Source organism: Virgibacillus halodenitrificans JCM 12304 (genome assembly GCF_001310895.1).
GTDB lineage: Bacteria > Bacillota > Bacilli > Bacillales > Amphibacillaceae > Virgibacillus_Q > Virgibacillus_Q halodenitrificans.
The window spans coordinates 1-57,671 of sequence record NZ_BAZS01000020.1 but is presented as its reverse complement, the minus strand read 5'-3'; the positions used below and the strand labels follow the sequence as shown (position 1 = coordinate 57,671).

At 37.2% G+C, this 57,671-nt stretch carries 45 protein-coding genes and 4 pseudogenes (1 of these 49 running past the window's edge); 11 read left to right on the top strand and 38 right to left on the bottom strand.

Annotated features, from left to right (window positions below):
• On the bottom strand, positions 1–1,152 hold the 5' portion of the coding sequence (locus JCM12304_RS11495; RefSeq protein ID WP_060680479.1) for an ABC transporter substrate-binding protein. The gene continues 138 nt to the left of window position 1, outside the view; 1,152 of the gene's 1,290 nt are visible here — the first part of the coding sequence; it begins with the start codon at positions 1,150–1,152; the stop codon falls past the left edge of the window.
• A 127-nt stretch (positions 1,153–1,279) separates the two neighbouring features.
• Here JCM12304_RS11495 and JCM12304_RS11490 point away from each other — a divergent pair, with 127 nt between their 5' ends.
• Complete coding sequence (locus JCM12304_RS11490; protein ID WP_060680477.1) at positions 1,280–2,800, top strand: sensor histidine kinase; 1,521 nt, start codon at positions 1,280–1,282, stop codon at positions 2,798–2,800.
• Positions 2,801–2,849: 49 nt separating this feature from the next.
• Positions 2,850–3,536 carry a response regulator gene (locus JCM12304_RS11485; RefSeq protein ID WP_019376854.1) on the top strand — a complete coding sequence of 229 codons (687 nt, stop codon included), beginning with the start codon at positions 2,850–2,852 and terminating at the stop codon, positions 3,534–3,536.
• Between the two features lie 244 nt (positions 3,537–3,780).
• Here JCM12304_RS11485 and JCM12304_RS11480 read toward each other — a convergent pair whose 3' ends face one another.
• The 16 genes from JCM12304_RS11480 to JCM12304_RS11410 all read right to left on the bottom strand — a co-directional run bounded on the left by JCM12304_RS11480 (position 3,781) and on the right by JCM12304_RS11410 (position 21,905).
• Positions 3,781–4,209, bottom strand: coding sequence for a YesL family protein (locus JCM12304_RS11480; protein ID WP_060680475.1), 429 nt, complete (start codon positions 4,207–4,209; stop codon positions 3,781–3,783).
• Between the two features lie 122 nt (positions 4,210–4,331).
• Positions 4,332–6,308 carry an alginate lyase family protein gene (locus tag JCM12304_RS11475; RefSeq protein WP_060680473.1) on the bottom strand — a complete coding sequence of 659 codons (1,977 nt, stop codon included), beginning with the start codon at positions 6,306–6,308 and terminating at the stop codon, positions 4,332–4,334.
• Between the two features lie 35 nt (positions 6,309–6,343).
• The gene (locus JCM12304_RS11470; protein ID WP_060680472.1) at positions 6,344–7,096 is read right to left on the bottom strand and encodes a sugar phosphate isomerase/epimerase family protein; all 753 of its coding nucleotides are present in this window, start codon (positions 7,094–7,096) and stop codon (positions 6,344–6,346) included.
• A 75-nt stretch (positions 7,097–7,171) separates the two neighbouring features.
• Complete coding sequence (locus JCM12304_RS11465; RefSeq protein WP_256200819.1) at positions 7,172–8,113, bottom strand: hydroxyacid dehydrogenase; 942 nt, start codon at positions 8,111–8,113, stop codon at positions 7,172–7,174.
• Between the two features lie 82 nt (positions 8,114–8,195).
• Positions 8,196–9,020 carry a sugar phosphate isomerase/epimerase family protein gene (locus JCM12304_RS11460; RefSeq protein WP_019376849.1) on the bottom strand — a complete coding sequence of 275 codons (825 nt, stop codon included), beginning with the start codon at positions 9,018–9,020 and terminating at the stop codon, positions 8,196–8,198.
• 21 nt (positions 9,021–9,041) lie between these two features.
• Positions 9,042–10,208 (bottom strand): dihydrodipicolinate synthase family protein, encoded by a 1,167-nt coding sequence (locus JCM12304_RS11455; RefSeq protein WP_060680470.1) that lies wholly within the window; start codon positions 10,206–10,208, stop codon positions 9,042–9,044.
• Positions 10,205–11,371, bottom strand: coding sequence for a Gfo/Idh/MocA family protein (locus tag JCM12304_RS11450; RefSeq protein ID WP_060680468.1), 1,167 nt, complete (start codon positions 11,369–11,371; stop codon positions 10,205–10,207). The genes JCM12304_RS11455 and JCM12304_RS11450 overlap by 4 nt, the downstream gene beginning before the upstream one ends.
• 165 nt (positions 11,372–11,536) lie before the next feature.
• Complete coding sequence (locus JCM12304_RS11445) at positions 11,537–12,349, bottom strand: AraC family transcriptional regulator (protein WP_019376846.1); 813 nt, start codon at positions 12,347–12,349, stop codon at positions 11,537–11,539.
• A gap of 92 nt (positions 12,350–12,441) precedes the next feature.
• Complete coding sequence (locus JCM12304_RS11440; protein WP_060680466.1) at positions 12,442–13,605, bottom strand: glycerate kinase; 1,164 nt, start codon at positions 13,603–13,605, stop codon at positions 12,442–12,444.
• Positions 13,606–13,828: 223 nt separating this feature from the next.
• Positions 13,829–14,734 carry an ROK family protein gene (locus JCM12304_RS11435; RefSeq protein WP_019376844.1) on the bottom strand — a complete coding sequence of 302 codons (906 nt, stop codon included), beginning with the start codon at positions 14,732–14,734 and terminating at the stop codon, positions 13,829–13,831.
• A gap of 55 nt (positions 14,735–14,789) precedes the next feature.
• Positions 14,790–16,235, bottom strand: a complete 1,446-nt coding sequence (locus JCM12304_RS11430; RefSeq protein ID WP_060680464.1) for an arylsulfatase — start codon at positions 16,233–16,235, stop codon at positions 14,790–14,792.
• Between the two features lie 83 nt (positions 16,236–16,318).
• Positions 16,319–16,486, bottom strand: coding sequence for a DUF6903 family protein (locus JCM12304_RS19600; protein ID WP_019376842.1), 168 nt, complete (start codon positions 16,484–16,486; stop codon positions 16,319–16,321).
• Complete coding sequence (gene gnpA / locus JCM12304_RS11425) at positions 16,476–18,647, bottom strand: 1,3-beta-galactosyl-N-acetylhexosamine phosphorylase (protein ID WP_060680506.1); 2,172 nt, start codon at positions 18,645–18,647, stop codon at positions 16,476–16,478. Before gnpA ends, JCM12304_RS19600 begins: the two co-directional genes overlap by 11 nt.
• A 9-nt stretch (positions 18,648–18,656) precedes the next feature.
• Positions 18,657–19,538 carry a carbohydrate ABC transporter permease gene (locus tag JCM12304_RS11420; RefSeq protein ID WP_172675286.1) on the bottom strand — a complete coding sequence of 294 codons (882 nt, stop codon included), beginning with the start codon at positions 19,536–19,538 and terminating at the stop codon, positions 18,657–18,659.
• A gap of 15 nt (positions 19,539–19,553) precedes the next feature.
• Positions 19,554–20,444 (bottom strand): carbohydrate ABC transporter permease, encoded by an 891-nt coding sequence (locus tag JCM12304_RS11415; protein ID WP_019376839.1) that lies wholly within the window; start codon positions 20,442–20,444, stop codon positions 19,554–19,556.
• A gap of 108 nt (positions 20,445–20,552) precedes the next feature.
• Positions 20,553–21,905 carry a carbohydrate ABC transporter substrate-binding protein gene (locus tag JCM12304_RS11410; protein ID WP_019376838.1) on the bottom strand — a complete coding sequence of 451 codons (1,353 nt, stop codon included), beginning with the start codon at positions 21,903–21,905 and terminating at the stop codon, positions 20,553–20,555.
• Between the two features lie 561 nt (positions 21,906–22,466).
• Here JCM12304_RS11410 and JCM12304_RS11405 point away from each other — a divergent pair.
• Complete coding sequence (locus tag JCM12304_RS11405) at positions 22,467–23,300, top strand: AraC family transcriptional regulator (protein WP_060680462.1); 834 nt, start codon at positions 22,467–22,469, stop codon at positions 23,298–23,300.
• Between the two features lie 118 nt (positions 23,301–23,418).
• Here the strand turns inward: JCM12304_RS11405 and JCM12304_RS11400 are convergent, their stop codons facing one another.
• A complete protein-coding gene (locus JCM12304_RS11400) occupies positions 23,419–25,089 on the bottom strand; it encodes a peptide ABC transporter substrate-binding protein (RefSeq protein WP_060680459.1) in 1,671 nt (556 codons plus the stop codon).
• Between the two features lie 224 nt (positions 25,090–25,313).
• On the opposite strand from JCM12304_RS11400, the gene JCM12304_RS11395 reads away from it, so the two are divergent.
• Both JCM12304_RS11395 and JCM12304_RS11390 read left to right on the top strand, forming a co-directional pair.
• Positions 25,314–26,591 (top strand): Gfo/Idh/MocA family protein, encoded by a 1,278-nt coding sequence (locus JCM12304_RS11395; RefSeq protein ID WP_060680458.1) that lies wholly within the window; start codon positions 25,314–25,316, stop codon positions 26,589–26,591.
• Between the two features lie 51 nt (positions 26,592–26,642).
• A complete protein-coding gene (locus JCM12304_RS11390; RefSeq protein WP_060680456.1) occupies positions 26,643–27,608 on the top strand; it encodes a LacI family DNA-binding transcriptional regulator in 966 nt (321 codons plus the stop codon).
• Between the two features lie 30 nt (positions 27,609–27,638).
• On the opposite strand, the gene JCM12304_RS11385 is transcribed toward JCM12304_RS11390, so the two are convergent.
• The 9 genes and pseudogenes from JCM12304_RS11385 to JCM12304_RS11340 form a co-directional block, all read right to left on the bottom strand.
• A complete protein-coding gene (locus JCM12304_RS11385; protein WP_060680453.1) occupies positions 27,639–28,763 on the bottom strand; it encodes a M20 family metallopeptidase in 1,125 nt (374 codons plus the stop codon).
• A gap of 100 nt (positions 28,764–28,863) precedes the next feature.
• A complete protein-coding gene (locus JCM12304_RS11380) occupies positions 28,864–29,799 on the bottom strand; it encodes an LCP family glycopolymer transferase (RefSeq protein ID WP_060680451.1) in 936 nt (311 codons plus the stop codon).
• Between the two features lie 848 nt (positions 29,800–30,647).
• Positions 30,648–32,333 carry a peptide ABC transporter substrate-binding protein gene (locus JCM12304_RS11375; RefSeq protein ID WP_060680450.1) on the bottom strand — a complete coding sequence of 562 codons (1,686 nt, stop codon included), beginning with the start codon at positions 32,331–32,333 and terminating at the stop codon, positions 30,648–30,650.
• A 113-nt stretch (positions 32,334–32,446) separates the two neighbouring features.
• Positions 32,447–33,058, bottom strand: a complete 612-nt coding sequence (locus tag JCM12304_RS11370) for a sterol desaturase family protein (protein ID WP_060680448.1) — start codon at positions 33,056–33,058, stop codon at positions 32,447–32,449.
• A 262-nt stretch (positions 33,059–33,320) separates the two neighbouring features.
• Positions 33,321–33,640: pseudogene (locus JCM12304_RS20385) on the bottom strand (glycosyl-4,4'-diaponeurosporenoate acyltransferase CrtO family protein).
• 516 nt (positions 33,641–34,156) lie between these two features.
• The gene (locus tag JCM12304_RS19085; RefSeq protein WP_060680444.1) at positions 34,157–34,930 is read right to left on the bottom strand and encodes a glycosyltransferase family 2 protein; all 774 of its coding nucleotides are present in this window, start codon (positions 34,928–34,930) and stop codon (positions 34,157–34,159) included.
• Positions 34,931–34,963: 33 nt separating this feature from the next.
• Positions 34,964–36,471 (bottom strand): annotated as a pseudogene (locus JCM12304_RS11350) (phytoene desaturase family protein).
• 55 nt (positions 36,472–36,526) lie between these two features.
• The gene (locus tag JCM12304_RS11345; protein ID WP_060680442.1) at positions 36,527–37,423 is read right to left on the bottom strand and encodes a phytoene/squalene synthase family protein; all 897 of its coding nucleotides are present in this window, start codon (positions 37,421–37,423) and stop codon (positions 36,527–36,529) included.
• A gap of 17 nt (positions 37,424–37,440) precedes the next feature.
• Positions 37,441–38,964 carry a phytoene desaturase family protein gene (locus JCM12304_RS11340; RefSeq protein ID WP_060680440.1) on the bottom strand — a complete coding sequence of 508 codons (1,524 nt, stop codon included), beginning with the start codon at positions 38,962–38,964 and terminating at the stop codon, positions 37,441–37,443.
• 237 nt (positions 38,965–39,201) lie between these two features.
• Between JCM12304_RS11340 and JCM12304_RS11335 the strand changes: the two genes are divergently transcribed.
• Complete coding sequence (locus tag JCM12304_RS11335) at positions 39,202–40,071, top strand: MerR family transcriptional regulator (RefSeq protein WP_019378848.1); 870 nt, start codon at positions 39,202–39,204, stop codon at positions 40,069–40,071.
• Positions 40,072–40,225: 154 nt separating this feature from the next.
• Here JCM12304_RS11335 and JCM12304_RS11330 read toward each other — a convergent pair whose 3' ends face one another.
• Positions 40,226–40,900 carry a uracil-DNA glycosylase gene (locus tag JCM12304_RS11330; protein ID WP_060680438.1) on the bottom strand — a complete coding sequence of 225 codons (675 nt, stop codon included), beginning with the start codon at positions 40,898–40,900 and terminating at the stop codon, positions 40,226–40,228.
• A gap of 150 nt (positions 40,901–41,050) precedes the next feature.
• Complete coding sequence (locus JCM12304_RS11325; RefSeq protein ID WP_060680436.1) at positions 41,051–42,796, bottom strand: methyl-accepting chemotaxis protein; 1,746 nt, start codon at positions 42,794–42,796, stop codon at positions 41,051–41,053.
• Positions 42,797–43,083: 287 nt separating this feature from the next.
• Between JCM12304_RS11325 and JCM12304_RS11320 the strand changes: the two genes are divergently transcribed.
• Positions 43,084–44,451 carry a uracil/xanthine transporter gene (locus JCM12304_RS11320; protein ID WP_060680435.1) on the top strand — a complete coding sequence of 456 codons (1,368 nt, stop codon included), beginning with the start codon at positions 43,084–43,086 and terminating at the stop codon, positions 44,449–44,451.
• A 16-nt stretch (positions 44,452–44,467) separates the two neighbouring features.
• Here JCM12304_RS11320 and JCM12304_RS11315 read toward each other — a convergent pair whose 3' ends face one another.
• Positions 44,468–44,917, bottom strand: a complete 450-nt coding sequence (locus JCM12304_RS11315; protein WP_019378844.1) for a YkvA family protein — start codon at positions 44,915–44,917, stop codon at positions 44,468–44,470.
• 227 nt (positions 44,918–45,144) lie between these two features.
• Between JCM12304_RS11315 and rpoN the strand changes: the two genes are divergently transcribed.
• Positions 45,145–46,464 carry an RNA polymerase factor sigma-54 gene (gene rpoN / locus JCM12304_RS11310; protein ID WP_060680433.1) on the top strand — a complete coding sequence of 440 codons (1,320 nt, stop codon included), beginning with the start codon at positions 45,145–45,147 and terminating at the stop codon, positions 46,462–46,464.
• 86 nt (positions 46,465–46,550) lie between these two features.
• On the opposite strand, the gene JCM12304_RS11305 is transcribed toward rpoN, so the two are convergent.
• Positions 46,551–47,897, bottom strand: a complete 1,347-nt coding sequence (locus JCM12304_RS11305; RefSeq protein ID WP_060680431.1) for an MATE family efflux transporter — start codon at positions 47,895–47,897, stop codon at positions 46,551–46,553.
• 318 nt (positions 47,898–48,215) lie between these two features.
• Here JCM12304_RS11305 and JCM12304_RS11300 point away from each other — a divergent pair, with 318 nt between their 5' ends.
• The 3 genes from JCM12304_RS11300 to JCM12304_RS11290 all read left to right on the top strand — a co-directional run bounded on the left by JCM12304_RS11300 (position 48,216) and on the right by JCM12304_RS11290 (position 51,131).
• Positions 48,216–49,322 (top strand): M24 family metallopeptidase, encoded by a 1,107-nt coding sequence (locus JCM12304_RS11300; RefSeq protein WP_060680429.1) that lies wholly within the window; start codon positions 48,216–48,218, stop codon positions 49,320–49,322.
• Positions 49,323–49,520: 198 nt separating this feature from the next.
• Positions 49,521–50,081: a YusW family protein gene (locus JCM12304_RS11295; RefSeq protein ID WP_019378840.1), complete on the top strand. Its 561-nt coding sequence runs from the start codon at positions 49,521–49,523 to the stop codon at positions 50,079–50,081.
• A 603-nt stretch (positions 50,082–50,684) separates the two neighbouring features.
• Positions 50,685–51,131: a hemerythrin domain-containing protein gene (locus JCM12304_RS11290; RefSeq protein WP_082388031.1), complete on the top strand. Its 447-nt coding sequence runs from the start codon at positions 50,685–50,687 to the stop codon at positions 51,129–51,131.
• A 108-nt stretch (positions 51,132–51,239) separates the two neighbouring features.
• Here the strand turns inward: JCM12304_RS11290 and JCM12304_RS20080 are convergent, their stop codons facing one another.
• The 7 genes and pseudogenes from JCM12304_RS20080 to ggt all read right to left on the bottom strand — a co-directional run bounded on the left by JCM12304_RS20080 (position 51,240) and on the right by ggt (position 57,403).
• Positions 51,240–51,527, bottom strand: a complete 288-nt coding sequence (locus JCM12304_RS20080; protein WP_256200818.1) for a hypothetical protein — start codon at positions 51,525–51,527, stop codon at positions 51,240–51,242.
• Between the two features lie 46 nt (positions 51,528–51,573).
• Positions 51,574–51,879, bottom strand: a complete 306-nt coding sequence (locus JCM12304_RS20495; RefSeq protein ID WP_501981722.1) for a hypothetical protein — start codon at positions 51,877–51,879, stop codon at positions 51,574–51,576.
• Positions 51,880–51,960: 81 nt separating this feature from the next.
• A pseudogene (locus JCM12304_RS11285) lies at positions 51,961–52,906 on the bottom strand (ABC1 kinase family protein); the annotation flags it as partial.
• A 168-nt stretch (positions 52,907–53,074) separates the two neighbouring features.
• Positions 53,075–54,303 (bottom strand): annotated as a pseudogene (locus JCM12304_RS11280) (MFS transporter).
• Positions 54,304–54,613: 310 nt separating this feature from the next.
• Positions 54,614–54,826, bottom strand: a complete 213-nt coding sequence (locus JCM12304_RS11275) for a hypothetical protein (protein ID WP_060680427.1) — start codon at positions 54,824–54,826, stop codon at positions 54,614–54,616.
• A 108-nt stretch (positions 54,827–54,934) separates the two neighbouring features.
• Positions 54,935–55,243, bottom strand: coding sequence for a hypothetical protein (locus JCM12304_RS19690; RefSeq protein WP_060680426.1), 309 nt, complete (start codon positions 55,241–55,243; stop codon positions 54,935–54,937).
• Positions 55,244–55,582: 339 nt separating this feature from the next.
• Positions 55,583–57,403, bottom strand: a complete 1,821-nt coding sequence (gene ggt, locus JCM12304_RS11265; protein WP_060680424.1) for a gamma-glutamyltransferase — start codon at positions 57,401–57,403, stop codon at positions 55,583–55,585.
• Positions 57,404–57,671 lie beyond the last annotated feature (268 nt).

Below are 57,671 nucleotides of genomic sequence, written 5' to 3'. Positions count from 1 at the left end.
TCCAGGAAGCATTGGGTACTCTGGATATTCCTTTGTTTCTAAGAAATAATGTAAATTCTCAGGCTTCTGTGATCCATCACCGAGATATGCTTCTTTAATTTCATCATCTACATAACCGGTAATATAACCTTCAGATGCAAAAGTTTTAGCTCCTTCTTTACCCGTAAAGAATTTTAAAGCTTTAAAGGCTGCTTCTTCGTGCTTAGTATTCTTATTCATCATTAACCCAACAGGAAGTGCAAGTGTGGTATTTTTTTGTACACCTTCCGGGTGAGGAATTGGTACTACATCCCAATCAAATGAAATATCTCCATCTGCTTCTGCTTGACGAAGCTGTGCTACATGCCAATCTCCAATAATATTCATCGCCACATTTCCCTTTTGAAAAGCTGCGTTATAATGCGCTCCAGTAGTAATTTGTTCTGACCACGACATAATTGAACCATCTTTTTCAAGATCTACTCTATTTTGCAATGCGTCTTTGAATGGTGACAGATCTTTATCGATAATGGAAGCTCCGTCTTGAACCGCTGACATATACCATGTTTGTGGCCATTGTTGGATATAAGCACCATAAGTTTTATTACCAGCCTTTCCGCTAGTCATTTTCTCAGATAACTCACGGAATTCAGCCCATGTCATATCATCACTTGGATATTCGACACCTTTCTCATCAAACAAATCTTTGTTATAATACATCATCCAATTAGATTTTCGATAAGGAAGACCCAATACCTCATCTTCTACTTTCATTGCATCATACATGTTTCCAAAGCCGGAAACATCCATATCACTTTCTTTTATATGTTCATCTAGAGGAGCTAAAATACCTGTATCTACCATCGTGTCAATTTGTCCTGCAAATAAGTCATAACCTATTCCACTGGAAAGTTGGATGCGAATTTTCTCATAATATTGCTTTTGAGGAAACGATTCAAATTCAATGTTTATATTAGGATTTTCTTTATGAAATTCTTCATATGCCTTTTTAAAAGTCTCCTCATCAGCAGGGAACACGGCCATTTTTAGATTAACCTCAGAAGACGAATCACCTTTTGCAGTGTTCTTTTCTTCTGAATCTCCACACCCAGTTAACACTAGTCCTACCAAGATTAATAATGACATTACTAAAGACCAACATTTTTTCCTCATTACAAAACCCCCTTGTTTTTTTGAAAATTATTAATGTATAATCTATTGTAAGGGTTTTCAAAGAATGTAATAAGGGGGAAGTTTTATACCCCTTTTTCTAAAAAATTAAAAAATTAGGAGTATCTTTATGACTTTTGTTGCTATCTTACTTGTATTTCTTCTGATATTATTTATTTATAAGAGTATTAATACAATTTCGGCTATTTTTTTATACGGAATTTTTATTAGTGCGGTCTTTACTTATGCTGCTTTAATTTTGTATTTAAGTAAATTTAACCTTTATTACGTTACACTAAATCAACTTTTTAACTTTAATCCAGGTACGTGGAGTAACCTGGTGCTTCAAAACTTCAATACCGATGCACTTATTAGATTCTTGAATGGCGGCAGCATATTATTTTATTTGTTTTATATTCTTTTTTCTTTATCCTTTTGTATTACTAAGTGGTTTGAAATCAAACAGATTAGATACATACTCTACACCATACTGTTTCTATCATTTTCTCAATTTTTATTTTTCGATCCCGGTTTTAACATTTATATGCAAAATGTAGCTTACACACATAATAATATGGAAATGTACAAAATTATTTCTGGCTATGGAAGCATCTTATTTCATTGGGTTAACTACATATATCTTTTTTCAGGGTTTCTCTTATTGATTTGGCATTTTTTTAAAAATTACCAAATTCGTTTTTTGAGAAATCATACACTTTTTACTTTGTTTAGCCTACTTCCACTAACTTTTATTTATTTATTAATGTTTTACTTTGCACCTACCAATCTGGTAAAAAGTACATTTATAAGTAACTTCAATAACTATCAGTTACCAGAGTTGACTATTATTGAACTTCGCCTTTTTCCGTTGGTCGTAACTTTAGCTTTGCTCTTTATGTTCTATAATGCCTATAAATATAATTTAATAAAAAAATCTAACAAGGAATTTAATTTATTAACACATACCAATATTGATACAGCATCTCTAGGTGTAAGAAGCTTTACACATTCTATTAAAAACCATCTACTTGCTATTCGCTCGGAGGCTGAATTTCTAAAAGAAAATAAGTTTAATAATGATGAGGATGCTCTCTACAGCTTGGAACTAATTTTAGAATCTTGCCGTCAGTCCTCTGGAAGCTTAGAAAGTGCTTTGGATAGACTAACCGGGTTTCGAATTTCACCAACGTTTTCAGCCCTGAATCAACCAGTAGAATTGGCAATTAAGAGGTTTAACCCACAGCACACCTCAATTCAAATTGGCAGCGATTTAAGCGAAAAACAACTTTATGCATATATTGATCAAGAAATGCTTCAAGAGACTATCTATAATATTATTAAAAATGCTGAAGAGGCAATTAATAATGAAGACGGTAAAATACATATAACAACTAGTAAGATAAACAAATGGGGAATGGTTACTATTGAAGATAATGGACCTGGGATTTCAAATGAAAACAAAAAAAGATTATTCACTCCTTTCTTTTCAACGAAGTCTTCCATAACAAATTGGGGTATCGGGTTATCCTATTGCTACAAAGTTATTAAATTACACGGAGGTACGATAGAGTTTAGTAGCAATAAAGAAAAAGGAACACGGTTTAATATTCTCATACCACTTGCAGAACAAAAGTACATGCGCAATAGGTAGATACAGGCATATTGGAATTGTATACACTTCAATAAGGAGGGCTACAAAGATGGAACAATTAACTATTTTAATTGTTGATGATATGGAGGCACATCGTAGGCGGTTAGCACGTATCATAGGAGAACTACCCCATTTATCAATAGTTGGTGAAGCTCAAAGTGGTAAAGAAGCTGTAGCGCTCGCTGTAGAAGAAGAACCCGATATTATCCTAATGGATATTGAAATGGAAGATAAGATGGCAGGTATTCGTGCAGCTTCTGAAATAAACTTTAGCTCACCAGAGTCAAAAATTATTATTTTAACAATACATAAAGATAATGATTCTATTTTTTCTGCATACCAAACAAATATTGCCGACTATGTTATTAAATCAGCTTCAAAAGAAGAAATTATTGAAGCAATAGAAAACGCAGCTTCAAATACATCTCCTATTCGACCATTTGTTGCTAGTAAATTAAGGGAGGAATTTGCCCGAGTAAAAAAATTCGAAGAGAATTTCACCCACATCTTTCAAGTTATTGCTACATTGACTCCTTCAGAGGTCGAAATATTAAAATCCTTATGTCAGGGTTTGACTCGAAAGCAAATAGCAGCAGAACGGTCTGTAGAACTTGAGACAATTAAAAAACAGATTTCCAGTATTCTTAAAAAATTTGATAAGCGGAACACGAAGGAAGTTATCCGGATTATAAATGACCACGATTTATTTACAATGATAAATAAAATTCAATTTTAAATAGAAAAAGCTGATTTACTAGAATAAATCAGCTTTTTTCTATACTTGCTTTATTTGTCTTTGTTTTTCACTAATCTTTTGGAATGCTCGCTGAATGATTAAGTTCCACCCGACAACAATCAAACTTATGCTTAAAATCGGAATAATTCCTGGAATCAATAAGCTGAGTAAATACAAAGATATTATGAGTAACAACAATAACAATGTATAATGTGGACGCATCATACCAACAAATAGAGCATATTTAAAAAATTTGCTTAGCTTTTATATCAAAATGTACGAGCACTGGTAACCAGTAAATCCATACTAATATAGTAATAAATAACAATAGATATAAAATATAAATGTATATATTCGACCATATTCCTCCCAACTGCAAAAACCAGTATATATACAATACTATACCTACTGAAGCAAACGAGAGTAATAGACCTAATGCATTGGAAACCAAAAAATATTGCTTGAAGTAATTATAAAATGATTTGTGTAACGGACTTGTATGATTTCCTTTCAACCATTGTCGTGATATGGCCATCATTGCTGCAAGTGAAGGAAATAGCCCAAAAACCCCTGCACCGGCTATCATAAAGGCAAAAAACAGCACTTGTAAATACGCTAATCTCACTAACCATTCCGCGCCTATATACAGTTTTTCTGAAAATGTAGTTTCCATAATGAACATCCTTTTTAATTACGTATTAGTAATCATAATATACAGAAAAAAGAGAAAGAAGTAAAATCAACTTTCAAGTCTAACATAATAATTTTACTTTCTTGCTAAGAATAGCTTGAAGTCTATTGGATTACATGAACTTTTTCTCCATGAGTTTTTACATCAGTAATTAAGATAAGTTCACCACATAATTGATAGTTTTCCACAAGAAAGCTGTCACTCCCTACTAATGAACAAACAATTAAATAATCTCTGTTATTATCACTTATTTTAAAGGCTACTACTTCCTCATTACTTCTGGGGGAGCCGTTAATGTGATAAACCGGCAGTTGATTATAAACCACTTTATTAGTGTGGCGATTGGTTACAGATTGTATTAATACTGGTGCTACCAAGTTTTGTTTTTGTTTATATTTAAATTGTACATGTGGATGCTGTGTTAATTCATTATAATGTCTGGAAGTAAACCCTTCCGCCATCCCCACCTCTTCTGGCGTTTGCAACGGTATGATCGAAATATTATTATAGTCTTTAAAAGTGGTTATAATTCTTTTATTTTCTAGCAGTTCAACTGGAGTCTGTTCTCCAAAGTGAAAATGCTGTGTATAGTTATGCAGCCCTTTAGATTCAAAACAATCTATTACAAAATAACTTGAAGGGGAAAGGACAATAATTTTCCTGGTTATGTGAGCAGGTGCCGCCAATCTCCAAAAACCTGTGTGACCTGCCTGTGCATACTGATAAGCATCTGTAAATCGATACTTATAATCTATTGGCTTAGCAGCATTCTCCCATTTCCATGTTTCTAAATAATCTGAAGCCGAATGACCATCTACCGTTACGGTGTTATGACGATGTGAGCATTTGAAATACTTTCTTTCTTCTGTTTCACAATACGTATAACGCCCCCCATCAATTAAAAACTCACGGCCTTCCATCATCAGTTCGATATGTAAGTTATCATCATGTCCGTGCCCTTTGTTAACTTGCCCCATTGACCCATGATCAAACAACAAATAATTATCATTGAGGTCCCACCCCGACCGGAAAATAGTTATACCGGATTCCAATAAATTATAAGTCGTTTCTAGAGGGAGTTTTTGCTCCATGCTTTCGAACCTTTTCATACCCTTTTCACCAAAATACCATAGGATATCCAGCGGACAATTATTTCCTGAAAGCGCACGTAAATCTGCTCTTTGGAATAGGACAGCTCCGATCGCTAACGTGCCGCGAATATCCGTATCGTCACTATCACCCAGCATGGGCTGATGTCCATTAGGTTTCATTATTTGGTAATATGCAGTTAACATCTGATTCGTAGCATCTTCAATAAACGAAGGAATCTGGATCTTATTTCTTCTCAAAACAATACTGATTTCCATTAAACAGTGGAGCACTTCATGATGGTACATTGGGGATTGTTCTTTCTGTATGCCATCTTTATAGATTTGGAGCAAAATCATTTTTTCTAGCCTGTCAATAGAAATCTGGAGCCATTGTTCTCTTAATCGTTGATCCATCATAAATGCTGCCTGCAATAAACCATTCACTTCCAAAAAGCCCCAGTTGCTTTGAAAATCAAATGCTGTAAAAGTTTCATATAAGAAATTACCTTGTGCTTCCACTTGTTCCTTAAATACTTTGTCGTCATATGGCAGCCAATTGGTAGAATCATGAATACAGGCATAGCCTTTCAACCAATTTGTAAGTCGTATCCCCGTATCTATCTTTCTATATGTGAACGGATGAATGGATTTGTCTTTGTTGGCCTCAACCCATTCATAAAAGATTCTCTTCCATTGTTTCACATAGTTTTCATCCTCAGTAATAATATAAGCCTGGCCTATGTCTGCCATAAAACGCTGTCTATTTAACATAAAGGCCCATTCCTCATCACCATTGTAGCAGTACGTCCAGTCTATTTTTCCCTTGAAGGTTATAGGTTCACTACAGCGTTCCATATCCCAGTGATGTGTAAAGAAAAAACGGTTTACGCAAGCAGAATCGGCTCTCTCCTTTACTTGTTTGGTCTCTTCATTTGCAATATTTATTGAGGTTTTCTTTAAGAAGGCTTTTACTATGAACCAACTATACATAATTAGCAACTCCCCATATCTATTGGTTACATTTGTTAGTCAATCACAAGTTTTTTTAATGCTTGAACATCTTCAAAAAATTGAGTTGCCTTACCATCTTTAACAAACTCCATAAGTAAGTATCTCGTTTCAGCTGCACCAGGTTCAAGCCTATTCAAATATTTCTTCCATTCCTCCATTCCATTTTCAAAGGGCAACTTTTCTGTTCCATGCCAGTGAAAAACATGAATATTTGATAACCATTGTCGTATCTTTTCAATGTTTTTTAATCTATTTTCTACTGGTTGACTTACAGCCGGTTGCCAATATAGAAAGACACTTTCATGATTAATCATTTTTAATAAATCCGCAGCACTTTCAGCTGTATCAGTAAGGGTTTTCCCATGGTATTCGAGATGGATACGAATATCAGCTTCCTTAGCTAATTCTGCTATTCTTCTGGCATCCTCTGCAACCTTCTTACGATACTTCTCATCTGCCTGTTCAGACCCTTTCTTCCCTGCCCACACACGGATTCCCGGTGCTTTCAATTGAATTGCAGTTTGTAGTATTGCTTCAAATTGATTGTTTTCTCCATGCCCGAGACGGTAATAGGAACCATAGGAAACCACTTCCAAACCAGCTTGTTCCGTTAACCGGGCAACTTCTTTCGCTCGTTCTGCAAGCGGAGGCACATGGACATCTCCTCCCCATTCTATACCGCTTATTCCTGCTCTTTTGGAAATATCAATTACTTCTTCCACCGAGGAATCCCTAAATGTTACCGAACATAATCCAAGCTTAAACATAACTTCCACCTCACTAGTTTTCTGGCATCGTTGCGTATTGCTCTTTCATTACCTGCCACTTAAGATTTTTCCCCTCTATATATCTCTTGAACTCTTCCAGCATGTAGGAACCAATCGCCCACACTCTTTTCCTTCACTACCTGCTATATGTGGTGTCAAAATAATATTTGGCAATGTATATAGCAATGAACTCTCCTCTGGTGGCTCAGGGAACGTTACATCTAATATGGCTGTAATATCATCACGCTCTTGAAGTACTTCTACCATTTCAGCTTCCATAACAATTTCACCTCTTGCTGTATTGATAAAGCTAGCATTTTCCTTCATCGAGCGAAAATGAGAACCTCTAATCAATCCCCTTGTTTCCGATAATAAAGGAGCATGTAATGATACAACATCAGCAGTTGCAAAGATATCTTCGATGCTACAAAGTTCCACATTTAATTCTTCAGCAACACTTTTATCTGCAAAGGGATCATAGGCAAGTACGTTAACGTCAAATTGCTTTAATATTTCAGCTACCTTTTTCCCTATTGTGCTTAATGAAATAATTCCTACAGTACTGCCGAACGCACCACTTACATGATAATAAGGCTTTTTAGGATAGTGCTTCTCTTTCTTTATGTTATTGACAAAGTTCCACCCGTCTTTCAGTGAAAATAAAATCTGTGAAAGTGTATATTCTACAACCGGTACCGCGTTTGCTTTTCCTGCTGCAGTAATAGTTAAATTCCTCTCCCAAACCGCATCTGTAAGTAAAGGTTTGACTGTACCAGCAGCATAAAAGAGCGCTTTCAAATTAGGAGCAGCATCAAGAAAAGCTTTATCCATCCTCGGGCCATCCCACCCTGAGAAGATTATTTCCGCATCCTTTACAATTTCCGGATTTTCCTTTACTTGCTCTCTCGAAAGTGGTTCTTCATATATGTCCGCTAAGCTTTCAATTTCTTCTCTTACTTTTTCAGGATACACTAAATCAACAAAATCTTTGTTCATGATGATTAAACCTTTTTTCATACGCTCAGCTCCCAATTAAAAATAAAACAATGAAGAATAGCATAAAATATACTATCCCTCATCATCATTACAGTTTTTATATTTAAACATGCTCCAAATAGCTTTTTTTCATTTTAGAAAGCACTTCATCCCCGGGTTGATCCCAAATGGATTGGTTAATTATCTCCACTTCGATTGGCCCCTGATATCCTGCTTTTTCCACAGCGTTACGAATGCGGCGAATTTCGATGACGCCATCCCCCATCATGCCTCTGCCTTTAAACATATCTGGTACTGGAACAATCCAATCAGATACATGAAAACCAAGAATATTATTTTGTGCACGCTTTATTTGATTATATAGATCCGGGTCCCACCAGACATGAAAAACATCCACAATTACTCCGACTTGTTTAGGATTAAACTTTTCAGCAATTGTATTCGCCTGGTCGAGTGTAACGACAACGGAACGATCGGCTGCATACATGGGGTGAAGAGGTTCAATAGCTAGCTTTACACCATGAGACTCAGCGAAAGGAACCAACTTTTCAATTCCTTCTTCAACCCATTTTCTTGATGTATCAATATCCTTATCTGGAGCTGAACCACATACCAATACTAACACATCTGTTCCTAACTCGGCTGCCTCTTCTACAGCTAGACGATTATCATCCAAATTCTTTTGGCGTTGTTCCGCAGTTGACGCAGGAAACATCCCCCCACGGCACAAGCTGGATACCTTCAACCCTGAACTTTGAATAATCCGTTTACTTTCTGCAAGACCAAGTTCATGTACTTTGTGACGCCACGGAGCTATCCAAGGAACTTCTGCCCTTAGACACCCCTCTACAGCTTCTTGCAAATTCCAATTGTCAGTTGTAATTTGATTAAGACTTAAATTATTTAATAGCGGTGACTCATTTCCCATAATATCGCCATTCCCCTTTTATTATTCAATTCCTGCTTGCTTCAGAACAAGTCGCATTCGTTCAGTTGCCAATTCAGGATCGCCTAAAAGTCCAGCTTCATCTGCCAATACAAATAAATCTGATAGATGAATGATTGACCGCCAGCTTTCAGCTCCTCCAACCATTCGAAAATGTGGCTGATGCCCATTTAGATAAGCCATAAAAACAACGCCTGTTTTGTAAGCATAGGTCGGAGTCTGGAATATATGCCTGGATAATGGTACTGTTCTTTCTAATGCTGTCTGATATGATTTTATATCATTGTTATCTAAAGCCAATAATGCTGCTGAAGCCGCTGGCGCAATTGCATCAAAAACCCCCAGTAAAGCATGACTGTACCCTTGCTCATCACCAAGAATCAGATCAGGATAATTAAAATCATCTCCTGTATACATTTTTACGTCTTCAGGAAGAAGTCTACGCATTTGTATTTCACGTTGGTCGTCAAGTAGCGAGATTTTTATCCCATCAACCTTATCTTTATTTTCTTTAATGACACGTAAACAAACTTCCATCGCTTTATCAATATCTTCATAACCCCAATATCCCTTTAAAGCTGGGTCGAACATATCTCCGAGCCAATGCAAAATAACGGGCTGTGACACTTTGTCTAATATCATGCCATAAACTTTTTCGTAATCTTCAGGAGTTTGAGCACAAGCAGCTAATGCACGGCTTGCCATTAAGATAATTTGCCCCCCCTGACTTTCCACAAACTCACACTGCTCACTATAAGCGTTAAGCACATCATCTAATTGGATCCCTGGTCCTGCATGTAGATGATCTGTACCTGCACCGCAAGCGATTCTGCCACCAACAGATTTTGCTTCAGCAACAGATTTGCTTATAAGTTCTTTTGCTTGTTCCCAACTAAGCCCCATTCCGCGTTGAGCTGTATCCATCGCTTCCGCTACACCAAGTCCTTGCGACCATAAATAGTGACGATATTGTAAGGTAGACTCCCAATCTACCTTACTATTATTAAGCGGATCTGTACCTGCAAAGGGATCTGCTACAACATGTGCAGCTGAAAACGCAATTCTTTTTTCAAAAGATTTATTTTCCGGTATTGGAAATGTTATTGCATTTCGGGGGCTATACGTATATAGCTCCCCGCCTGTTTTTGGTAATTTCAATTTGTTTGTCACCTTGATGCCTCCTGTAACTCCAATGCTGGTACGTCAACCCAACATCTTTCACTCCATGATTTCAAAGCCAGATCGGATAACTGCGTACCTTTTGCTCCTTCAAGTAGATCCAAGTCGTATGCCTCATCTGCAACTACATGTTTTAAGAACATTTCCCATTGTACTTTAAAGGCATTATCAAATTCTTGATTTGCCGGAACATCCTGCCACTGGGATTGAAAATCAAAAGGGTTAGGAATATCCGGATTCCATACCGGTTTAGGAGTATTCACACGATGTTGAATCTTGCAGTCGCGAAGACCAGCAACAGCACTGCCTTCTGTTCCATCTACTTGAATTGTAAGCAAGTCCTCACGGTTCACCCGTACAGCCCAAGATGAGTTTGCTTGTACAATGACACCATTGTCCAGTTCAAATGTTCCGTATGCTGCATCATCTGCGGTACAAGTATATTCTTCACCATTCTCATCAATTCTTTTATCAATATGGGTAGCTCCCATACAAGAAAGAGACTTAATGTTCCCAAAAAGGTGAGTAATAACGTAGCGCCAGTGTGCAAACATATCTACAATAATCCCGCCTCCGTCTTCTTTTCTATAATTCCAAGATGGACGCTGTCCTTCCTGCCAATCTCCTTCAAATACCCAATAACCGAACTCCATTCGAACAGAAAGCATCTCGCCAAAGAATCCAGAATCAATCAACCGTTTTAATTTTAGTAATCCCGGCAGATACAGTTTATCCTGTACAACACCATTCTTTACACCTGCTTCTTTTGCAAGCATGGCTAATTCTAGCGCCTCTTCCGTACTTTCTGCAGTAGGCTTTTCACAATAGATATGTTTTCCCGCTTTGATTGCCCGGCGAATTCCTTCTGCACGCCTTACAGTTGTTTGAGAATCAAAGTAAATTTGATTATAATCATCCGCAAGTGCCTCTTCGACATCTGTCGTCCATCTGGATAAATTAAATTGATCTGCCAATTCCTTCAAGCGGTTTTCGCGTCGTCCAACCAGAATAGGGTCCGGCATTATTTTGTCTCCATTCGAAAGCTCAATTCCTCCTTGTTCCCGAATTGCCACTATCGAACGGATTAGATGTTGATTTGTCCCCATTCTTCCTGTTACCCCATTCATAATAATTCCAACTTCTTTTATCGCCATATGATTTCTCCTCCCAATGTTTGTATCGTAATTAATTCTAATAATAATACGCTTTCATTTTTACTTCCTACAACATCGGGTAATTAATTCTTAATTTCGGAAATAACAATAAAAAAACTGAAAAGAATGGATACAACGAAAAACCATAGCTTACTATCACTATGATTATAATAAAGTATGGTTATTCGCAGCTCTGTACTTTTTTGGGGAAGTATTCATATAGTTGTTAAATGTGCGATAGAAGGTAGAAAGAGATTCAAAGCCAACTTCAAAACATATAGAGATAATATCCTTATCAGTCTCCATTAATAATTTTTTAGCAGCTTCCAATCGAACCTCTGTTAAGTACTGTAATGGTGTTTTATTATATTGCTCTTTAAAAATAGTATTCACATGTCGTGAACTGACACCTAATTTTGCAGCTATATCATTCGAATTCATTACATTAAAATAATTAGTATCAATGTATTTCTTTAGCTTTTCAGCTCTTAGCATATTTGCATCGGTTATTACTGCTTCCTGTTGGGAACGGGCTAGTAAATATAAAATCTCCAAAAGGTATATTTGTAGGCCAACGCGGTCAAAATTCCCTCCCAACGATTGTTGATAAAGCATCTTTCGGAGTAACTGCCTTATTTCCATCGCTTCAAATTGATTTACTTGGATTAGTTGAGAAGATGTAAGATATTTATCTAGTATTTCCTTATGTATGGAAGAATCTAAAATGTCTGGCTCAAATTCAAGAACCAAAATAGCCAGTTTCGTGTGTGCTAAAATAGAATGCTTTGAAAAGGGTGCAATGAAAGCGACTTGATCTGGGTTAAAAGAATACTTTTTTCCACTAAGGTTAAGCTCACCTTCATTTTCCAAAACATATAAAATTTGATAGGTTTCGTGAAAATGTTCGTTAATAGTATCCTTTTCCGAATGAATACTTTCACTTAGCTGTATTATTTGATGTCCTGTTTCACTCTTCATAAGCAGCACCTCATTTAATAGGAATATTGAGTACTTCTCTTACCACTTCTCTTTTAACCCTAGAATTACTTGAATTATTAAGTGGATTAAAGTTACTTTTTATAAAGTGTTTTCATATTTAAAATAGAATGAACGAAATGCGTAATCTGAGTCGTTTGTTTAAATAGAAGTTCATCTGCATTTCTTATACATTCTTGTAGTGATAATGGGCTGCTTATAATAGAGAAGCAACCTGCAAACTTTTCTCTTAATAAATCTGCATTCCCAACAACCGAACCAGAAAGTAGCAGCGTTGGGACACCGTGCAGTTTAGCGAGATCAGCTATGTAGGCAGGTGCTTTGCCAAAGAGAGTCTGTTCATCACTCTGTCCTTCCCCTGTTATTACTAAATCTGATTGCTTGATGGCTTCCTCCATTTGTAAAATGTTTGTTATAAGTTCAGAACCTGATACGAGCTTTGCCCCAAGTCCTAATAAAGCAAATCCCAATCCACCTGCTGCCCCGGAACCGGGAATTTGGGCAGCATTTTCTACTTTACTTACTGCCTTTTCTGATCGTATGAGTTCCTGATAACGTTTTAGTGATTCATCATATTTTAAAACTTGTTCTTCGCTTGCACCTTTTTGCCTGCCATAAACCTGAGTTGCACCGTTAACTCCACATAGAATATTCTCAACATCACATGCTGCTTTTATTGAGACATTTTTTAGTTTAGATTCAAGTTGTTGAACATCTATCCTCTTAACTGAGTGGAGATCCTTACCAAAAATACCACAACGTTTCCCATTTTGATCGTATGCTTCCATGCCCAATGCTTGTAATAATCCGAAACCCCCATCATTAGTTGCACTTCCACCTAACCCAATAATAATTGATGTACATCCTTTATTTATAGCATCCAGGATAACTTCTCCCACACCATAAGTTGTAGTATTATCTGGATTTCGCTTTCCATCCGGCACTTGCACCAATCCAGCAATATTGGCAACTTCTATTACAGCCACATTGTTATCTATGATTCCATAATATGTTTCGATTGTTACTCCTAATGGGCCGGTACACGAAATCGGTATACGCCTGCTATTTGGAGAAGATGATAATAAAACATCAACCGTACCCTCTCCACCATCAGCCATTGGCTTCATTAACACAGTATCATTTGGGTTAACACTTTTGATAGCTTTTTTCATGATACTGGCTACCTGTACAGATGTTAAACTCCCTTTAAAAGAATCGGGTGCTAATAAAATGTTCATTTTTACTCCCCCTGTAACTGCTTCTTATGATTTTAATCAACCTAAAGTCTACTTATTAACACTTTACTTTTTTTGTTTTTTCTTATCTAGTTAATTATTCAGATTTCTCTAACATCCATAATACCTAATATTAACTTAATCAGGCAACATTCAGATTAAAAAAGAATATTTACTTGAGTTACAGGTTGAGTAACTAGGATTATCAAAGCCCTCATCTTCACTACTATTTTGCCGCCAACACTTTTAGCCCCGCTCCAATAATCCCCTGGTCATTCTTCAGATGACAGTTGTCAATCCCATTTAGTATATGTTTTTGTTCATCTAGTAAGTATAGTCGTAATTTATCTTTTATTAACTCTATCAACATTGGATTATAGATCGCTACACTTCCACCAAAGACAATTTTTTGGGGATCTATTATACTATTTAACATATAAATGCCCTGGGCTATCGAAAAAGCTGCTTGCTCAACAATTTTTTGTGCTTTTTCATCCCCTTTATAAAATAAGTCAAACACCTCAGCAGTTGTTATATTAGCATTGTTATACAACTCCTGAGCCTTTCGTGCAACGGCTGGTCCTGAAGCCACTTTTTCCAAGCGCTCCAATTTACCTTCGACTTCCGTTTCAGCGACAGGTATTAGACCAAGTTCACCAGCAAACCCAGCGCCACGAATAAATTCTCCATTTTGTATGATGGAACAGGAGATGCCGGTACTGATGGTAACATATATAAAAATACTATCTTGTGGCATTTCTGCTTTCTTCCATTCGGCATATGCTGCCATATATACATCGTTATCAACAGAAATACGATCCACTGAAAAACGTTGTTGTAACCTTTCAGCTACTGGAAAATTGCTCCATGGTAAATTATTTTGAAATACAGCCATACCTTTAGCTGTATCAACTTTCCCGGGAACGCCTACGCCAATTCCATGTATGTCTGCTAACGGTATACTTGAATGATCAAGTAAATTATCTACACATGTACATACCTGAGAAAACATTTTTTCTCTATCTGAAGCATCACTTTCAATCATTTCTTTTTGAATTAAATCACCGTTTTCATTTATTATTCCTGCGGCAACCTTTGTGCCACCAATATCTATACCTAATGCATTTTTCATCCGTTTCTCCCTCTTTCTTAAATCATATAAATTTCCAGCTTGGTCTGAAATGAGTTTATTCTAATGTAGGTTTAACTGGTCTTCCAGCAAACAATTCTTTCCCATCTGTATAACCCTCTTCTCGTCCAACTAACTCTAGAATCAATTGATCCCTTCTAACCTTTACTTGTTTTTCATAGTTTGGATCTTCTATTTTATTTGTTAGCTCTTTAGGATCTCCAACTAAATCAAAAAACTGCTCTTCTCCAGTTTGTGAAAACCAAATATATTTCTCTCTGCCATTTGTTATATAATGATAACTTTTTACTCCATGCTCATGTTCCCCATGAATGTAATCACGCCAATTGGTATTTTCATTTTTCCATAAGGATAGTAGACTGTCTCCTTCAACACTTGATGGAATTTCAATATTTGCTACATCCAATAGTGTTGGCATGATATCTCTTAATTCGGCAACTTTATCTATTTGTGTATTTTTATTTAGTCCCAAACAATTACCTGGATCTGCTAAAATCAAAGGTACTTTCGCACTCCCCTCATACGGAAGCGTTTTCCTATATAAATTATGATCGCCTAAGAGCTCTCCATGGTCAGAGACAAATAGAATAACGGTATTGTCATACACTCCATATTCTTGCATCGCCATTAAAAAACGTCCAATTTGATGATCAATATGGGTAATTAAGGCATAATAGGCTGCTTGGGCACGTTCTAATCTTCTTTTAGGCACAATTCCTTCAGAGGTTACAGGGTTCAAACCTGCATTAGTCGAATCTTCCTCTTTAGCCCAATTACCTATAGGTGGTTCAGGCAAATCAAGATCCCGATACATAGAATAAAAAGCTTCGGGCGGATCAAAAGGCGGGTGTGGCCTTACATATGACATCTTCAAAAAGAAAGGCTTGGTTGGATCTCTTCTTCTTAAAAAATCAATGGACTGCGTTGTAACCCAGTTAGTTGGGTGCAGTTCTTCAGGTAAAGCCCACGGCCTTGTTACAGTAGAGGAGTTGCAATCCAATCCTAAATCAGTAAGATCTACATTACTCCCTGCTTTATCTCGTAACCAGTTTAAATAATCATCTGTCTGTTCAAATGATTCCACGCTTTTCGTTGTGTGCTTAAAACGATTATAGTGCATATATCCATCATGGAGAATAACATTATGAAAGCCACATAAATTCCGCGTTGGATATACATGCATTTTCCCTACACATTGGGTATGATAACCTGCCTTTGCAAATTCACCAGGCATGGTATTTTCATAGTTCCAGACTACTTTGTCTTCATAGCCTACACGTTTCGTGGAAGTTTGTGACATCCCTGTCAATACAGATGCTCTTGCTGGAACACAAGAAGGCGTCGCTGCATATGCGTTGTTAAATAAGGCTCCATTTCGTGCCAATTGATCCAGATTTGGAGTATCAACAACTGGATGATTTAACATACTCAAACAGTCTGCACGCATCTGATCAACCATAATTAACAATACGTTTGGTTTCATTGCTCTCCATCCTTTCTTTTACATGATCGTTCTATAACTACAAAAAGAAAAACCATTCCAAACCGGTTTTTCCTTTTTGTTTATTATACAAATTTACGGTTGTAGTTCCATAGTAAAAATAGTAAACCGGCTAGACCAATTAACTGTGACAACAGGTATAACTTACCTACTGTTCTTTGACCGTTGATCACGAGAAACATACAAAACAGAAAGAATACAATTTTAGCAATTAGTATTATTCTATCCTTCATGCTGCTCTTCCTCCCATTTTATTTCACTTGGTTGTAAGGTGATGGTAGATTTATTGCCGTTTCCATCATAAACATCCGTAACTTGTTCCACATTGGAGTTATTAATGATCGCATACTTATTAATAGACGGATAGGCATGTACTTCACAATTTAAATTAGAAGACTGCCATATCTTCCACTGTTCTTCTTTGCCGGCACTATAATAGATAGCGCGGAGCAATAACCTTGTATTCTCATAGCTATATGGAATTCCAGCAATGTAAACTCCTCTGCCTTCACCAAAGGTTGTACTTGATAAATGAACGCCATCCTCTGTATGAACAATAATATCAGTGTCCTCACTTAAAGCATACACATTCTTCATCCCTTCTCCAAAATTAAAAGTGGAGACATCTTCTGTAATAAAGTGGGAATCTGCTTCCTCTGTGAAATACTTATTTGTGGATAGACTATATCCTAATTCTTTATCTACTCCAAGCACATTTGCTAATTGGAAATAGCGACCCTGGTGGTGAATAGCTGAAGGCTCCCCAACACCGATCAAACCACCGCCGTTGTAAACCCATTCTCTCAAAGTGGCAGTAACTTTTTCATTTTTCCAATGTTCTCCTCCAGAGAAAGATGTTCCTGCATCTCCAGCATTAATAATTACGTCTACTTCTTCTGGCACACCATTATTAATAATGTCATCAAAACTTATAAAAGAAACGTCTACCGCCATTCCACTTAACGCTTCTGTAATCCCATGATAAGAATAAGCTTGTTTATACCATTTACCATGAGCTACCATATGTGTTTGCCATGTTCTAATTTTTCCCCAGGCATTTAATACAGCTACGTTGAGTCCAGTATATGGTTTTACACCCTTAATGGTATCGTAAATATCCCGAAATTCATCGGTAACTTTTTCTACATAGTCAACAAACTCCGGAAATTTATAAGCCAGGCTTAAATAGCCACCATAACCTATTCTGTCCAATGGACTCCGCATGAGCGCTCTTCTGGCTGCTAGCCAATTTTCATTTGCCTCAATAGCTGGATTATTTCCTTCATAAAACGTATCTGGGAAGAAGTATGGTAAGAATCTCCCTTCCGTATAGCTTACATGCGGAATATCCGAAATTAAACGCAGTGTAGTCCCATCTCCTACACTCCCTACAACCGCATCGATACCAGTTTCCTTGAAATACTCTCCATAAGGCTCTGTACCAATCCAGTTATCTCCTAAAAACATCATCGCTTCTTTATCTTGATCATGCACGAGACTAACTAATTCTTTCACTTCTTTTGCCACAAACTGCTGAATAAAGTCAATATAATCCAAATAAGCTTTTGTTGGTACACGGAAACTTGAATTATAATATCCTCTATCTACTATATCCTCTGGACGAAGTCGATAACCTTTTTCCTGTGCAAAAGCTTCAAGGGCCGCAACAGAAACACTTGCTCCATATCCAAACCAATCAACAAACTTTTCTTTTCCCAAATTGTCAAAGATGAGGGTAAAGTGATAGAAAAAAGTGGTGAAGCGAACAACGTCCGTGTCCGGATTTTCCTTAAGCCAGTTTTCCAAGTAATCCTTCATAAATTGATTGGAGAAAGGTTGTCTAGCATCAAACGGGATGTCGTGCGGCTTATCTCCCCAATTATTCGTAATATGATTATACATATGTGTCGGATCCCAGATCATATAAGCCAAAAATGATACAGTATATTCATGCCATGGTTCTGCCTGATTGATGATGACCTGATTTGTTTCTTGTTTAACCTCCCAATTAGCTGGATCAACTACATCACCAGTTGTTCGATTAATAACTTCCCACCACTCTTTTGGGTTGTGAATATAATCAGGCTTGATTTGATCCTCAAAATATCCTTTCAAAAAGTCGATTTCCAACGACTTGTCTTTTGCTGTATTGAATTGTGACATTAAATATAATTGTTGCGTTTCCTCAGGGTGTTGTTCAGCAAATTCGTTATTCCCTCGCGCTACAAAATACGTTGTGTATATTTTGGCATCCAATTGCTTTATTTCATCATCAAGCTTCGTGCCATCACTATCACGTAATGCATCTGCTCCCCATCGTTCCATCAATTCCTTTGTTTCGTTCAAAAAATTCTGTTCACTTGGTAAGGTTACCCTTCCTGTTGATTTGTTCATTTTATTCACCTATCCTTTCACTCCTCCAACTGTCATTCCCTGCGTTAATCGTTTCTGGACAATAATGTATAAAATTAATGTTGGTAACATGACGATTACCATTCCTGCATACATAGGGCCATAGTTAACCGCCGCTCGTTCTGCCGCCATTAAATTTAATAGTCCAACTGGCAGTGTTTTATTCTCAGCCGGCATTAGTGTAAGAGCTAAAATATATTCATTCCAAAACAGTAAAAAGTTGAATAAGATTACTATAATAATGCTCGGCGCTGCCATCGGAAGCATAACAGAAAACATTGTTCTGAAATACCCCGCTCCATCAATACTTGCTGCTTCCTCAAAATCAGCCGGAAGTGTTTCAAAATAGCTGGAAAGAAGAAAGATAGTAAACGGCAAAGCAGTTGATGCATAAATTAGCGCTAGGATAAATCGATTGTTTAAAAACAACCCTTCTCCTAATAATTCTTTAATACCTGAATCCCATCCAAGTAACATTAGAAAAATAGGAACTGCAATATAACTTACATTAATAAAAAGACCAGCTTTCACAAAGGAATTAAGCAAGCCGCTACCCATAAATTTAAAGCGAGATAGCACATATGCTGCTGGCAGAGCTACCACTAGCAAGATTAATAGAGACAAGGTGGTAACAATGACCGAATTTAATAAATAGTCTCCCATATTTGCTTCAACAAACGCTTCAATGAAATTTTGGAAATAAAACCCATCCGGTAATGACCACGGGTTGCCGTAAAACTCTTTGTTTTCTTTGATGGACGCCATAAACACCCATACTACCGGTATAATGATTGAAATAGCGAGGGCGAATAAAGCCACATAAATAAAAAGCTTGAAAAGTGTTTCTGTGCGCATGCCTTTCTTTTTTTCCATGACATTATCCTCCTTTTAATACTCCAGCACATCTCTTTTTGTAATATGGCTAACAATTGCGGCAAGTGCGAATGAGAAAAGGAACACAACAACACCTATAGCCATTCCGTATCCATAGGTAGAGTTACCGTATGCTTGTGCGTACATATAGGAGAGAAACACTTCTGTGGATCCATCCGGCCCGCCACCTGTCATTGCCTTTACGAGCAAAAAGCTTAAATTAATCGTACTTATAATATAAAACGTCAGTGTTGTACGTATGTTATTCCAAATGAGTGGCAGTGTAATACTTGTAAATTGTTTAAGTTTACCAGCGCCCTCTAACGAAGCTGCTTCATAGTAGCTTGCTGGAATGCTTGCCATACTAGACATATACATTACCATATAGTAGCCGATCGCCTGCCAAACCAAAGCACCCGCTACACTGTAAATAACAATACTTTGATTCCCTAGCCACATTTGCTTCATGCTTTCTAAGCTGAAAATATCGAATACACTGTTTAATAGTCCGCTTTCCGGATCATAGACAGCAGAAAATATCCCCGCAATAACAACAATGGATAAGATATTCGGTATGTAGAAAATTATTCGGAAAAAATTATTTCCTTTTAAATTTTCTTTAGTTAATAAAGCTGCGAAAAACAGAGCAAAAACGATAGTAATCATCGCAACCAGCACAATTAACAAAACAGAGTTTTGAAAGGACTGTATAAATCCTGCATCATTCCACAAAACTTTAAAGTTATCAAAGCCAACAAATTCCTTTGTATTTGAGAATCCTCCCCAGCTATACATAGACATTCGGAAAACCTCTACAGTAGGAACAACCATAAACAAGATAAACAGAATAATAGCAGGGGAAATACAAACAGTAATGAATATATTTCTTGCCTTTTTGTTACTCACAACGCTCACCTCTCTTAATAACAAAAATATTATAAATTAGTGTTATTACTTGTTTCAAAAATAAGACGACGAACACAGAGTCACGCTCGTCGTCTTTTTATTTATCAATTACTTCATAGCAGGTCGTAATTTATCGCTTACTTCTTCAATATCTTTTTTCCACTGTTCATAAGTCGTTTTACCACTTATTACACTATCAATCGTTCCATAAACCTCATCACTAATGCTTGCTCCTGGAACAGGCTCTGTTGAAGCGAATGTTCCCATTGCTGGAAGAGCACCATTCTCATAAACACTATAGAAGATTTTCTTTTGATCATTCAGCTTTTCTACAATTCCTTCAATAGGCTGTACCGCACCTGCTTCTAAAAAGATATCTGCTGCTTCATCTGAATACATGTAAGCAATGAAATCTTTAGCTGCGTCTTTATTCTCAGCTGCGGAAGGAATCCAAATTTGTTCGAAGAATGTAAACGCATAGCGATCTCCACCTTCCTCAAAAGCAGGAACCGGAGCCATTCCCCATTCGAAACCATCTGCACGTGGGGCTTCTTTCATTTCATCAACTACCCAGCTTCCATTTGGCATAAATAATGCTTTATTTTCCAATACAAGCTGCTGATTTTTAGTGAAATCATTTGGGTTAGCATTCGCTACCGTATTCGGATGTGTGTACTCACCTAGCTTTTCAACTGTTTTTAGTACACGTTCCGCTTCCTTTGTTTCCCAAATATTATCTTCATACGTCATAGCTGAATTATAGAAATCAGGACCACCAGACGCATACAACATGGAACCTAATAATGTATCAAAATATCCTGCAATTGGATACGTAAATAATGAGATTCCCTCTTCTTTCGCTTTATCGCCTAGCTCCCACATTTCATCCCATGTTTGAGGAACTTCCCATCCTTTTTCTTCAAACAAGCTTTCATTATAGAACAAACCTGTTGGGCTATAAAACATTGGCGCTAAATATGTTTCTCCATCTCCATATGGGTTTGTTGCCAGTGTGTCTGTAAAACCATCAAGTATTTTATCTTTTACAACAGCTTCTTCTCCTGGAACTTTCATTTCCAACACATCGGAAAGGTTTTCAACCGCCTTCTCCTTAATTAATGTTTCAGTTAAAGCCTCTTCTCTGTCGGTTGCAAGCAAAAATACATCTGGGTAACTACCTGCCTGCATTTCGGGACGTACTACTTCTTCCAGATTTTTCTCAATAGTAAATTCAATCTTTACGTTTTCATTCGTAGCTTCATATGCTTCAGCAACCTTCTTCCACATATCGGCGCCATAAGCAGATTCAAGAGCGGCTACATGGAGAGTAGTTTCCTCGTCTTTATCACCATTTTCCCCATTAGCTTTGTTATCACTACTGTCATCACCACCGCTACATGCTGATAACGCAATTACCAAAAATAAAGCAGATAAAGCAAATAATAGATGTTTCATCTTCATATTAATGCCCCCTGATCGTTTTTTTACTTCCTACTTTCATCCTACATTCATTAAAACGCTTTCACAATAAACATCTTGTTGAGATTTTTATATATATTGCTTTTTCACATTCCTCCTTATAAAATATGATTAATAGTTTATTATATAGGAAAAGCGCAAGCGCCCGTTTAGCAACGTACAAACTGCGCCTCGCCAAGCGAGGTGGATCGGTGTTTCCGCGCATCGTGGCGTATTTAACCGATCTCCTTTTTAACACGAGATAAAGGAAACATGCCCCTGCAAAAGGGGTATGCCGACGTTGGCCGCAAAGGCCGTATTTAGTCGGCCTTCCTTCTTATTCGAGTCGATGTTGACTTATCGTAGAAAGAAGATTGAAGTTTGGGGCTGTGCTAAATGCTCGCCCCATCAAGAACCCTGCTAGTTGCTGGGCGATGGAGCTGGACATGGCCTTTCATGCATAAGGACATAATATAGCCAAAAATTATTTTTCGAACATTAGAACTAAAGCGCAGCAGCACCAAATTTTATACATACTTATTTCTATAAAAAGGAGTGCTTGGCATGTCTTATGAAGTCTATAAAATGGAAAATTCCTCTAAAGAAAAGCTACCATTTAAGCTTCTGTATGTAACCCAATCAGAATATGATAAAGGTTGGCACAGCACACATCATACCCATCATTTCACAGAGCTATTCTATATAGTAAAAGGTAAAGGATCATTTATTCTACCAAAGCATGAAGTGCCTGTTAAAGAGAACGATTTAATTATTATCAATCCAAATGTAGAGCATACAGAAAAATCAAACGAACAAGATTCCTTACAATATATAGCTCTTGGTATTGAGGGTCTTGCTTTCTCGATTACTGGTGAAAAAGATTCAACTATGGGTCTATATACGTACAATGGTGACCGAGAGGATATTTTGTTTTACCTTAATAAGTTACTCGAAGAAGTAAAACGCAATGAAAAAGATTTTGAACTGATCTGTCAAAACATCATTGAAATCTTAATTGTTAAATTAAAAAGAGAAAAAAAGTTTACAATAGAAAAAGCAGAATCCCGTAATATGAATAAAGCAGTAGCTCTCACGATGCACTATATTAATCAAAACTATCGAGACGCCCTCACCCTTGATACTCTGGCAGATATTGGACACATCAACAAATACTATCTTGCACATATTTTTAAGAGTGATGTGGGAATTTCTCCAATCGAATATTTGAATAAAATTAGAATTAGAGAAGCAAAAATATTATTGGAAACGACTGATTATAGTATCGCACATATTTCAGGTATTATTGGATATTCCTCTCAATCTTTTTTTACACAAGCTTTTAAAAAAGCAACTGGAGACACACCAAGCAAATATCGAAAAAGAAGTAATAGTATATAAATTCCAATAGCTTTCATTGTAAAACGTCAGAAGATGTATTTTTATTTCCCAATTATCACTTCCAACTTTATGAAATAGGCATGTAATGGTTCAATGCCTCTTTCATTCTGCTTTTTTATTAGTCAGAACTACCAATCTCAGCCCATTTGTACTCATATTCTGGACCTACAGCATTTGTTATAACTCCATTCAATTTAGGTGATATTAATTTAGCTGATGCAGTTTGATAGACTGGCGCAACAGCCGCCGTATCAAAAAGAATTTCCTCCGCTTCAAGTAAGGCTTCATATCTTTCTACAGGCTTTGTTGCCAGTTCATTTTGTGTCTTTGAAAGTATCTCATCATACTTCTCTACAGAATAACCCATTTTATTCGTGTTCTCATCTGTGATCCACATACCTAAAAAAGTAAATGGGTCTTGGTAATCAGGCGCCCACCCGGTGAACTGCAAATCGTAATCCATGCTCTTATCCAGTGTTGTCAACTGTTCAAGAGGCACTCTTTTTATTGTAATAGATAAGCCAGGTAAATTCTTTTCTAACTGGTTTGCCATATACTCACTTATAAACTTAGAATCCCCACTATCTCCTGACAAGTATTCTAACTCAACAGTTTCCTTTCCTATTTCCTGCAATCCCTTTTCCCATAATTTTTTCGCCTTTTCAGCATCATAGCTAACTAAATCTCCATTTATTTCCCGAAAGTCTTTTCCGCTCTCTGGATGTGTTGAAAACTTTTTAGGCACAAGCCCATTCGCAGCAATGGAACCATTATTTAATATGTTATTAACTAGCGCTTCCTTATCAAAAGCTCTGCTAATTGCTTTTCGAATATTTCTGTTCCCCAGAGCCTTTGTTCGTTGCTGGTTCATTTTCAAGTAAAAAACACTTGCTTCAGGTGTTGTATCAAAATCCTCTCTTGATTGAAACTGATCTATTAAATCTGAAGACAGCTCTGCTCGGTCAATTTCTCCTTTTTCATATAAATCAACAATTAATTGATTATCTTTTGCCACATTATAATTAAATTCTTCTATAGAAACTTCTTCTGCATCCCAATAAGAAGCATTTTTCTCCAGCTTCCATGAATCGGACGTACTTTCCCATTCCTTCAGCTTATAAGGGCCATTAGAAAGAAGATATTCACTACTTGTCCCATAATTATCCCCTGATTTTTCAACAAACTTTTCATTTAAAGGCCAGTTAAATATTCCAAAAGAGATTAAAGATTCAAAGTACGGAATTGGTTTTTCTAGAGTAACCACTAAGGTGTGATCATCCTTTGCTTCAACACCTAAATCGCTCACCTTTTTCTTACCTCCACTTATAGGTTTTGCATTTTTCACTACCCCATTCATTAAATATGGCCCGTACTCAGAACCTGTATCCGGATTAATAGCCCTTTGCCAAGCATATACAAAATCATGGGCAGTGACCGGATCGCCATTTTCCCACTCGGCATTATCACGAAGATGAAAGGTCCATTTCAGCCCATCGTCACTAACTTCACTTTTAGTTGCTATTCCCGGCACTTTTTCCCCCTTTTCATCTAAACGATATAAACCTTCTGTTGTCATAGATAAAAATTGATTGGAAACTTGATCATTTGCTAAAGTTAAATCCATTGTTGTAATTTGTTCGCTTTTAGTTAAATTCTCTACCTGTTTATTATCCTTACTTGTCTTATCTCCGTCTTCTGAAGTATTAGTACTATTATCACAAGCTACCCCTATTACACCTATACTGATTAGAACGATAAAGACAAAAAAAGTTTTTAATAAACGATGCATGAAATCTCTCCAGTAAATATTTTACTAAATAAATTATTCTCAACTTGGATTATACATGATCATAATTTATAATGCATTATTTTTAAAAAATTTAATTTATTGTGCTTATCCATTGTAATAAATAAGGATATAAACTATTATTAGTAATAATATGGGAACATTAATTAGTAAAACTTATAAATTTGCAAGTAAAATTTTCAGTAAATAAAAAGGGGAAATTTAAAATGAAGCCAACTACAGCCATCTTAATTGGCGCGGGAGATCGCGGAGCTAGAGCCTATGCTCCTTATGCACTAAAAAATCCACATGAACTTAAGATTATTGGGGTTGCCGAACCAAATGAATTAAGAAGAGATAAGATTAAACAGGAGCATAATTTATCTACAGAGGACTGCTTTCATTCTTGGGAAGACTTACTTACAAAGGAGAAAACAGCGGATATTGCGATTATTTGCACCATGGATAGAGAACACTTCGGACCTACCATGAAAGCGTTAGAGCTCGGATATCATGTCCTATTAGAAAAGCCAATGTCCCCAGACCCTAAAGAATGTATCGCAATGGAGCAACAGGCAGAAAAATTTAACAAACAACTAACCATTTGCCATGTACTTCGGTACACAGATTTTTGGTCAACAATTAAAAAAGTGATTGAAGACGGTAAAATTGGTGAAGTAGCATCCATACAATTAAATGAAAATGTGGAAGTTATGCATATGTCTCACAGCTTTGTTCGCGGAAACTGGAAAAAGAAAGAAGACTCAAGTCCAATGATTTTACAGAAATCCTGTCACGACATGGATATCATTCGTTATGTTATTAACAAAAAGTGCGAACGAGTAAGTTCGTATGGATCTCTTATGCATTTCCGCAAAGAAAACATGCCCGCAGGAGCTCCAAAGCGCTGTCTTGATGGATGTCCAGCAGCTCAGTCCTGTCCTTTCCACGCAGGGAATTATTATCTTGGTGAAGGTAGAGGATGGGCAAGAAAGTTCACAGAAGACACATCAAACGAGGGTATTATTAAGGCTTTAAACGAGACAGATTATGGTAAATGCGTCTATCAACTTGATAACGATGTAGTTGACCATCAAGTTGTAAATATGGAATTTGAAGATGGAGCTACAGCAACATTCAGTATGTGTGGATTCACACGCGAGCAGACAAGAACTGTTCAAATAATGGGAACCAAAGGAGAACTGCGCGGGAACATGACTGAAAATCAAATATCCTATTATGACTTCCTTACAAAGCATGAAACAGTCATTAAATTCGACTCGCCAACTGGCGGACATGGTGGTGGAGATCTCGGTATTATGCGTGACTTCTTAATAGACATCCAGCAAAGTGATAGAAGTAAAAGTGTTTCCTCTGCAAGTAATTCTTTAAGCAGCCACTTAATGGCATTTGCTGCTGAAGAATCACGTTTAAATAAAGGTACTTCCATCGAATTGGATACATTCTATAATAATTTATCAAAACAATACAGTGTAATGGAGTAAATATGATAAAATAAATAGAAATAAACTTGAACGAGTGAAATAGGTGATCATGTGGCAACAATTAAAGATATCGCGACAAAAGCAAAGGTTTCGCCCGCAACAGTTTCACGGGTGTTGAATTATGACGCTTCTCTTTCTGTTGCAGAGGAAACAAAAAGACGCATTTTTGAAGCTGCCGAAGCTCTTTCTTATAAAAAACATTCTGTAAAAAAACACATAGGTGAAAAGATAGCAATTGTTCACTGGTATACAGAATCAGAGGAGTTAAACGACCTTTACTATCTATCCATTCGGCTGGGAGTCGAACAACGCTGTAAAGAGCTGCAATTGTCGCCCGAAATGTATTTCTTTGATACGATTGATGATATAAATCCTGATCAAATTAAAGGAATAATCGCTATTGGCAAGTTTAATTCCAAGCAAGTAAAGAAGCTTAGAACGATATCTCCTGCCCTTGTTTTCGTTGATCAGTCTCCAAATGAAGATGTATACGATTCTGTAATTATTAATTTTAATCGCGCCATACGAAAAATTATTGACCATTTCATCGAAAACAATCATACATCCATTGGATTTATTGGTGGAAAAGAACATATAAGAGAGAAAGCCTTTAAGGAGTACTTAAAGAAAAAAGGGCTGTACAATAACGAAACAGTATATGTAGGATCTTTTTCAGTGGATGAAGGCTATCGCTTAATGAAGAAAGCAATTGAGGAGCTTGGCGACAAGCTACCCACAGCTTTTGCAGTTAGTAGTGATGTCATGGCAATCGGCTGTATGCGGGCCTTACATGAGGCAAGTATTTCCATTCCAGAGAGGGTAAGTATTATGGGGATTAACGATATAAGTGTTTCAAAGCATCTTTATCCTCCATTAAGTACCATACGGGTATTTACCGAACTCATGGGAGAAACAGCGGTTAACCTCTTGCTCGAAAGGTTTGAAGGAAGGGAAATTGCCAAACAGGCTATTGTATCCACAGAAGTAGTCGTACGAAAAAGCGTCAAATCAATATGATTTGACGCTTTTTTATGTTGTCACAAACAATTATAATGTAGTAATTAACTTACAAAGAAGGGTAGCGCGCTCTGGAATTTCACTTGCCAAAATATGCTCGTTTCTTGCATGAATTCCTTCTCCAACTGCACCAAGACCATCAAGAGTAGGAACTCCTAAGTTTGCAGTGAAATTACCGTCACTGCCTCCCCCAACCGAAGCCTCTTCCAAATCAAAATCAAGATCCTTGGCAATATGCTTTGCTACATGAAAAAGCTTTCCGGTCCGATTGCTTCGGACCATAGGTGGCCGGTTCATCTTTCCCTTTACTTTCAAAGTTACTCCCTCTGTTCTAGGTTCAAGATGGCGGATGAGCTGGTCTAATCTCTTCTGTTCTTTCATTGTTTTCACCCGTACATTTACTCCAAAAGTAGCCGAATCTGGCACTACGTTCAGCTTTCCTCCACCTTTAACTGTTCCTACATTCACCGTAGTTCCTGTCGTATAATTTGTTAATTCTTCTAAATAAATAATTAGATGTGCGGCTTCTTTTATTGCACTTCTGCCATCACGATGATGGTTTCCAGCATGTGCTGCTTTCCCTTTTATATCGATCACATAGCGAGAAGAGCCTTTTCTTGCTGTTTTTAATGCACCCGTTTCAGCTACTGGAGGTTCTGTCACTAAAACAACCTTACTCTTTAAAGCTTCTTTCTCAATTAACAGCTTTGAGGTGGGGCTACCTAGCTCTTCATCACTTGTACACAGAAAAACTATTTTCTTATTTAGGGAGAGACCTAGATCCTTGCAAGCTTTCAAAGCCCAAATCGCTTGAACTAATCCTGCTTTCATATCCAATATACCAGGTCCATATACTTTATTCCCTTTGACTTTATATTTGAGATCTCCTTTGTCCCAGACTGTGTCAAAATGGGATAAAAGAAGGAGTGTTTCCTCTCCATCGCCAAATTCGAATCGTAAATGATCTCCGTACTTTTGCTGTTTAATTTCTGTAGCCTTATACTCGAAGTAGCGCTGAAACAATAGTTGGATATTAGCTTTGCATTTATCTGTTAATTCTTTATTTATAGAGGGTGAATCACTTTCTACGAGTAGTTTTATATCCTCCAGAATCCTTTTTTGATTAACTTCCATGTATTTTTTTATATGGTCCATGTTTTGTCTCCCTTATAAATGAATAACTTGGCAGATTTAATGTAAAAAAGGAACACTTTCCAAATTAACAAAGAAGTGTCCCTTTTTTTAATTATGCGTGTTAAATTCCCGATTCCACACCTGTTATCATACCGTGGACTTTCTCCACTTCTTCATCAGCAACAATTAAATAATAAATACCATCCAGCTTTGTACCCGTCCCTTTCATCTGATAATCGGTGAAGTTCTTTCGAGTATTTTTATACTGGGAAAGCATGTTTTTCATGTCACTAAAGTCCATATTTGTCGCCATATTATTACCAAGCACATCAATCATTCCATTAATTTTTGTAACAGAGCTTACAGAGGCTCCCTTATTTACAATCCCTTGAATAACTTGACGTTGTCGCTTTGTGCGACCAAAGTCACCATCTGGATCCTGTTTTCTCATACGAACAAAGTGCATCGTTTTATCTCCATCCATGTCGGTGGGGCCAAAGCCAAATTCATATTTTCCGTCATCCCAGGCGATATCATTATATACGGTGATGGATCCTAATTGGTTTACTACTTCTTCCAATCCTTCCATATTCATTCGGACATAATAATCGAGATCAATATTCAGGAAATTTTCTACGGTTGCAACTGCCATATCACTGCCCCCGAATGCATAGGCGTGATTAATCTTATCCTCAAAGCCCTTACCTACAATCTCTGTTCTTGTATCTCGCGGAATACTTACGAGCTGCATTTTGTCATTTTTAGGATCTAAGGTTAAAACCATCATGGCATCCGAACGACCTTTATCATTTTCCCGTTCATCTACACCTAACAGGAGTACATTTAATACTTCTGCATCTTTAATTTTGACCTTTGTTTTCTTTGTATCAATTGCTTTAACAGGTTCGTGCATTTTATCATTTAGTGTCGTTTTAGCATTATGGTATATAGAATAGGCATAGCCTCCGACACTTAAAACTAGTAATAGAATTACAGCGATCGAAACTTTAAGCCACAATCTTTTCTTTGTTTTTTTATTCGTTCTCTTCTGATTCATGTTTACTCTCTCCATTATATGTATTTCTCCAAAGCTCTTTCTATTATACACTACTCTTTCTGTTTAGAATACTCCTATTTTTGACAGAATTTACACACTCACTTGCTTACTATTAAACTTTAATTCCTGCGTAGTTGGAGTAAAATGCGACGTAACTTTATTGATGAAAAGCTCAGTAAAATATTTGAGGAGAAGTGACCCATTGATTTCCGTTTCAGGCGGACGCTTTCCGCCGGCATGGCCTCAGCCGCTTCCTCCGCTACGCTCCGTCCAGGGTCTTCAGCTCATGCTATTCCGGCAGGAGTCGTCCCCTTCCGCTCCAATCAATTTGTATCTGCTTTAAACCATAAATAGTGGGTTAATATCTAACCACTTTACCAGTGTAGGAAATACACGAAGACTGCTCGGAAAGAAAAAAAACACCTTTCCTTCGTGCGGTGCACAATTCGCTGAAGCCTTCCTTGTCCTGTGGGTAAAGCAACAGGGCTTTTTGATGGGGTGAGTAATCGCAAAAGATCTTCGGTGGGACGAGGTGACACAGTCCCAGCCCCAGCTGAAGATCCCGCAGGACCAGAAAAGCTTCAATGAGAAACATCGCACGCAGAAAAAGTGGGTTTCTTTTTCAAGGAAGTGGTTTTCTTCCGAGGAAGCTGAAGCGTTGCCCACGGAAAGCGAAGTGTTTTTTCCGCAACGGCTGCTTAGAGTACTATCAAGTTAAGTCGGAGTTTATCCATATTACGAATTACTTTGGGATTCCAATACATGTAGATAACACAAAAAATCATAGCCTGGTAGTTCCTTGTGTTAAAGGAGCTACAAGCTATGATTTTATACTTTTCAAGAAAAAGTTATTCTGTTCCTACGTCCGCCCATTTGTATTCATATGTTGCTCCAAATGGGTTTACGTGAACACCTTTTACTTTTGGTGAAACTAATTGGGCACGGGATGCTTGATATAACGGAGCTATCGCTGCATCTTCAAAGAGAATTTTTTCTGCTTCAAGGAAATTCTCATAACGTGCCGGATTATCTGTAGCTAGCTTTGTTGCTGTATCGCCAACTAGTTCATCATATTTAGCATTGGAATAACCCATTTTATTATTTCCACTTTCAGTCGTCCATAGATTCATGAAAGTAAATGGATCTAAGAAATCAGGACCCCAACGAGAAACCTGTAACTCATAATCCATGTTGTCATCAAGATCCAGACGTTGTTCCTTAGGCACTTGCTTTAAATTAATTGTTAAACCTTCCAGATTAGTAGATAACTGGTTTGCAAGGTATTGTACCATTGTTTTGGTTGTCTCATCATCATCTGTTAACAATTCCAATTCAACTGAATCCGTACCAAGCTCCTCTAATCCCTTTTTCCATAGCTCTTGAGCTTCATCTACATTATAAGTGCTAAGGTCACCACTTACTTCTCTGAAATCTTCACCAGATTCAGGCATTGGAGTAAAGTCTGCTGGGATTAACCCATTTGCTACAATCGATCCATTATTTAAAATTTGATCTACTAGCGCTTGCTTATCGAAAGCTCTGTTCATCGCATTTCTAATATTCTTGTTTGCTAACGCCTCATTGGTAGTTTGATTATACTTCATAAAATATACAAAGGTATCTGGAGAAATCGCATAATCTTCATTCGTCGCGTACTGATCAACTAGATCTGAAGTCAAATCGACACGATCTACTACCCCGGATTCATATAAATCTACTGCTGTTTGCGGATCTTTTACAACTTCAAATTTCAACTGACTCATCTTTACTGCATCCGCATCCCAGTAATCTTCATTTTTTTCTAATGTCCAAGAGCTGCTAGTGCTTTCCCAATCTGCCATCTTATATGGCCCATTTGCCAGCAGGGCGTCTGAGCTGGTTGCATATTTATCTCCCTGCTCTTCCACAAATTTTTGATTTAATGGAAAGAACGTACCAAATGTAGTTAATGATTCAAAATATGGAGTTGGATTTTCAAGTTCAACTACTAATGTATAATCATCTTCCGCTTTTGCACCTAATTCATCGACCGACTTCTCACCGGAACTGATAGAAGTAGCGTTTTTAATAACACCATTCATCATATATGGTCCATATTCTGATCCGGTATCAGGATTAACTGCCCGTTGCCATGCATAAACAAAATCATGTGCTGTAACAGGGTCTCCATTTTGCCATTTTGCATCTTCCCTTAAATGAAACGTCCATGTCAGCCCATCATCACTAACTTCATGTTTTTTCGCGATCCCTTCTACTGGTTTCGCGTTCTCATCCAAGCGGTACAGGCCTTCTGTAGTTGCTGCTAAGTAAATAAAAGATGATTCATCTGTCGCAAGCGAGGAATCCATAGAAGGAATGGTTTCCGGATTTATAAAGCTAAGAACCTTTTCTCCATCTGCAGCCGCTTCCTCTTTCCCCTCACTGCTTGGCTCTTTTTCTCCTGATGTTTCTTCTGCGTCATCACCAGAACATGCTGCTAATATGCCTAGTAACAGACCTACTACTAATAAAATCATCCATTTCTTTAACTTCATGTAGAACCCCCCTAGTTGGTCTTTTCTTTATATTCAAATAAATTAACTAATTAAGAGTTATTATATAGTTATCCCTCTATAAAAGTAAAGAGTTTTTAGAATAATTTTGTAAATTATACTCTCTTTTCCAGGTTTTTCGCTGTAGCACTTTTTTCTACTTCCTTGTGATTTCGATAGGTCCCCATTGTTTTATCAATCGAGCTATGAGTAACACCAAACCAATAATTCTCGTTTTTATAATGATGCCAGAGGTGGACCTTTTTCAGCTTTTTCCCTAAAGCAGTAGATGGTTGGATAGGTTTATGAGCTATATAATGCTTCCATTCATAGTAAAGAAAATAACCAACTAAACCTGTGGCAAAGGCTCCCGTTATGTATTTATCTTTTGTAATAGAATAGGTAATGAAAGTTAATAAGAGAAAATTAGGTATACTGAACCAGAGTGGAAGAAATAATAGTTTCAGATTTGTGGGGTCTACATGATGGTCATAATGTAGTCGTCTGATAAGTTTTAAAAAAAGCGGGTGGTTAGGTGTACGGATGTGAAATAGAAAGCGATGAATAAAATATTCACTGATAGTATAGACAATCATACCAATGAGGATCGCCAACCAAGCTTCCCATTGAAATATTTGGGGGATAATAAAAATAAAAAGAAATGTAAACAAGATAAGCATAAAGGATATATCAGGATACAGTATAAATTCTTTCCAATATTTAATCATTAGCAACCTCCTGTTTAAAACATACTCCTCTGTTAGGCATCTACAAAGTTACTACTTTATGATAATAGTAGTATATTCTGAAGTACAAACAATTAGACTTTCTACCCGATGAATGGAAAGATTGAACCAAAATCCTAAATAATTATTTAAAAAAGAACCTCGACTCGGAGAGGTTCTTTTTACATAGCTTCGAAGCTATTTGTATAGACCTATTACTCTTCATATTAAGTAATAATGTTTCCTATAATTTGTTACACCACATTTACTTATACTTCCTAATTATTCGTTCAAGCCTTGGACGATTGTATCGCTGAACTGCGATGATAGGTATATTGAAAAGTAACGCATATCCTATCATTATCCATCCTGCCAAGAGGGGTTCCATAAAAAGAATAATCCAGCAGGTAAAATAGAGAGTAGATGAGTAATCTCAGCACGAATAGATTCAATGATGAATTGCTCAATATATATTTGATCAACTGATTTTAGATTGCGTTTTTCAAATCCTCTACCAATTATTTTGCTTCCATCCGGTATCCATTTTTTAAAGCTTCTTACTTTTAAGACATGTTCCCAAAACATCCCCTCTCGTTCCCATTCTCGCGAACGAAAAAAACAGGAATATTTCTGTAACCAATCAGCAGAAACGTAACTCATTCCTAAGGATATGACGATATGAAAAAACGCCCATGCCACTATATCTAAAAGGATAATAATTGTTAAAGGTAATTCAATAACCGGCATGTAACTTCTCCCTTCAAACCTTTATCTTTCTGCCACGCCAATTTACAGATCCAACAACGTGCGTCATGTATATCGATCTACAAAATAGCCCGGTAAAGAAAAGAAGATGTAAGGGAAAAAAGATAAATACCCAAAAACGAAAATTTCCAGTTCTTCTGGCAAACCAAAAAAATTGTAGCATGAATAAGAAGTATGTAATAACAGAGGCTACAACCCATAGAAATGGTGCCCAAATTATACTATAAGCCAGAAAGAAAAAAGATAGAAAACCTCCAGCAATCCATATACTGACAAGTGATAGCACAATAGGGTGAGTAGATTGAGAAGCTGTAGCAAAATTTTTAGTCCATCCCTCTAACAACTGCGGGAGACCCTCTGGTACATACGAAATGTAAGCAATCCTTTCCCTGAATAACAACGCACCCTATAACCAGCTTGCATAAATGCCTCACCAAGTTCTATATCATCCATGACCGCATCCTTAATTGCAGCATGACCACCTACTTCCATGTATTCTTTTTTATTACATAAAATACATGGCCCGAACGATCCTGCCGCTTCCAATTTGTTTCCAAAGGCTGTAAATACATTCATTCCAACCATTACAATAATATTGAATAATGCAGAAAGATGTTCATATGGTCGCTCAACTGTATGATATGGCTGAACTGATACAATCCCTGTTTCTTTTTTCTGCTCATATTTTTTTGCAAGCTGGTACAAAAAATCTGAATTAAATTGAGTGTCAGCATCCAGAAATAAAAGATGCTTGCCCTTTGCCTTATTTGCACCTAACCAACATGCAGCTGATTTACCTACCCAACCATCTTCCAGTTTCTCGTTTTTTATCACAGTATATCCATAGGAATGCACGAGTCGAGCAGTTTCATCCGTAGAGGCATCATCAACCACAATTACTTCAAAGGCCTGCCCCTTTTGTTTTTTCAACGACTCCAACAAAGGACCAATTCGCTTTGCTTCATTTCTTGCAGGTATAATTACAGACAGCATAGAATATGGTTTCTTTTGTCCACTTATCGGTTGAAGAGAAGGAACTTTCCAAAACATAAGCAGCCCAGCAAACATACCTATAACTATGCAAAGAGTAAAAATTAAGCCAATAAGCAATCCGCCACACCTCCTCTCTGCTTGGTTGCATCATTAAGATGACTGTTTATCTTGTTGATCGCGCGTTACTATTAGTTCACTTACTTGTTGACCACTTAATGTCACCATTGGCATTCCACCGCCTGGATTTACTGTTCCACCAACGAAATAAAGATTGTCATACTTCTCACTTTGCTTTGGATGTTTAAACCCTCTATTTAATTTTTTATCAGAAAGCGTACCATAAATGGATCCTCTATGTGACCAATACATATTTTCTATATCATGTGGTGTCCACATGTCTTCCGTAACAATATGGTGCCGAAGACCCTTTAAGCCCATTCGTTCTAATTTATCTAAGACTACATCCCTGAAATCCAAATACTCTTCTTTTGTAAAGGGTTCATCCTGGATATATGGTATGTGTGGAAGCACCTTAAGATTTTCATGTCCGGGAATAGTTTGTAGCGGATCTGTCTTATTAACGTTGACCAAATAAATGGTCGGATCATCAGGTAAACGATGCTCATGAAAAATTCGATTCATTTGCTCCTGTAAGTTCTCCGAGAAGAAAAAGTTATGGTGTGCAAGCTGAGGATAAAGCCTTTCGACACCAAGATGTAATACCAAGCCTGAACTGGAGGGCTGATACTTCTTTTCCAACTTGTGAATGTACTCTGCAGATTCACCGAGCAGCTTATCATATGCTGGGATAACCTCCATGTTGGATACAAAATAATCTGCTTCCACAGAAGTACCATCGTCCAAAATAGCTTTACTTATTTGTTTTCCATCCGTTTTCTCCAATTTTTTTACAGCTGTACCTGTAAAAATTGTACACCTTCTTTTTTTGCAAGACGTTCCAACCCGTCTGCAATGAGATCCATACCACCAGGCACATACCACACTCCTTGTGCATGCTGCATGTAGACGAGCATATTTAAAACGGCTGGTGCATCGTACGGAGAAGAACCTACATATTTAATAAAGTAGCTAAGCATGGTCCGCAGCTTTGGATTAGAGATACGTTTTTCTATTCCATGAGACATGGTAGAGAAAAGATCAAAGCCTTTAATCGAATCAACTACGCCGTGGTGTTGAATGACATCCTTCGCTGAATCCAATCCTTTTTGAAAATATCCCTCTTCCGTATATTCATATAGCCTTTTAGCGTAAGATAGAAAATCTTGATATTCTTTCATATCATTGGCATTCAGTAAATCATTTTCCGCGAGCATTTTATTAAGGTCATTATAAAGGTCTAAGATCGTATCATCTGGAAAGAAAGAACGCCATTCATGGTCCAGGCGAATCGTGGGAATAAAATCTTTCATTTTATATCCGCTTTCCGCAAACAATTTTTCAAAGATGTGTGGCATTGTTAATATAGACGGACCTAAGTCGAAACCAAATCCGTCTTGCTCCAACCTGTTTAACTTACCACCTAAGTGGTGATTTTTTTCGTATAAAGAAACTGCATAGCCTTTCTGTGCAAGTGATATTGCTGCAGATAGACCACCCAAACCTCCTCCAATTACTACAACCGTTTTTTGCCTTTTCATGTATGTTCACCCTATTTCTCTAATTTAGCAATAAGATTAATAGTTTCTTATTTCGTTAAGCTTCCAACTTATGACTCTCTGCACGTACTGTACTAGTTACTACGCTTCGATAAATACGCTGTTTTTCTATGGCAGATACATAATTACGTTGATTCAAGCAATTATAATTGTTCTTTCGCACTGCCCCCAGAATACCTCTATATATTTGAGAGGATAGTAATACTGGAAATTGACTATCTTCATCGAATGCATTTATTTTATTCTGAAAAAGGTCGTAAAGTTCTTCAGCACGTGTAGCTAACTCTTCCCAAAGTGCAATGAAACTATTATTAATTAATGAGTTTTGCAAATCTAAAATGGTATAACCTTCTTTTCGTCTTAGAGAATCAGGTAAGTAAATACGATTTTTATCCCTGTAGTCTTCTCCTACGTCGCGTAATATATTTGTTAACTGCATGGCAACACCTAAATACACCGCTTCCTCTTCTAATGACTCTCTTTCATTAGTGGCAATAATCGGCAATAACATAAGTCCTACGGATCCCGCAACCAAATAACAGTAGCGCTCTAATTCATTTATATCACGCGGGGACTGAAAGATAATATCCGTTTTTTGCCCGTTAATTTGATCATAAAAAGGCTGTATCTTCATATCATAGCGGTTGAAAACATCACGCAAGGCAATCCAGAGCAACGTGTTCGGTTCCTGTTTCATTTCGAATAGACGAAGCTGGTTTTCCAATTTAGTCAGAGCCTTCCATTGTTCTGACTTATTTCCATGTTCATCGACACTATCATCAGCAATACGACAAAAAGCATAGATGGCATATACTGCCTTTGCTTTTGGTTTAGGCAGGGTTGAAAATGCATAATAAAAGCTCTTGGAATGCCGCTTAATTATTTTTTCACAATATGCGTAAGCTTCCTCCAGTTCATTTTGAAAGTTTGTCATGAATTTCCCTCCCTTGGTTAACTGCCTCCAAACAGAATCCCTTTGTCATCATGCAGAAGCTCTTGCACTGCAATCTTTGCTGATAATAGTACTATTGGGACTCCAGCTCCAGGGTGTGTACTGCTCCCTGTGAAATACAAATTTTCACAATTGGTAGCTTTACTTTGAGGTCTTAAATGATTGCTTTGTGTGAGTGTTGGTCTTAATCCAAAGCACGCTCCATTATAAGCATTAAACTTATCTTTAAAATCCACCGGTGTCATATATGTTTCGGACACAATATCCTCTTTTACATTTTCAAAACCTTCTATTTTCTCCAAGGAATTTAAGATATTGTTACGATAGTACTGAATTGTCTCTTCATCCCACTCATACGAAGCAGTTGATAAATCGGAGACCGGCACAAGGATATAAAGGCCGTCTTTTCCTTCAGGAGCAAGAGATGGGTCCTTTTTGGAACCAATGTATACATAATAAGAAGGGTCTTCCAGCAGTTCACCTTGAAAGATACCTTCCATGTTATCTTCCAATGCATCATTGAAGACAAAATTATGAACGTTTTCAACTCCATCATATTTCTTGTCCATTCCCAGATACATCACAAAGCAAGAACAGGAGTATTTCATCTCATCAATTCGCTTGTCTGTGTATTTTCCTTTCGCAGTATCTTCTTTAATAAGGTGTTTCATGGCAAAAGGAAAATCAACATTACACATAACAAAGTCAGATTTCTCCAAGTCCCCATTCACACGAACTCCCTTTGCTTTACCATCTTCTATGACGATTTCTTCAACCGTAGTGTTATACCGAACCTCTCCTCCAAGTTCAAGAAAAAGTCGTTCCATAGAGGTGGCCATCTTATACATTCCACCTTTGATAAACCACACACCATAAAGAAATTCAATCATTGGTATCATGGTGTAGAGGGACGGTCCATCAAATGGAGAAATACCTATGTACAGTGTTTGAAAGCTAATCATTTGTTTTAAGCGCTCATTTTTAATGTATTTACTAATAAAGCTTTCCGCACTGTCCAAGGTTTTTAATTTCAGACCTTGTCGAATAGTAGATAGGTTATAAAAATCACTGGCATTTCGAAAAGGTTGTTGAATAAAGTGATTTTTCGCTACTGTAAACCTCCGATAGATTTCTTGTAAATATGCCAAGAATCCAGCTGCATCTTCATCACTAAATGCCTCCAACGTATTCATTAAATGTACCAAATCGTTAGACATTTCGTATTTAGTCCCGAGGTCATCACCAAAGTACACGGAGTACATTGGATCCAATTTTTCCATAGGGATATAATCATCAGGATTTCTCCCGGCTAATGAAAAGACCTCCCTATACAATTCCGGCATCATAACAATGGTTGGCCCAAGATCAAATTTGTATCCATCCTTTTCAATGCGATGCATCTTTCCTCCAGGCATTCCCTCTTTTTCTAGTAGTTCAACTTGATAGCCAGCATGTTGCAAACGAATCGCACTAGCCAATCCAGCAACACCTGCACCTACTACAATTACTTTTTTCTGCTTCATAATTTTCCTCCTATTTTAAACTTTGACTGCGATCAATTTCTGTATAGGGTTTTTCACAACCTTATACAACAAAAGGAGGCTTAAAGGACGTCGACTCTGTATAGTTTAAATACCCTGGTTCAAAATAAATAAACCTGGTATCCATTTTTTTTTCTAAAAGAAAAAGGTTTGCCTTGTACAACGTTAGGGTATTAACATTGTACATATAATTAATAATAAAGGATTGGATGGAAGGATATGAATACTGAAACACATTATTATATTAATCAAGTTGCTACCATCACAGGACTTTCCAAGCAAGTAATCCGCAAATGGGAGGATAGATACAATGTGGTGAGCCCAACGCGTTTAGATAATGGTTATCGCGTATATAGACAAGCGGATATAAATTGTCTTCTTCATGTAAAAGAGCTGAAAGCAGAGGGACTTACTACTGGAAAAGCGATTAATGAAGTAAAAAAGATATATAAAGCAAACAAAAATAGTGAGGTTGATTATAATAATTACACGATACAGCTTTTGGAACATGGAAAATACTATAAAGAAGTACAGATGAGCCAAGTATTAAAACAAGCATATTATTTTTACGGATTGGAATTAATGATTGAAGAGGTCATCCGCCCATTTCTAAAGGAAATAGGAAATAGATGGGAAAACGGAGAATGGAGTGAAAGCCAGGAAACTGTAAGTAGTATGGTTATCCGTGACTTTTTAATACAAGTAAGAAGAAATCTTCCTACCTTAGAAAATGCTCCCTTAGTTATTGGAGCATGCTTGCCTGAGGAACGGCATGAATTACCTTTACATATTAATTTGCTTCCCTTAACTTTAAAAGGATGCAGAACCTTATTGCTTGGCCCCTCTCCTGCTCCAGGAACAATAGAACGGTTAACAGAATCCTTGCAACCAAAAACCGTTTTACTTTCTGCAACAACTGATATTCCTTTTAAAACAGAACCTGGACTGTTGAAGCATTGGGATGAGTTTGCCAAGACACACCCACAAACTAACTTTTATTTGGGTGGGAAAGGGGCCTTAGAATATACAGATCAACATCCCCCTTCCTTTATTAAGGCAACAAATGATCTAAAAGATATTAAAGTGTAGACATTAAACCGTTATGAAATAAAATTACTATTTTACTTGAGAGTAGTTTTAGTTTAGCGAATTAATTGCTTTTTTTACCATTCTGCGCCTGCAAAGTTATTAGTTTAAAACAACGCATCTGAGATCATGAAAAGCAAATTTGTTTGTATACTTTTTAGTCTAGACACCAATCCACTTCGGTTTGTTTAGACTTTCTCAAGTATTGATTCGTTTTTGAAAATGGCTTACTGCCAAAAAAACCGCGTCTTGCAGAGAAGGGGCTTGGATGGGGAGATCTAATTATAGTGTGTTTTTCTACGTTAATTAGTTCCTCCTTCTTTTGTGCGGCCCTTCCCCAAAGAATATAGACGATTGGTGCTTCCTTTTTGTTTAAGACTTCGATTACCCGATTGGTAAAAATCTCCCATCCTTTATTTTGATGAGAGTGTGGCTGCCCCTCTCTAACTGTAAGAACAGAATTCAGAAGCAATACACCCTGTCTTGTCCATTTTGTTAAATCTCCATGATCAGGCTTTGGACATCCAATATCATTCTCTAATTCTTGAAAAATATTTTTTAAAGACGGCGGTACTTTTACACCTTTCTGCACTGAAAAACTGAGACCTTGCGCTTGATTCGGCCCATGATAAGGATCCTGCCCAAGTATAACCACTTTCACATCCTTAAATGGAGTAAGATGCAATGCATTAAAAATATCATCCATTTGTGGGTAAACGTTATGATTATTGTATTCACCTTTTAAAAACTCTCGCAACGCAATATAGTACTCTTTTTCAAACTCTTCTGCTAGTAAATCAGCCCAGTCATTTTTTAAAATTTGTTTTTGCAATTTGTACTCTCCTTCTATTTAACCTCACAATAATTTTAACGTAGAACCCGTTAGCGAAGCTACAAAAAGACAGAAGCTTATTAAAGCGTCCGTCTTTTGTTAAATTTCATCTTTGCTAAGAAGGTTAAAATTGATAGTCCCAAACCATTTTTATAGTTTAAATTCATTTACTACTTCATTTAGTTCTTCAGCGAGGTCAGCTAATGACTGCGAATTTGCGGATACTTGTTCCATAGAACTAGTCGTTTGTTGGGAAGAAGCCGATGTTTCCTCAATTCCAGCTGCTGATTCTTCTGAAATGGCAGCAATGTCTTCAATAGAGCTGCTCATTTTTTGACTGTCATTCACTATTCTAGCCAAATTATCAGAGACGCCTTTAATACTGCTGACAACATCATTAACTGCGTCTTCAATTCGGTTGAAGCGTTCACCAGTTTCTTGAATTTGGTTAGTTCCTTGTTTAACTTCTTGATAACCGCTTTCTAGAGAATCAGTAACAATACTCGATTCATTTTGAATGGATTCTACAATATTTGTAATATCGGTAACAGACGATGCAACCTGTTCAGCCAATTTTCTCACTTCATCAGCCACCACCGCAAACCCTTTTCCATGCTCACCCGCTCTTGCTGCTTCAATAGCCGCATTTAAAGCAAGTAGATTCGTTTGATCAGCAATTGCTTTTATTACAGCTACCAACTTGGATATTTCTTGCGTTTGTTCATCTAGTCCACTCACCTTTTGAACTGCTTCTTTTACAATTTGGTCAATCTTCTCCATTTGTAACATGGAAGAAACCATTAAATCATTTCCTTCTTTTGTAATCTCCATAACCGTCCCAGATGAGTTTTCAATCATTTTTCCTTTTTCATTTGCATCCTCTACTTGTTCAGTAAATGTTTGCATTGATGTAGATAATTCACTTGCACTATTGGCTTGGTTCTCAGCTCCACTTGCAAGTTCCTGCATTGTAATAGCTACTTGTTCTGACCCTTCTTTTACTTCTGTTGCTGATTGCGTTAGTTCTTCACTTTGAGAGGTCATTTTTTTTGATGCTCTAGCGACATTAGAAATAATCCCTCTCAATCTCTGTTGAAGATGGTTCATCGCATCAGCAAGCTGTCGTGTCTCATCTTTCGTCCTCACGATAACTTCTTCTCGACTCAAATCCCCATTCGACAAATAATTCATTTCTTCTGCAACCAAATTAATCGGTTTAGTAATTTTGTTAGCAAAAATCCATATCACTGTAGCACCTAAAAGTATTGCTAATACTCCTACTATAATAATCACATTTAAAATTTGCTGAGCAGATTTATTAAAATCCATCATATATGTGCTCGCTGCAACCGTCCATCCCCATGTAGGATCTGTCTTCGAATAAGCAACCTTCTTTTCAATTACATCTTCATTGTTCGGTAAGGGCCAATGAAAATAAGTTAGCCCACCACGTTCACCTTGCTTTATAATAGCTTGGGTTGACATGAAGCCATTAGGATCTGCACTATCCCAATTATTATCTCCTTCATGAGTAGGATGTGCGATCTGGGTGCCGTCTTCATCCAAGATAAAAATATAACCATGCTCTCCTAAATCAATATTTGGATTAATCGGTCTAGTTCCGTCATTTCCCTTTTCACCAAGAATCGATTTTTTAACTTTCTCTTGAGCTTCTTCCAATGACAGATCTCCCCGTTCTACTTCCTCGTTTAAAGAATGGATCGTTCCAAGTGTCATTTCAACGCTATTTTTCAAATTCGTAATTCCAAGCTCATTAAGACTTTCCTTAGACTTTGAATAGCTGATAAAACCAAGAATTGTCATTGGTATCACAAGTAATAGTATTGATACAATCACCAATTTTGGTTTTAGAGAGTGAAAATTAAACTTTTTCATTAGACGTTACCTTCTTTTATAGTTATTAACAGCCGAATGACTTCTGATATACCAATCAGTAAACTGTCACCTCTATTATCGACAAAATTTGCAGGGCTTTGAGCATGAATTAACGATTTTTATAACAATTTTTTTAATTATCAAGAGATTTCTAGGAGTTGTTTACCATTTTCCACATTCTGCATAAATAATAATGATTTTCTATGTTTAATCTGCTAAAGTAATAGTATTAATTAAACCGAATAAAAATAATTTTCAATCATTAAATAGTAAGCAGGTGAAAAAGAGTGAAAGAGTTACGCCTTCCTTCTAACTGGTTTGCAGGGATTCAATGGTTGTTCTTTATCTTTTCAAATATTATCGTTATCCCTATTACTATCGGTGCTGCATTCTCCCTATCACAGGAAGAAACCATTCCATTGATCCAGCTTTCCTTTATAGTGACTGGGATTGCTTGTATCTTACAAGCTTTTCTTGGCCATCAACGGGCCATTATGGAAGGGCAATCGGGATTATGGTGGGGGGTAATTTTAACAGTAATTACAACCGCTTCTGCACAAGGTGTCTCTATGGAAGAAGTGGGGGGCAGTTTAACAGTAGGTGTTCTCCTATCGGGAGGCTTGACTGTATTGATTGGTTTGGCAGGATGGGGGCCGAGGTTAGCTTTATTATTTAATTCTTCTGTAATGGGTGTCTTTATGTTTTTATTTGGATGCCAATTGATTGGGATTTTTATGAAAGGTATGCTTGGGATTCCTTTTGGACAGCATACCCCATCTGGCCATATTAATGTGACCATTTCGTTGTTATCAATACTAATTGCCATCTTTGTTATGATTATAACGGTAAAAGCCCCAGCTCCTATAAGTCGATATAGTTTGCTAATTGGGATCATTGTTGGTTGGATTTTATATGAAATTATATTTAAACCGAATAACGGAATAAGTTCAACACAACCAGAAAGTTATAAAATATTTCCTTTAGGTAGTCCGACATGGAATAGTGGCATTATTATCACCGCTGTTTTAACTGGTATATTAAACACAGCAAATACCTTTGGTGCGCTTAAAGGAACGGATGAATTCTATGGAAACCATACCACCAAGCAACAATATCGCGCTTCTTTTACTCTTACAGGGATTTCCACTTGTATTGCAGCTTTATTTGGGCTTGTGCCATACGCCCCATACGTTTCGTCCATTGGCTTTCTAAAACAGACGGCAATTTATAGAATTCTCCCCTTCGCTCTAGGAGGAGCCATGTTTTTAATGATGGGCGTAATCCCCATCATTGGACAATTCTTTTCCTTGCTTCCACTCAGTATTGGGAGTGCCGTGTTGTTTGTTGCTTACTTGCAATTATTGGGTTCATTATGGAATTTTTTTAAAGAAGTAGAATTCAGTACAATGAACGTTTACAGGTTAGGTATACCTATTTTTTGTGGCATCATTATCATGACAATGCCCGAATACAATTTTGAGTCACTACCAGAAACGATACAGCCACTTATTAGTAACGGTTTATTAGTCGGCATCTCACTTTCTCTAATAATGGAAAATGTGTTTAAGGAGAAAAACAATTTCCGGAAAAGTGTCTCTAATGATATGCAAGTGAAGGTCTCCGATGAGGGTAATAAAACACAAACCGGAAGATAAACTTCCGGTTTGTGTTTTAAGTAGTGGGATTCAGTTTACTATCGATATCTTCTGTTTTCGCCAGATAATGAACTCCAAAAAGCTTCTTCATTTTCTGATCAGCTCGTGCCTTAACATCATCATCAATACTTGAGATTACTCGGTAAACAGCATAAAGAATGACACTGGCATCATCTGTTAAACCTGCTACAGGAATGAAATCCGGAATGGCGTCTACTGGTAGAATTAAATAACCCAAAGCTCCAGCAATCGTTAACTTATCCTTCTTTGAAGTTGCAGGACTTTTGAACGCATAGAACAGTAATAAACTATAGTAAGATATTTTAATCCCTAGCTTTTTGGCATACTTACCTAATTTATCTTTAAACGCTTGATCCGTGAAATAAGAACTTTTGCCCTTAATCGCTTCCTCAGCGTTAAATTCCTCTAATTCTGGAGAGTGCTTTGCTTTTTTCTTCTTGAACATGATTGTCCCTCCTTCTCTTGACCAAGCTATTCCTATTATACCTGTTTTCCGGTATAAGAAAACATACCAGCTTGAAAGCAACATTGCATGTACCTAGTTCTTCATTCTTTATGTTCCCCTATACAAAAAGAATAAAATTGTTTAGTATAATAATAGGATGATATACATACTATTTTCAATAACTATGTAAGCGCATACTTGTTTTAAAATAACTGGGGGGGTTGATTATGGAACTAGGTCTTTTTCAAAAACAAACAATGAACTTAGTTATGACAACAGAGCTCAGGCAATCTATTGCCCTCTTACAATATTCCGCGTTGGAATTATCGCATTTCATTCAGGAACACGCTACGGAAAATCCATTGATTGAGCTGGAAGAGCAAACGCTTGGCTTAGACAATTATTATGGAGAAAGCTCTTCTGCTTCCAGGACAGTAAATACACAAGACAATAATTTTAATCCTTTGTCAACTATTGCAAGTAAAAACTCGAATCGATGTGAGGATTTACTTGAACAAGTAAATTACCTTTCCATTACAAAACAAGAACAAAAAATAATGAAATATATTATTCTTAATTTGGATGATCATGGCTACATACCAATGCAAGATAGAAAGATAGCTGAAGATCTTTGTATATCGACAGAAAAAGTGGCGAAGGTAATAGATAAATTGCAGCAATTGGAACCTATTGGAGTCGGCTCCCGAAACCTGAAGGAATGCCTAACTATTCAAGCCAAACATTATTATCCGGATAAACCATTGCTCACGTGTGTTATTGCAGAATACCTTGACCTCTTAGCTGATAAAAAGTGGCAGGAACTAGGTAAATTACTTAATATTTCTAAAAAGGAATTAAGTGAGTTAGCTAATTTAATTACTTCCCTTCATCCCAGGCCCTATTCCGCAAGTGTAGATTCGGAAACACAAATACTTTATCCAGATGTCTCCATAGAGAAAGTGAACGGCGAATATTCCATTACTTTTCATGATCCGTTTATGCCAAAAGTAAGGCTGAATGAAGCTTATCTTCACTTGAAGCAAACGCAATCAAATGCAGGAGCCTTTATAAGGGAGAACTACCATAAGTACAAATGGCTGATAAAAAGCATAGAACAACGCAAAACTACCATTATAAATATTACAAAAGCTATTGTGGAAAGACAGCAGCCATTTCTTGAAAAAGGGTTTACTCACTTAAAGCCAATGACCCTGAAAGAGATTGCTGACCAAATCGGAATGCATGAATCAACGATTAGCAGGGCAACAAGCAATAAGGTGATTCGAACACCAATAGGTTGCTTTGAGATGAGAAAGCTTTTCACAGGAAAGATTGCTGGCGATAATGGGACTGAGGCATCTGCAACCCAGATAAAACTCCGTTTAAAGCAATTAATACAACAAGAAAATAGAAAGAGGCCCCTTTCTGATCAAAAACTTGCAGATCATTTTAAGAAGAACGGCATAACGATTTCTCGTCGTACGATTGCTAAATATAGAGAAGAATTAAATATCCTTTCTTCATCCAAAAGAAAAACGATTGGCTGACATCCTGTCCGTTAAGCCAATCGTTTTTTAGTATTGTTTTTTAGAAATAATTATTTACGTTCTGCCAGAAGCCCAATGCAATACTACTAAACTTTCTGATTCCATTTTCGTTTCATTACTTCTTTTCTAGCATAAATCAGTAGAACAATAGCAACTAAGCCTTCTGATATTGGCAAGGCTAACCAAATTCCAGTAGTACCAAACCAAACTGGCAGGATGAGCAGTGAGGCAATTAATAGAATAAATCCTCTGAACAATGTGATCCAAATAGAAGGTCTTACATAACCGATCGATTGATAATAAGTCATATATATGAAATTTGTCCCCATAAAAAGATATCCTATAAAGAAAAGCTTTATTCCACTTATCGCGAGATCGCGTATTTCCTCTGTTGCTACGCCGAATATAGAAACAAGGAAATCCGATCCTACATAACCTATGATAATAAATAGAATGCCAAGCCCAAATCCGGTTATTTCAGCAATTTTTACTGTTTCTTTAATGGCATTGAATTTTTTCGCACCATAGTAATAACTGATCATTGGTTGAATGGAGGATCCTATTCCAATAAAGGCCAAAAACATAAAGGTATGCAGATAATTGATTACAGAAAATGCGGCGAGTCCAGTCGTACCAGCATAATATGCCATTCCAAGATTATACCCCATTACAAACACACCCGTGCCTGCCTCTGAAAGAAAGTTTGGAAATCCAAGCTTGGAGATTGGACGAATGAGCGAATTTTTAAAGCGAGCTCGAGTAAATCGTAAACCTGCATTTCTATTGAAAAAATGCAACAAATAAACAAATAAACCAGCAACTGTTGCTAGAACCGTAGCTAATGCTGCCCCTTTCACTTCCCAATCCAAAACAAATATCATCCAATAATTGAGGACAATATTTAGTATAGCTGACACAATAAGTCCAGTCATCGCCAGCTTTGGTGCTCCATCATTACGTAGGAAAATACTAATCACGTTCTCCCATGCAATGATAACAGACGATAAAAAAATTATTTGCAAATAATCCACAGCATAAGGCAATGTTTCCTCGTTTGCTCCGAATAAATTTGCTAGTTGCTCTGAAGCTAAATAACTTGCGCCTCCAATAATACTGATGCTAATAGTAACTAAGACCATGGAAGTTGTAAAGATTTGCTTAGCTTCTTCTCCTTTTCCAGCTCCAGTCGCCATAGAGTAAAGCGTTCCCCCACCAATCCCGATGAGCAAGGAGATGGATATAATAACTGACCATACAGGGACAGCCACGTTAATACTTGCCAGTGCAACAGAACCAATACCGTTTCCAACAAAGATGCCATCAATCACAATGTTGACGGACATCAGCATCATCCCCAAGATTGTAGGAATAAAATACTGAAAGAAACTTTTAACGACACCTTGAGAACCAAGTTTTTGTTCTGCAATACTCATAATAACGTCTCCCTATCACTCATAATATTGTCTATTTTAGAAGGTTTATAGAGGGAAGTCCATTTTGAGTGCCTTTCGGTAGTTCACTATTACCGTTTTGAAAGGAGAATACCTCCACTTTTAGAAGAATGAGTAAACAACATATAGCAAGATAATTTATAAAAACAATAATTTATATATTTGCACCACGTGAAAGTGAAGAAAAAAGGTGTTATCATTTATTTGGGTGCTCTTTTCCAACTATAATTTAATGAAGGTAGATAAAGAGCTAATCAATTAAAATTGGCATCAAACGGAATGATGCATGGAGGATTTGTTATGACTATTGACCATCAAGAAAGAATTAGACAACTAAAAAGCAGTTTAACTAAAAAGAATATCGACATCGCTTTAATCACAGACCCATCCAATGTTTTTTATTACACTGGTTTTAACTCAGACCCTCATGAACGTTTTATGGCATTTGTTGTGGATAATCGTAAAGATGACTTAAAACTTTTTGTACCAGCATTAGATAAAGAAATGGCAGACCAGGACTCGGTGATTAAAAATAGCATCCCTATTTCTGATGAACAAGATCCTTTTGTTGTATTAAAAGATGAACTCGGTGAGAACATCGAAAAAATTGGCGTAGAAACAAAACATGTCAGCATGTTTCGCCACCAAAAGCTACAAGCTGCTTTCCCTAAAGCTTCTTACAAAGACATCCAAGAGGATATAAATAACCAGCGCCTGAAAAAGTCGAGAGAAGAGATCAATTACCTTCAGGAGGCTGTAGATATTATCGAGAAAGTCCTTGAAGAAGGAATTAAGAAAGTTAAAATCGGTATGACGGAAGCAGTGCTTGCAGCTGAACTAGAATTTCTTATGAAAAAATTTGGTGCTTCAGGGCCTTCCTTTTCTACCATCGTATTAGCTGGTGAAAAGTCCGCCCTTCCCCATGGTGTTCCAGGGGATCGTGCATTCAAAAAGGGTGATTTCCTACTTATTGATTTTGGAGTAATTACACCAAAAGGCTATTGTTCTGATATCACAAGAACATTCGTAATTGGAGAGGCATCAGACAAACAAAAAGAAATCTATAATATTGTACTAGAATCGAATGAAGCAGGTATTGAAGCAGTAAAAGCAGGGGTACCATTAAAGAACTTTGATATCGCTGCGAGAAACGTAATTAATGAAAGCGGCTATGGAGACTATTTTCACAATCGAGTTGGACATGGTTTGGGGATTGAGGTACATGAAGAGCCTTCCATTCATAATAAAAATGAAGAAATAGCAGAAGCTGGCCTCTTTTTCACTATTGAACCAGGTATCTATCTGCCAGAACTTGGCGGTGTAAGAATTGAAGATGAAGTGTTTATTAATGAAAATGGCGAAAGAGAGGTTCTCACCTCCTTCCCGAAAGAACTAAAAGTATTATAAGAAATAAGCTGTCCCGACTCAATGGGGCAGCTTTCTATTTTTCTAGCTGGGACGTGAATCTTAAGTAATTTGGATTATAGATATACTGAGAAGTAACTTTTTTGATGAAAATTTCAGTGAAGTATTGTCGATCTTTCTGGTTTAGCAGCCCTTTCTCATGGGAAATGCTGACTAACACAATTTTTAAGGAGGGGTACTATGAAACGTTTTTTAATGATTTCCGTTCTTTTTATTACAGCACTATTTATCACTGCTTGCGGGCAGACAGAAAATGAAAATGCAGATAAAAATAATAACACAGCTGAATCTGAAGAGCAGAGTAACCAAACAGAAGAAATGGAAAACGAGGAGAATCAAGATACAGAGGGAGATAGTAATGAGCAGCAGTCTTCTATTGATGCCGATAAAGAGGATATTAACAAAAAATTAGAAGATATCGATTATAATGAATTTGAACTCGAAGTTAATTATCCGAATAACAAAGAATACGAAGCTGAAATAGAGTATGATAATAAACAGCTTACGGCCAATTTAAATAATGAATTTGAGGACAATAATTTGAACGGAAAAGCAGCATTCGATCAGCTTTACCCCAATGTTACAAAATTAACTATTAATAAAGATACAAATAAAGAGCAAGCTGTTAAAGAAATTTTAGATACGTTTGACCTTGATAAGGAGTATTTGGATTTTGAAGTCCAATTAACTCTAAAAGACGGGACCACTATCGAATATGAAGATGAGAAAACCTCATCTTAATAGATAAAGAAGTACTTATGGAGTATCGATTCATCGTTGCTCCTCTTTTTTATATTCACCATGCTATAATAACAATAAAGTTCTAATATATATGTTGAGGGTATTCAATGATTCGGAAAATAGATATACTGCGACGTAACTAAGAATATAGAGGCTGCGTAAATCACCGCTACGGGGAAATATTCCGCTTTCCGCGGGCGGCTGATGAGCCTCCTCACGCAGGAGTCTCCATATTTCCCCTTCGCTAAGGTGTATATCTCAAAGCTATTAAAGATAAGAGCTACTTATTCAATACCTCAAATTAATCAATGGCACATACCAATTGATTGGAGCGGAAGGGGGCGACTCCTGCCGGAATAGCATGAGCTGAAGACCCTGCACGAAGCGTAGCGGAGGAAGCGGCTGAAGCCATGCCGGCGGAAAGCGTCCCCCTGCAGTGGAAATCAATGGGGCAGTTCTCCTCAAATATTTCACTGAGCTTTTCATCAATAAAGTTACGTCGCAGTTTCCTCCAACTATGAAGAAGCAAAGTGCGTTTGTACCCCAACATTTGCAATGGAATCAACAATAAAAGCTCGATGAAGATGAAAGGTGGTATACACGTTGTCGAAAAAAGGCATAAAACGTCACGAGGTATTAAAGCCGCTATCTCGCCATCATATGATTGGTTTACATCTAGCATTAAAACTAAAGCGAGCCGGAACGAAAGAAAGCAGATGGACGGTGAAACAAATCCTTCAGGATGCAGAGCAATTCTGGAAGCCAGATGGACTGCGGCACTTTAGGGAAGAAGAGGAATTTCTTCTCCCTGCTTATGCAGAAGTAGGGGACATAGAGCACCCTCTCATCAAACTAATGCTTGAAGAACATAAAAAAATCCGAGCAAGCATGGATCTCCTCTTAAAGCAATCCATGGCGACATTGGAGATGAATGAACTTGGACACCTATTGGAGGATCACATCCGAAGAGAAGAGCGAGAAATTTTCCCTATGATAGAACAAGCTTTACCAGAAGATAAGCTTCAACAACTCGCGCCTTATTTACATTAAATTAATAGCTATCCTCTGGCTTTCGCCTGCAAAAAATGGATGGTTCTCTCACTTTAGTTTTTTCTCTTTCATAAGAGAAAGTGGCTCTATCAAATGATAGAGCCACTTTTACATTCGTCCAGATTTTATAATGGTATAGATCATTAATATAAACAACAATACTGCAATAACAGTACCAATTTCAATAATCGGTAAGTCCCAAAGCATTGTCGTCTGGCCAGTTATGGCTGCTCCAATAATCAGCCCTGCCATTAATATGCTAAATGACAGCAAAATAATACTAAAGGAAAGACGATTACTAATACGGTCTAGCCGATGCATTACTGATTCCAGCTGACTGACATTTATATCAAGTCTTACTTTACCTTTTTTAATAACAGACATAATTTCTTTCATGTCTTTGGGCAAGTTCGTTAAAATATCAGCGCTTTCCATTAGTTCCTTAATCGATCTCCATCAATTTTTTCGGGTGATAACGTCTGCGTATCAGTTTTTTAGCATATGGTTCAACTGCTTTCATAATACTAAAATCAGGATCTAATCGATTAATTACTCCCTCTAGAATCAAAATTACTTTGCTAAGGATTGAAATTTCAGCAGGGATAGCAACTTTATGATGATAAGCAATTGTAAATATTTCAAGAACAATTTTGCCTAGGCTATTTTTATTTGCCAAAGTCTCTTCATATTTTAACTGAAGATCATCCAAATCACGTTTCAACCGTTTTATATCTGTCTCTTCGTGCATAATCTCCATAGATGAAAATGTTTTAATAATGGCATCTGTGTTTCCAACCTGTAAATGGATGATGATGGAAGCAAAATGATAATTTAGTTCTTCACTAATTCGTCTTGCCATTCCAAAATCCAGAAAGGCTACCGTATTTCCCGGTAGAACATAAACATTTCCCGCGTGAGTCCCCATGAAAAAATCCATGATCTACAATTTGTTGGAGCATAGCATCGACAAGACGTTTTGCAATTAGTTTGCGATCATAGCCTTGCATATCTAATTCATCACATTTTGTTACTTTTATCCCTTTAATTAACTCCATCGTCAATACTTTCTCACTGGTAAGATCCCAATATATTTTCGGAATATAAACCGTTGGATTATTAGTGAACTGTTTGGCAATTCGTTCATTATTCTGCCCTTCCCTGATATAACTTAATTCATTACGCAAGGAGTCCGAAAACTCTTCAATAATGTCCAGGATTCGGTAACTCCGTGCCCAACTTGTTCTCTCTTCAAGTAATCGACCCAGTCCTTGAACTATTTCTAAGTCTGTTTCCATTCGATCTTCAATATCCGGACGTTGTACTTTAATTGCTACATCTTCCCCGTTATGTAGTTTTCCCACATGTATCTGTCCAATAGATGCTGTCGCCAGAGGCTCCTCATGTACATGCTGAAACAGCTGATTTATTGAATCTCCAAGTTCTTCCTCTACTATTTGTTGAACCTTATCAAATGAAAAAAATTGCACGTGATCCTGCAACTTTTCAAGTTCTGTAATGATTTCTTCCGGTAGTGCATCGTGGCGAGAACTTGCGATTTGACCAAGCTTAATAAATGTCGGTCCAAGCTCTTGCAGTGTATTTCGAAGTTTTCGGCCGACATGTTGCAAATTAACATTTGCTGCTGATTGAGTGTCTTTAGCTGCCCCTCGTTCCGTCAAACCAATACGAAACAACACGTGACTGAATCCATTCCGAATAAATGCATTTATAATTTCCTGATATCGCTTGGTGTGTCGAATTCTTTTTCCTAGCATTATATTTTACTCCTCCACTTTACAAGATACCATTTGTACTAATTCCCTATACATGTCCATTAAAACAAATTAAGTTATTGAGAGATTTTTCTCTGGACACAATATGCTGATTTTATATTGACAAATAGCCTACACTCATCCGTTTAAGTTACTTTTCATTTGCATTACCTAATCGGTATACCATTCCCTTACCTTTTGATCGTTTGGAAGCAAAAAGGTTAAGATTCCTAAAAGCGGAAAAAGAGAGATGGTTATCATTGTAGCGTTAAGCCAACCCAATCAATGAAAGAGCCGAGCACTACAGAACCAATTGCGCCCATACCAAAAGCTAAACCAACGATTAATCCTGACATCATACCTATTTTCCCAGGCACCAATTCCTGCGCATATACAACGGTCACAGAGAAGCTGGACATAATAATAACTCCCAATAATCCAAGCAATATAATAGAAATAATAGGACCAGCATAAGGTAAAGCAATAGCTAAAGGGGCTGCTGCAAGAAAAGACAATAATATAACATTTCTCTTCCCAAATCGATCGGCAAATGGCCCACCTAGAAAGGTTCCAACTGCGCCCATAATTAAAAAAGTAAAAATATATACTTGGGATTTTGCGATAGAAAGCCCGTAGTTTTCAATCGCGTAAAACGCATAAAAATTAGAAATAGCACTTGTATACCATGTACGAGCAAAGACCAGAAATACAAGGACAATTAGGGTATTTCGGATAGCATTGGAGGTCTTTTTAGATAAACTGCCCTCTGTCTTTCTCTTTTTGGGAGCAGAGAAAACGTGCATTTGGGACGTATACCATCTTGCAATATGTATTAACAGAAAAACAGCAATCCCGGCTATGAGGGTGAACCAAATAGCGCCGAACTGGCCCAAGGGCACAAGTACCAAGGCGGTAATGACAGGCGCCAACGCTTGTCCTGAATTTCCACCAACCTGATATATGGATTGCGCCAAGCCTCTACGTGGGCCAGCAGCAAGATAAGCAACCCTGGACCCTTCCGGATGAAAGATAGCAGATCCTAGTCCAATAAATAAGACACTGAATAAAATTAATCCAAAATTTGGTGCAAATGCCAACCCAGCCATTCCGAGCATACTACTGGCGAGACCTATTGGCAAAGCATATGGACGTGGTTGTTTATCTGCATACATGCCGATTACTGGTTGCATGACTGAGGAAACCATATTTAAAGAAAAAGCAATAAAACCTAACTGCGTAAACGTAAGTCCCATTGATTTCTCCAATATAGGGAACATCGCCGGGATGACCGCTTGGAGCGTATCATTAAGTAAATGGCATGTACCTATAATAAATAAGATTGGGTAGACTGTTTTATTCGATAGTTGATTAGCTATTGTATGCCCCATCATTTCCTCCATTCTATCAATCACTTATTTTCGTTACATTATAGCATGTGTATAAGGAAAAGAAAGTTATGTATATATAGAGAGAGTTTAAAAGTTTAGCTTAGTATAAAACGGGAATAAAATGGTTCACAGCAATATAGTTTACCAACCTTCTTTTGACAAAGAAACTGAAAAGCGCCGAGAATATGATATATAGCTTCCCATGTCGAGGACAAATAATATGATAGACATTCACGAGCATTTTCATCGCGCCAATGTCCTTCATTCAATTCATGTTAGACATTCACACTCCATTTCACCTTCCCATTGTCCGTCATCATACTCATGATAGACATTCACACTCGATTTCACCCTCCCAATGTTCGTCATTATACTCATGATAGACTTTCACACTCGATTTCACCTTCCCAATGTCCGTCATCATACTCATGATAGACAATTCGCACTCGATTTCACCCTCCCAATGTCCGTCATCATACTCATGATAGACTTTCACACTCGATTTCACTTTCCCAATGTCCGTCATCATACTCATGATAGACTTTCACACTCGATTTCACCTTCCCAATGTCCCTCACCCCCCTATACGAAACATATAAAAAAGAAAAGCGGGAGCAAATTTTTTCCGCTTTTCTTCAAACAATTAATAATATCCCTTTCCATAGCCTGGATATCCTCCATAACCAGGATATCCTCCATAATTACCTGCATAGCCATAACCTGGTCCTCCTGGATAATAAGGTCCATAACCTGGTCCATACCCACCGTAGCCAGGGGGATAACCATACCCGTAGCTCCCTGGACCATGATGAAACAACTCTCCTCCTAAATAACCGAGGCCAGCACCAATTAATCCAGCAGTAAGTGGAGTGAGACCACCAAAACCCGGTCCAATAAATCTAGGATTATAATGCTCATGAAATCTAGGTCCTCTGCTTCCATTGAAGTGCATGCTCATTCTCCTTTAAACCCGACATTGCTTTAGCCTATGTTTATAATTAAAAATTGACTAGGCAACTGTCACGATATAAATAGATTTTATGAAGAATTTACATTAAAATTTTATTTAATATTAAAAATTTTATATCAGGTAATACTAAATTTTACTCGAATAACATACTTTGTTAAGATATCACAAAAAGCCGACACTCTTAATGTCGGCTTCTGTCATCTTCCTATTTGTTCTTTCTGTACATCAAATTATTTACTCATATTGATCTGTTTTATTTCCAGTTCCTTTAAAATCACACATCTGCGAGTGAGAGTAATTTCAAAAAACCATTAAAAATTATTAATCTTCATTGTCATTTTCCTCATCATCGTCGTCTTCTTCCTCATCACCATCTTCATCTTTACCTTTTAAGTCCACACCAAATGCGGCACCATTTCTACTAGAATCTGTTACACCTTTCATCAATTCATTTTCTTCATCTATCAAAATACTATTAACATTTCCTATTGTTGTAGGAGAAGTGCCAAAGTTATGACCCATTTCGTTTAATTGATTTAAAATAGAAATAGGAATACCTTCTTCATAGCGGTAAGAGTTTAAATTATTTGTATATATTCTAGGCTCCTCAATTGCGTCCTGCAACTCCATGTCGTACTCAATCGAATTAATTATCGTTTGCAAAACAGATGTTATAATTGTCGGGCCTCCCGGCGAACCAACAGTAAGCACAGGCTCTTCATCATTAAAAACTATCGTAGGTGTCATACTGCTTAGCGGCCGTTTATTCGGTTGAACCTCGTTTGCCCCACCAGGCACAGCATCAAAGTCAGTCAATTCATTATTTAGCATAATTCCATAGTCTGGTACCATAATACCTGATCCGAACAGCTGTTCAATAGTAGTAGTATATGAAACAACATTTCCGTATTTATCTGCAACTGTAAAATGAGTTGTTTCTCCATATTGCCGATCATCAGGTTGCTTCATTTGAGTATAGTTTGGGGTACTATCTTCATATTTCCAAGGATCGCCTGCAACCGGATTTAAATTGACAGCATTCAAGTCAATCAATGCCTGTCTTTCTTTTATATAATCTGGGTGAAGTAATCCTTTTAAAGGAACGTCCACAAACTCAGGGTCCCCTGCATAAGCTGCACGGTCTGCATATGCCAAATGCATAGTTTCCGCTAATAAATGGTACTTTTCCCATGACTTAGCATTATATTGGGAGAGGTCAAAGCCATCCAGAATACCAAGCATCTGAAGTAAAAAAACGCCTCCTGAACTCGGGGGTGGCATACTTGCAATTTCATATCCTTGATATTCGCCCCATATTGGCTTATCAATAGTAATATCATATGTTGCTAAATCTTCTTCCTCCATGGATCCTCCAAAATGTTGAACAGTCTCCGCAATAGAGTCTGCAATCTCACCATTATAAAATGCACCTGTACCTTTGGAACGAATTAACTTTAATGTTTTTGCTAGATCCTTTTGGATAAGTATGTCGCCTTCCTCAAGTGCACTGCCATTAGGCAAAAATACATCACCTGCAGCGCTTCGTTGCAGTTTTTCTTTATTATTACCAATGGCGTCAGCAAGCACACTATCAATTGGAAAGCCTTTATCAGCAAGTTTAATTGCAGGTCCGATTAGTTGTTGCATTGGACGGGTCCCCCACTTCTGGTGAGCTGTTTCTAAGCCTTTCAAAGTACCCGGGACTCCTACAGACGTACCTTGCATTACACGTTCTTTAAAAGGAATTGGCTCCCCATTTTCATCTAGAAACATATCCGGCGTAGCCCCGGCTGGAGCACGTTCACGACTATTTACTATAGTTGTTTCTTCTGTTTCTTCATCGTATACCATCATGAATCCGCCACCACCAATGCCTGACATCATTGGTTCGGTTACATTTAAAGCAAATTGCATAGCGATTGCTGCGTCAACTGCATTTCCGTTACGCTTTAATATATCCGCTCCAATTTCAGATGCGAGCGGGTGTGCTGAAACGACCATTCCACCATTTGCTTCTGCTACATTATTATCAGTGCTATAATCAGGATCAAATTTCTTAGCAAATCCCACTGCAGGGAAAGTTCCTGCCATTAATAGAGCAATTAAAGATAGAATAAAAAAACGATGTAGTTTCTGCTTCATATTATTCCTCCTATCAAAATAGTCTAACTTCACTTCTAATTTCATCCTAGCTATTTCATCTTTAGAAGTATATAGTTCACATGAATTAAAAACTGATTTTTCTATTAATTAGTTGGTAAATAGACCTAAACCATTCTAACTAATTTAAACAAAATTAGAAAAAGAAATTGCAAGCGTATATACTTCCGCAAAAAATTAAAAGAAAGGTATTGTAGATTACCAAAATTAAGAGGATAAAAAAACTTTACCTTACATGATTAAACGGAAC

What these genes read in the sequence shown, in the direction of transcription:
- rpoN (WP_060680433.1), top strand. Translation starts at nt 45,145, where the DNA reads ATGGAACTAGGTCTTTTTCAAAAACAAACAATGAACTTAGTTATGACA.
- JCM12304_RS20080 (WP_256200818.1), bottom strand. Translation starts at nt 51,527, where the DNA reads ATGAAAGAAATTATGTCTGTTATTAAAAAAGGTAAAGTAAGACTTGAT.
- JCM12304_RS11460 (WP_019376849.1), bottom strand. Translation starts at nt 9,020, where the DNA reads ATGGGAAATGAGTCACCGCTATTAAATAATTTAAGTCTTAATCAAATT.
- JCM12304_RS11420 (WP_172675286.1), bottom strand. Translation starts at nt 19,538, where the DNA reads ATGGAAAAAAAGAAAGGCATGCGCACAGAAACACTTTTCAAGCTTTTT.
- JCM12304_RS11465 (WP_256200819.1), bottom strand. Translation starts at nt 8,113, where the DNA reads ATGAAAAAAGGTTTAATCATCATGAACAAAGATTTTGTTGATTTAGTG.
- JCM12304_RS11475 (WP_060680473.1), bottom strand. Translation starts at nt 6,308, where the DNA reads ATGTATAGTTGGTTCATAGTAAAAGCCTTCTTAAAGAAAACCTCAATA.
- JCM12304_RS11275 (WP_060680427.1), bottom strand. Translation starts at nt 54,826, where the DNA reads ATGAGTATGATGACGGACATTGGGAAAGTGAAATCGAGTGTGAAAGTC.
- JCM12304_RS11325 (WP_060680436.1), bottom strand. Translation starts at nt 42,796, where the DNA reads ATGAAAAAGTTTAATTTTCACTCTCTAAAACCAAAATTGGTGATTGTA.
- JCM12304_RS11450 (WP_060680468.1), bottom strand. Translation starts at nt 11,371, where the DNA reads ATGGCGATAAAAGAAGTTGGAATTATTATGAATGGGGTAACAGGAAGA.
- JCM12304_RS11305 (WP_060680431.1), bottom strand. Translation starts at nt 47,897, where the DNA reads ATGAGTATTGCAGAACAAAAACTTGGTTCTCAAGGTGTCGTTAAAAGT.
- JCM12304_RS11400 (WP_060680459.1), bottom strand. Translation starts at nt 25,089, where the DNA reads ATGCATCGTTTATTAAAAACTTTTTTTGTCTTTATCGTTCTAATCAGT.
- JCM12304_RS11395 (WP_060680458.1), top strand. Translation starts at nt 25,314, where the DNA reads ATGAAGCCAACTACAGCCATCTTAATTGGCGCGGGAGATCGCGGAGCT.
- JCM12304_RS11490 (WP_060680477.1), top strand. Translation starts at nt 1,280, where the DNA reads ATGACTTTTGTTGCTATCTTACTTGTATTTCTTCTGATATTATTTATT.
- JCM12304_RS11375 (WP_060680450.1), bottom strand. Translation starts at nt 32,333, where the DNA reads ATGAAGTTAAAGAAATGGATGATTTTATTAGTAGTAGGTCTGTTACTA.
- JCM12304_RS11315 (WP_019378844.1), bottom strand. Translation starts at nt 44,917, where the DNA reads ATGTTCAAGAAGAAAAAAGCAAAGCACTCTCCAGAATTAGAGGAATTT.
- JCM12304_RS11430 (WP_060680464.1), bottom strand. Translation starts at nt 16,235, where the DNA reads ATGAAACCAAACGTATTGTTAATTATGGTTGATCAGATGCGTGCAGAC.
- JCM12304_RS11385 (WP_060680453.1), bottom strand. Translation starts at nt 28,763, where the DNA reads ATGGACCATATAAAAAAATACATGGAAGTTAATCAAAAAAGGATTCTG.
- JCM12304_RS11480 (WP_060680475.1), bottom strand. Translation starts at nt 4,209, where the DNA reads ATGGAAACTACATTTTCAGAAAAACTGTATATAGGCGCGGAATGGTTA.
- JCM12304_RS11300 (WP_060680429.1), top strand. Translation starts at nt 48,216, where the DNA reads ATGACTATTGACCATCAAGAAAGAATTAGACAACTAAAAAGCAGTTTA.
- JCM12304_RS20495 (WP_501981722.1), bottom strand. Translation starts at nt 51,879, where the DNA reads ATGCACGAAGAGACAGATATAAAACGGTTGAAACGTGATTTGGATGAT.
- gnpA (WP_060680506.1), bottom strand. Translation starts at nt 18,647, where the DNA reads ATGAACAAATCAACAGGAAGGGTAACCTTACCAAGTGAACAGAATTTT.
- JCM12304_RS11470 (WP_060680472.1), bottom strand. Translation starts at nt 7,096, where the DNA reads ATGTTTAAGCTTGGATTATGTTCGGTAACATTTAGGGATTCCTCGGTG.
- JCM12304_RS19690 (WP_060680426.1), bottom strand. Translation starts at nt 55,243, where the DNA reads ATGCACTTCAATGGAAGCAGAGGACCTAGATTTCATGAGCATTATAAT.
- JCM12304_RS11445 (WP_019376846.1), bottom strand. Translation starts at nt 12,349, where the DNA reads ATGAAGAGTGAAACAGGACATCAAATAATACAGCTAAGTGAAAGTATT.
- ggt (WP_060680424.1), bottom strand. Translation starts at nt 57,403, where the DNA reads ATGAAGCAGAAACTACATCGTTTTTTTATTCTATCTTTAATTGCTCTA.
- JCM12304_RS11435 (WP_019376844.1), bottom strand. Translation starts at nt 14,734, where the DNA reads ATGAAAAATGCATTAGGTATAGATATTGGTGGCACAAAGGTTGCCGCA.
- JCM12304_RS11405 (WP_060680462.1), top strand. Translation starts at nt 22,467, where the DNA reads ATGTCTTATGAAGTCTATAAAATGGAAAATTCCTCTAAAGAAAAGCTA.
- JCM12304_RS11335 (WP_019378848.1), top strand. Translation starts at nt 39,202, where the DNA reads ATGAATACTGAAACACATTATTATATTAATCAAGTTGCTACCATCACA.
- JCM12304_RS11380 (WP_060680451.1), bottom strand. Translation starts at nt 29,799, where the DNA reads ATGAATCAGAAGAGAACGAATAAAAAAACAAAGAAAAGATTGTGGCTT.
- JCM12304_RS19600 (WP_019376842.1), bottom strand. Translation starts at nt 16,486, where the DNA reads ATGAAGGATAGAATAATACTAATTGCTAAAATTGTATTCTTTCTGTTT.
- JCM12304_RS11410 (WP_019376838.1), bottom strand. Translation starts at nt 21,905, where the DNA reads ATGAAGATGAAACATCTATTATTTGCTTTATCTGCTTTATTTTTGGTA.
- JCM12304_RS11370 (WP_060680448.1), bottom strand. Translation starts at nt 33,058, where the DNA reads ATGATTAAATATTGGAAAGAATTTATACTGTATCCTGATATATCCTTT.
- JCM12304_RS11345 (WP_060680442.1), bottom strand. Translation starts at nt 37,423, where the DNA reads ATGACAAACTTTCAAAATGAACTGGAGGAAGCTTACGCATATTGTGAA.
- JCM12304_RS11485 (WP_019376854.1), top strand. Translation starts at nt 2,850, where the DNA reads ATGGAACAATTAACTATTTTAATTGTTGATGATATGGAGGCACATCGT.
- JCM12304_RS11340 (WP_060680440.1), bottom strand. Translation starts at nt 38,964, where the DNA reads ATGAAGCAGAAAAAAGTAATTGTAGTAGGTGCAGGTGTTGCTGGATTG.
- JCM12304_RS11295 (WP_019378840.1), top strand. Translation starts at nt 49,521, where the DNA reads ATGAAACGTTTTTTAATGATTTCCGTTCTTTTTATTACAGCACTATTT.
- JCM12304_RS11440 (WP_060680466.1), bottom strand. Translation starts at nt 13,605, where the DNA reads ATGAACATTTTATTAGCACCCGATTCTTTTAAAGGGAGTTTAACATCT.